Here is a 45757-nt window from a genome sequence, read left to right as displayed (position 1 = left end):
TGAGCTGAAGAGAGGATAGGGATGGGGAGATAGAGGGAGATGAGGAGGGAGGAGGGGGGAGGAGGGAAAAGCGGGAAGGGGGGGGCATAGAGGAGCGAGCTCTTGTGCACGGCTATATGTGTATGGAGGAGAGCGTTCTGCCTCGATGTGTTCCGTGCGCTCGTCGTCATAGTTGTCGTAATCGGCGCGGTCGTCGTAGGCGGCTTCCTTAGAGGTGTACCCGTAGTTATTGTCGCCATCGACGTAGTCACCGATTTCGGCCCCCATTATCGCGGCAGTGCTGCCCGCTGCTTCTTTGTGGCCGTGGGTGTAGCCGTAGCCGTCGGAGTCAGACTTATAACCACCGCTGTAGCCATAGCCTTCGGAGTCAGACTCGTAACCACGGCTGTAGCCGTAGTCGTCAGAGTCAACCTCGTCGCGACGGTGGTGCTTGCCGCGGGCCACAGGTTCGCGCGCGGCGGTTTCACGTTCGGCAGTCTTGCGCTTAGCAGCCTCGCGAACGGCAGGCTCTTCGCGCTCGGCGGCCTCGCGAGCGGCGCGCTCCTCACGCGGGTCGAACTGGTCACGGGCGTCATAGTACTCGTCGAGCGCCTCGTCGAAGGAGCCGTCGCCGGCTGTCTCGTAGTGGTCGGACGCAGGATCCTGCACCAGGTCGTCCGCGAGGTCGCCACGGTCCTGCAGCAGATCCTCGCTCTTGTCTCGGCTGAAGAACTTGCGGGCGCCGCTGAAGCGGCCTTTACGCGGGTCACGGTTACCAGAGTTCACATTAGTCACAGCCGTCACCCTAATGTGCCCACGTCGCCATTCTTTATCCCAACACGCCGAAACCGTGAACTATGCGCTGCATAGGCCCTGCAGATGCAGCACCCCCGGTGCAAAGAGTGCAGTGGGCACCGGCAGCTGAAGATGTTAACCCTAAAAGTTAGTTTCCCCTGGTCGGCAAAAATGGCCCAAAATCACCGACCTGGGGAAACTAAGTTTTGGGGTTAACAACTAGGAAAAGGCAGGCGGGGTTAACATCTAGGGCTAAGTTTTGGGGTTAACAACTAGAGCCCATCCCCTAGGCCTCCCCACCACCCAAAACGCGCTGCTCCCGAATGCGCTGCAGCCGGCGCACTAGCTGGGGGTGTTCGGCGAGGGCGGCGGGGTCGTCGATAAGCGCGTTGAGGCGCTGGTAGTACCGGAACGGCGATATCCCCAGCTCAGCCCTGATGGCGTCTTCGCGGGCGCCGAGGCTGCGGGGAGCGCGGCCGGCGAAGTCGAGTACGGCTAAGTCAAAGGAGTCCACGGATCGATCCTATACTGAGGTAATGATTCGACCGATTGTCATTTACGGCGACCCTGTCCTGCATACCCCGACGGAACCGGTGACGGAACCGATCGAGGAGCTGCAGGAGCTCATTGCGGACATGCACGAGACGATGGATGCCGCGTACGGGGTGGGGCTGGCGGCGAACCAGATCGGCGTGAATAAACGCCTATTCGTCTACCACTGCCCGGACGGGGACACGATGCGCCGTGGCACGGTGATCAATCCGGTGTTGGAGACCAGTGAGATCCCGAAGACGATGCCGAGCGAGGAGGACGACGAGGGCTGCCTGTCCGTTCCGGGCGAGTCGTTCCCCACCGGTCGCGCCGACTGGGCAAAGGTGACCGGCTTGGACGAGAACGGCAAGGAGATCGAGATCGAGGGCACGGGCTTCTTCGCGCGTTGTCTGCAGCACGAGGTCGGCCACCTGGACGGCTACGTTTACCTGGATGTTCTCACCGGCCGCTACAAGCGCGAGGCGAAGCGCGCGGTGAAGCGCAACGGCTGGGACCACGCGGGCAACACGTGGATGCCGGGCGAAGACCCCGACCCGTTCGGCCACTAGTGTTCCGCACCACGCCCGTCGAACCGGGCGACCGCGTGGTCGTGCGTCGCCGCCACGGCAACCACGCCACGGATGTCATCGGGCACGTGGTCACGCTCGACCCGCTGGTCGTGCGCCCGCAAAAAGTCGGCGGCCTCCCATCCGACGCGGAGGCGATCCGCATCGACGAACCAATCGTCGTCCGCCGCCTCGGCCCGCGCCGCATCCGCAACAGCGACATCCGCGCCGTCGAGACCGCCACGGCCCGCGCGTTCCCCGGCCAAGAACATTCGCTTATCGACGCCTGGCTCGCCCGCTCCGGCTCCTCCATCACCGAACGCTCCAACAGCGCCACCCCCATCGGCCACTCGGCCAGTCTGCAGCCGGTCCCGATCGACAAGATCGTCGAGTTCTACCGCGACCGAAAGATGCCGGTGCAGTTGTTGATCCCGGAGCGCATCGGCAAGCCAGCGCTCCACCTCGTCGAGCGCAACCCGGACGCCTGGGAGCTCGGCCCGGAGATCATCACGATGACCCGCTCCCTCGAGGATCTCCCTGACTCTCCTGACAACAGCGCCGCGACCTTCCGTATCGACACCGAGCCCGACGATGCCTGGCTGGACATGTACCACTTCCGCGGCCAGCCCCTGCCGCCGGAAGCACTGGAAGAACTGGCCGAGGAGATCGACGGCGAGCTGGGTTTCGGCCGACTACTCGCCCACGAAAACGAAGACACCATCGCGATCACCCGCGGCACCATCACCTCCTCCGACGACGGCCGCGTCTGGCTCGGCTACTCGGCAGTCGAGGTCGCACCGGACTACCGACGCCAGGGACTGGGCACCGCGCTCGGCGCGCACATGCTCCACTGGGGAGCATCCCGCGGCGCGACCGACGCGTACTTGCACGTCCTCGCCACCAACGATGCCGGGATCGGACTGTACGACAAGCTCGGCTTCGTCGAGCACCACCGTCACCGCTACGCCACCCTGAAACCCGAGCGTGATCTAGGGTAGAGCGCATGCGGATTGCCACGTGGAACATCAACTCGGTGCGCACGCGCGCCGACCGCGCCATCGCGTTTTTGGAGCGCAACGACATCGACGTTCTAGCCATGCAGGAAACCAAGTGCGCGGACGATAGATTCCCGTATTCGGTATTCGAGGCCGCGGGTTACGAGGTCGCCCACGTCGGCTACCACCAGTGGAACGGCGTGGCGCTGATCTCCCGGGTCGGCTTAGAGAATGTTCGCGACCACTTCCCCAACCAGCCCGGCTTCCACAAGGATCCTGAAAAACCTCAAGAACGAGAAGCCCGCGCAGTCGGTGCGACCTGCGGCGGCGTGGACGTCTGGAGCTTGTACATCCCCAACGGCCGCGAGATCGGCGACCGCCACTACGACTACAAACTCGAATTCCTGTGGCGCCTCGCCGAGGCCGTTGAGCCGGGCACCCCGCAGGTCTTCTGCGGCGACTACAACATCGCGCCCACCGATAAAGACGTGTGGGACCGCGCGTTCTTCGAAGGGAAAACGCACGTCACGGAGCCGGAACGTGCGGCCTTTGCCAACCTCCTCGAATCGGGGCTCGCTCCCATCACGCACGAGGAGCCCTACTCGTACTGGGATTACAAGGCCATGCGCTTTCAAAGGAATGAAGGCATGCTCATCGATTTCCAGTTGACGGGAATGGAGGGAAGGGGGTTCGTCGATAAGCATGAGCGCGAGGGCAAGGGCGCTTCTGACCACGCACCCGTCGTCGCGGACTACGACGTCACGCGCATGCTTATCGACGACGTCCGATGATCCCCGACCTTTCCACCTGGCAGCTCATCCTCATGATCGTGGATTACACGATCAAGTTCGCGGTGATCGGCGTCATCCCCGAAAACCGCAAGCCGTCCAGCGCAAATGCGTGGCTCCTGGTCATTCTGCTCATCCCGTTTCTCGGGCTGCCGCTGTATTTCTTCTTCGGCTCGACGTACCTCTCGCGGCGCCGTCACCGCATCCAAAAAGAAGCGAACGACGAGATCAACGACGTCCACGCCGACTTCCCCGACGTGCCAACCAGCGTGCGCTTAAGCGGCGACGTCGCGTCAATGGCGCACCTCAACCGCACGCTCACCGGGTACCCCGCGCTCGAAGGCCACGCGAAAGCGCTGTGGACCGACTACCAAAAGACGATGCTCCGCATCGCCGAGCTTATCGACGCCTCCACCTCCCACGTCCACATCGAAATCTACGCCCAAGCCTGGGACTCCACGACAGCTCCCGTGTTCGAGGCGATGGAACGCGCCGTCGCTCGCGGCGTGAAAGTCCGTGTGCTTTTCGACCACATTGGCTCCCAGAAATACCCCGGCTTCCGCGCATTCAAGCGCAAGCTGACCGCCGCCGGCATCGAGTGGAACCTCATGCTCCCCCTGCTTCCCCTGCAGTGGCGCTTTCGTCGCCCTGACCTGCGCAACCACCGCAAACTCATCGTCATCGACGACCGGGTTGCGATGATGGGCTCGTTCAACCTCATCGACCGCTCCTACCTGGTCCGCAGCCACGTGAAGAAGGGCCGCCAGTGGGTCGACTCGTTCGTCGAACTCACCGGGCCGATCGTCGCTTCCCTCGAATCACTTTTCGCCGTCGACTGGTACACCGAATCCGGCGAACTCATCGACATCACCCCGCCCCGCGACACCGAACCAGATGCTGACACCTCCACGGTCCAGCTCATCCCCTCCGGCCCCGGGTTCACCACCGAACCCAACCTGCGGATGTTCAATACCCTCATCCACCACGCGCGCGAGCGCCTGATCCTCTGTTCGCCGTATTTCGTGCCCGACGACTCCATGCTCGAAGCCATCACCACCGCGTGTTACCGCGGTGTCCGCGTTGATTTATTGGTGGGCGAAAAAGCCGACCAGTTCATGGTTCAGCACGCCCAATCCGCCTGCTACCAGCAGCTTCTCGAGGCCGGCGTCCACATCTGGCAGTTCCCCGCCCCCTACGTCCTGCACTCCAAATTCGCCATCGCCGACCCCGTCACCTGGGCCGACGGCCCCGCTAACCCCGTCGAGGACTCCCCCGCCGCATGTTCTATCCCCGACTCGAATACCGCCGCTGACCTGCACGAAATCGCCATCATGGGCAGCTCGAACATGGATATGCGCTCGTTCTCCCTCAACTACGAGAACAGCCTATTCATCCTGGACGGCCCCCTCATCACCGACCTGTGTGGACTCGCTGCCGCCTACCTCTCCGTCTCCCGCGAGCTCACCCTTACCGAATGGAACCAGCGCCCGTGGTCCAGGCGCTATATCGATAACGTGCTCAAGCTGACCTCGGCATTGCAATAGCGCGGTTTTGCCCCTTGAGAGCGCGCCGATCCGCGGCCGGACCAGGACGCGGCACCGCGAAAAGAGTGAAAAAGAGCGGGAAAGAGAAAACCTGCGGCGGGAAATCCCGTCCGCAGGTAATCCTTGCCCTGAGAGCTAACTTCTAAGCGTCACGTCGCTCTAGGAGTACAAGACCAATGAAGTAAATGACCACTGCCCACACAACGACGATGCCGAACGACCCCCAGAGCCCCAAAGGGTCACCGCCGAAGGGGTTCGGCCTTCCAGTCTGGCTGTTCAGAGCAAACGGAAGCGCGTTGCTGAACGGTGTAATGAACTGGATTTTCTCGCCAATCTTCGGGAGAAATCTGACAGCCAACTCGAAAATCGGCAGCGCAACCATGCTCATCACGGCGCCAGCGGTGGAACGCAATATCCAACCCAAGCCTTGGGCCATCATGACCAGGAGAAACACTGTCAACGGGACGGCCCAGAGCGAACGGCGGGCAAAAATATTGGTCTGCCAATCCACCGGGTAATGGGCAAAATTGTCGCCGGCGATATACGAGAGGAGAAGCGTTACCGCGGTGATGACCACAGCGATAAGTCCGTAGACGACGAGCTTCGACAAAGCGACCTGCCAACGGCGGGGCGTGACCGCGAAGTTAATGGAGTTCACGTTGTAGCGGTAATCGGTGGTCACCACCATGACTGCCTGAATGATGATCGGCATGAGCCCGTAGAACAGGAACTGATACACGACACTGGCGCCGCCGTACACGGGGACGTCCGGGCTGTCCAGGGCCGCGGTGAAGCACACGAAGATGACTGTGAGCACGACGCTGAGCCCGGTCGTCCAGTAAAAGGACTTGGTGGTGCGGAGTTTCGTCCATTCGGAAAGCATTGTTTTAAGCACGGTGATCTCCCGTCATGGAATCGAAGGTAGCCGGGCCAGCAGGCGCGGAACTGGAGCCGGCGGGCAGCCCGGTCTGGTACTCGACGGCGCTCTCGGTGCGGCGGATGTAGGCGTCTTCGAGGGTGGCGCGGCGCTCGGAAAGCTCGGTGAGCATGATGCCGGTGGAGAACGCGAGGGTGCCGATGGATTCGCTGGAACGCTCGGGGATCTCCAAAACGGGGCGGCCGTCGGGGTCGGTGGCCTGGCTGAACTCGATGCCTTCGACCTGCAGGGCAGCGGCGAACTGGTCGAGGTGCGGGGAGCGCACGACGGTGGTGAGGGCGGAGTTCTCCTTGATGAACTCGTGGACGGACGAGGCGGCAACGAGGCGGCCCTTGCCGATGACGACGAGGTGGTCGGCGGTCTGTGCCATCTCGGAGAGCATGTGGGAGGACACGAGGACCGTGCGGCCCTCATCGGCGAAGCGACGGAGAAGATGGCGGACCCAGCGGATGCCTTCGGGGTCGAGGCCGTTGACGGGCTCGTCGAGGATCAGGTATTCGGGGTCGCCGAGCATGGCGGCGGCGATGCCGAGGCGCTGACCCATACCCAGGGAGAACCCGCCAGGTTTCTTGTTGGCGACGGAGCTCAGGCCGACCAGACCAAGCACTTCATCGACGCGGGAGGTCGGGATGCCCGAGGCTTGGGCCTGCCACAGCAGCGCGTTGCGTGCGGAGCGGTTGGGGTGGATCGCCTTGGCGTCCAGGAGTGCCCCGACCTTGCGGAGGGGGTTGGAAAGGGAACGGTAGGGCACGCCGTCGATAAGCGCGCTGCCCGATGTTGGCGTGTCGAGGCCGAGGATCATGCGCATCGTCGTCGATTTTCCGGCACCGTTCGGCCCGAGGAAGCCGGTGACTACGCCGGGTTCGACCCGGAACGTGAGGTCGTCGACCGCGCGGACCTGGCCATATTGTTTGGTCAGGTTCTGTACGTCAATCATGCGCTTTAGCGTGCCACAAAAGCACGCTTAACGACGACTCAAACCCCCGGTGCAATTCATACTCCCTGATTTTGTCCAGCGGAACCCACAGAAGCTCCATAGATTCCGCGTTGGGTTCAAGATCGATGGGCTGGCCGGTCGTGGTGTGCGCCATGACGGTGGTGTAGGTCCAGCCTGGCTCCTCACCGGCGGTGACCAGCTCCTTCTCCACCTCGACGAGGGAGGTGTCAATGCCGCACTCCTCCACCGTCTCGCGCAGCGCCGCCTCCTGCGCCGTCTCATGCGAATCGCGCGCGCCACCGGGCAGCGCCCACGTCCCGCCGTCAGCGACCCAGTGCGCGCGGTGCTGCAACAACACCGTGTCCCCAGCGCGCAGGAAGAGCCCCGCCGCACCGTATTTTCCCCACACGCGCTTACCGCCGGGACCGTCGACCCACCCGTTGCCGTCACCTTCCATGCGAACCAGTCTAACGGTGCGCATGAACCACGGTGCTAGTGCGCTATTCTGGGGCAATGACGCGGGGACAGCGGGCACAGCGACGGGCGGAGGCAGCGGCCCAAAAGGCCGACAAGGCCGCCAAAGCCACCAAAGCCGCCAAGGCCGCACCAGGCGAGCCCGCCGCCAAACCCGCCAAGCAAAAGCCCGACCCCACATCAAAAACAAAACTCCCCCGCTTCACCCCGCGGAAATCGAAGGCCCGCCCGGAGGATCTGGTGGAGCACGAGGACGCGTGGCTGGATCAGCTGGAGGAGACGCCGCGACAGAAGGGGCTGCGCGGGGTCAAGACGCGCCTGGGCGAGTACATGGGTGGCACAGGTCGCTGGGTGGGGAACGCGTGGGGGTTTGTGAGTTCGACCGTCGGCAAGCTGTTGGTTTTGCTGTTGGTGCTGACGATGTTCATGTTCGCGGGTGCGTGGGCGGCGTCGCAGGCGGGCGCGAACCGTGAGTCGGGTTTGCAGACGTTGTTGAATGCGACGGAGCCGATGAGCAATTCGGCGCATACGTTGTTCACGTCGATGAGCCAGGCGGATACGTTGGCGACGACGTCGTTTGTGCAGCCGGGTCTGCAGACGGCGGAGTCGCACCAGAAGTATCTTGACGCGATCGATAGTGCGGTGGTCGCGGCGGATGAGGTGTTGCGCGGCAGTGTGGTGACGCGTGCGGATCACACGGAGAAGGTGCAGGAATCTGTGCGCGAGATTCAGCGTTTGATCCCGCAGTACACGGGGTTGATGGAGCGTGCGCAGGCGAATCAGCGTGTGGGCAATCCGTTGGGCGTGGCGTATATGTCGCAGGCGAGTTCGTTGATGCACGAGACGATGTTGCTGAAGGCGCAGACGATCCTCGATATCACGCGTGAGCAGGTGGAGGACGAGATGAACCGTCTGACGCGCGCGCAGCTGGTTCCGCTGTCGGGCCTATTGGCGGCGCTCATTGCGCTCGGTGCCGCGCAGTACGCGTTGTGGCTGATGTTCCGCCGCCGTTTGAATAAGGGTTTCCTCGCGGCGACGGCGCTCACGCTCGTGGCGATGGTGTGGTTGGGCGCGTCGAATATCGCGGCGTGGGATGCGGGCCGGCATGATTTCGCGAGTACGGCAGGCCCGTACGAGCAGCTCACGAATGCGCGGACGACGGCGCAGGAGATGCGCACCGCCGAGACGTTGACGTTGCTGACGCGCAATACGCAGCGTTCGTCGATGTCGATGAACGATACGTCGGCGGAGGTCGCGAACGCGCTGGATGCGGTGTCCACGGTGACGAATGCGGATGAGATCATCATCGCTCGCAATGCGCTCGCGGATTGGGGTCTCGCGCACACATCCATGATGAACGCGCTGAACAGCGGCGAATATGACCGCGCGGTGAGTCTCGCGACGGACGGCGATGGCAACACGACGGCGACGACATTCGCGCTTCTCGACGAGTCCCTCGGCGAGCTCAATGCCACCGCCCGCTACAAGCAGCGCGAACACATCAACGAGGCATTGGGCACCACGCGCGGCGTCTCCACGGGCATCATGATTCTCATGCTCGCCGCGATCGCGCTCACGTTCGTCGGCGCGCGCCCCCGCATTCAGGAGTACATGTGATGGCACGCATCGCTTATCGACGTCACCCCCACAGCCCCCGCCCCGCCACGACCCTGTGGGCAGCTCTCACTGTCTCGGTACTGCCTTTCGCTGCCGCCTGCGCCCCGGCACCGCCTCCGCCGCAGGAGCAGCTGAGCGCCCACACCACTCACAGTGCGCTGTTCCCACCCGGCGCGCATCTCGACGAACCTGGCGAGGAGCCGGGCGAGGCCGGTCAGCCCGCGGACTGGCCCGGGTCGCTGCGCCCGGACGATAAGACGCCGGAGGAGCGGATCCCGGAGATCTATAAGCGCGGCCGGATCATCGTGGGTGTGGACCAGTCGCAGTATCTGCTCAGCTTCCGCGACAATGCCTCCGGCGAGTTGAAGGGATTCGAGGTCGATCTGGCCCGGGAGATCGCCAAGGATATTTTCGGTGACCCGGATCCTGGCAGAGTGGATTTTCGTTTCATTGATTCCACGATGCGCACCGAGGCGATCGTGTCCGGCCAGGTCGATATCGTGGTGCGCACCATGTCGATCACGAAGAAGCGCCTGGAAGCGATCGATTTCTCTGCCCCGTACCTCGACTCCAGCGTGCGGATGCTCGTTCCGGCGGCGTCGGGCATTGAGTCCACAAGCGACATCACCGATGAGCGCATTTGCGCCGCCGACGGTTCCAATGTGGTAGACATGGCCCGCCGCACTTTCCCCGAACAGGAGATTCTGCGCACCCGCACCTGGACCGATTGCCTGGTTGCCTTGCAGCAATTCCAGACCGGCGCGCTGCTTGGCGACGAGACGATTCTCGCCGGCGCCGCCGCCCAGGATCCCCTCACCACCGTCACGGGCGAAGCAATCGCTGACCAGCAGTATTCGGTGGGCATCCCGAAGGGCAACGACGGCCTGACCCGCCAGGTCAATTCCACCCTCGAGCGCATCCGCCGCGACGGCACGTGGGATTCCATGTTCAACCGTTGGCTCAGCCCGCATATCGACGCCCGCTCCGCCCCCGCCCTCACCTACCGCCCTGAGGAGCCCGACGACCCCGACGAGCCAGACACCCCCGACACCGCGGAAGGAGAATAAGCCGTGACGACGACCGATCAACCGGACCAGCCCAAACGCCCCGCCAGCGACAACACGACCGATCCCGAGTTCGCTGAACCCGAGCTCACCGAGGCCGTCGCCTTCGACCCCTTCGCCGACGATGACGAGGAGGACGACGAGACCAGCGACACCAACGACACCGACGATGACTGGCTCTCCTGGTACGACCACGGCGACATCGACCAGGTGACGGTCCACCCACGCCCCAAAGAGCCCGAAAAGCCCCAAGAACCCGCAGACTCCGCAGAACCCGCCCCAGCCGAAGAACCGCAGGCGACAGAGGCAGTCGCGTTCGACCCGTTCGCAGACGATGACGAGGACGACGAAATCCCCGCCTCAGACGAAGCCGCGCCCACCGAGGGCCCCGAGGCCACGGAGGCGGTGGCCTTCGACCCGTTCGCGGACGATGACGAGGAAGACACCACGGACAGCACGCGCGTGGAGGGGCTGGACGAGTCGGACTTATACGGCAGTGCCGGCGAGTACGCGGGGCTGTTGAAGGACCTTGGTGAGCTGCGCGCTGGCCAGGTGCAACGGGCGCAGGCGGCCAACGCAGAGAAGGAGGCGTACGAGCGGGCGCAGCAGGAGGCGCTGGCGCGGGCGCAGGCGAGCACGAGCGAGCGGGCACGCAGGCAGGCGCTGGACACGTTCCGCGAACTGCGCGGCGTCAAGCGCGCGACACGCACGGTGGCCGACGGCATGGTGGAGCTGCCGTGGGTCGCACCGGTGGAGCCGAATGAGGCGATCAAGGACCCGACGAACGCGATCGTCAACAAGAAGGTCCCCGAGCCGCAGCTGCAGAAGGGCGATATTGTCGCAGGCCAGTACCGGATCCTGGGCGTGATCGCGCACGGCGGCATGGGGTGGATCTACCTGGCGCAGGACGATTACGTGGCGGGCCGCCACGTGGTGCTCAAGGGCATGCAGTCGGAGAAGAGCGAAGACGAGGCAGCGGCCGCGGCGGCGGAGCGGGAATTTTTGGCGGACATCACGCACCCCGGCATCGTGAAGATCTTCAACTTCATCGACGACCCCAGGGTTGACGGGGGATTCATTGTGATGGAGTTCGTGGGTGGGCCGTCGTTACGCGAACGCAAAAATGCGCAAGAAACGCACCTGCTTCCCATCGATCAAGCGATCGCATACATCCTGGAGGTGCTTCCCGCGCTGGGGTACCTGCACAGCCGCGGCGTGGTGTACAACGACCTCAAACCCGACAACATCATTGTCACGGAAGACCAGGTCAAGCTCATCGACCTCGGCGCGGTCAGCGGCATCGGCGCGTACGGCTTCATCTACGGCACGAAGGGCTACCAGGCGCCGGAGGTCGCGCGCGAGGGGCCGAGCATCGCCAGCGATATCTACACCGTCGGGCGCACACTCGCCGCGCTCATCCTCGAGCTGCCGAAGGAGGGCGGCGCGTACTCACACACGCTGCCCACGCCGAGCGACTCGCCGACGCTGCGCCGCTACATCTCGCTGTACCGCTTGCTCGCGCGGTGCTGCCACGAAGATCCGCAGCAGCGTTTCCGCAGCGTGGAAGAGCTCGAGGTACAGCTGCTGGGCGTCCTGCGCGAAATCATTGCGCTGCGCGACGGCATCAACCACCCCGCGCAGCATTCGCTGTTCTCGCCGCAACGTACGACTTTCGGCACCAAGCACCTCGTCTTCCGCACGGATCAGCTTATCGACGGCATCGACCGCACCGTCGAGATTACCCCCTCCGAAGCAATGTCTGCCCTGCCCACTCCCCTGATCGACCGCTCCGATGTCGGCGCCGGCCTTCTCTCCGGTACCTCCTACGCCGAGCCCCAGGAGACCCTGGAGACGCTGCGCCAGGCCTTCAAGGCCACCGAATACGCCGACTCCGCGGAGATCCCGTTCGCCGTCGCCCGCGCGATGCTCGACCTCGGCCTGACCTCGCAGGCGCAGCATTGGCTGAGCAAACTCGACGGCCCGCTGCGCGAGGAGTGGCGCTTCCACTGGTACCAGGGCCTCACCGAGCTCATTCACGGTGATTTCGCCTCCGCGCAAAAAGACTTCTCCGCCGTCCTCGACATCGTGCCGGGCGAGGCCGCGCCCAAGCTCGCACTCGCCGCCGTCGACGAGCTGCTCCTCCAGCAATCAGGGCTACAGCAGCAAAAGCTTATCGACGACACCCTCGCCCGCCACCTCTCCTCCATCCGCACCGATTTGGGCGAATTGCCCAACTCCTATTTCCGGACCCAGGAAAAAGCCGGGGTGATTTCGCCGAAATGGTCCCACGTGACCGACCACCCAGCCACGCTGCGCCTTAATGCAATGCGTCTTTACGCTCTGGTGTGGGCCGCGAACCCCACCACCGTCTCTTCCGCTTTCGGCCTGGCCCGCCAGCTCATGTACGAAGGCGAAGTCGAGATGGCCGTCGCCGCACTGGACAAGGTGCCGCAGCAGTCCCGTCACCACCGCATGGCCAAATTGACCACGATTCTCTACCTGGTCAGCGACGAACTCACCGAAGCCCGCATCCGCCGCGCCGCCCGCCGCCTGGAGGAGATCCCCACCAACGAGCCACGCCTACTCCAGATCAAGGTCGCTGTCCTCCGCGCCGGCCTGACCTTCCTCCGCGATTCCGGCGCCTCCGCCGCCACCGCCAAGACCCACTTATTCGAGTACGACTTCACCATCAAGGACCTTCGCCGCGGTCTGGCCATCACGCTGCGCGAGCAGGCCCGCCGTGCCCCGTTCGCACGCCACCGCTACGCGCTGGTGGACACCGCGAACAAGGTCCGCCCCGCGACCTGGTTCTAGCGGCTGCTATGCCCAGCAGGCCTCGCTGCGCCTGGCAGGCCTCGCTGCTCCCGCCTCAGCGCCGAGGATGTGAACCCCAGTTGTGAACCCTCTTTGTTAACTCCAGAATTTAACCCCTCGAGGATGTTAACCCCAGAATTTAGTTACCCCAGGTCGGAAAAATGGCCCTCAAACCGCGACCTGGGATAACTAAGTTTTGGGGTTAACATCTAGAAAACTGCAGGTGCAAAGGCGAATGTGGCCGGCATCTGGGCAGGTGCAGAGGTCCGGAAACGCGAAACCCGGCCCCAGCAATGCTGGAACCGGGCTCGCTGCGTAAGAGCAGAGCGCTTAGAGCGACTCGGCGATCGCGGCGGACTTCTGCGCGATGGCGAGCTCCTCGTTCGTCGGGACGACGAGCACCTTGATGGCGGAATCCTCGGTGGAGATGATGCGCGGGCCGGAGCCGTTGACGTTCTTCTCCTCGTCAATCTTGATGCCGTAGTTCTCCAGGTTGGCCAGGGAGTTGGTGCGGACGGTGGCGTCGTTCTCACCGACACCGGCGGTGAACGTGATGGTGTCCACGCGCCCCAGGGTGATCATGTAGGCGCCGATGTAGCGGCGGAGGCGGTGAATGTACACGTCGTAGGCCAGCTTGGCCTTCTCGTCGCCCTCGTCCATCTTCTCGTGGAGGACACGGAAGTCGTTGACACCGGACAGACCCTTCACACCGGACTGGCGGTTGAGCAGGTCGTCGATGGCGTCGATGTCCATGCCGGCGGTGCGGTTGAGGTGGAAGATCACGCCCGGGTCGATATCACCGGAGCGGGTGCCCATGACCAGGCCTTCCAACGGGGTGAGACCCATGGTGGTGTCCTGCGCGTGGCCGCCGCGGATAGCGGAGACGGAAGCACCGTTGCCCAGGTGGAGGACGATCTGGTTGAGCTCCTCGACGGACTGTCCCAGGTGGTCGGCGACCTCGCGGGCGATGAACTCGTGGGAGGTGCCGTGAAAACCGTAGCGGCGGATCTGGTGCTTCTGGGCGACATCCAGGTCGATCGCGTAGTTGGCGGCTGCAGCCGGCAGGTCATTGAAGAAGCCGGTGTCGAACACGGCGATGTGCGGGACATCCGGGAGCAGGTCGCGGGCGACCTCGATGCCGTCGACGTTCGCGGTGTTGTGCAGCGGGGCAAGGGGGACGAGCTCGCGGATTTGCTCGACAACCTCATCGTCGACAAGCACGGGCGCGCTGAAGGTGTTGCCGCCGTGAACAACGCGGTGACCGCAGGCGATGATGTCCACCTGGGTCGGGCCGGCGCCGTTGGCGTCCAGCATGGCGATGGCCAGCATCAGGCCGCCGCGGTGGTCGCGGATCGGCATATTGGACTCGACGTGGCGACCCTCAATCTTGATGGAGATGCGGCCGTTCGGCTCGCCAATGCGCTCGACCAGGCCGGTGACGAACGGGCGGTCGGAAGCGGATGCGGTGGGGTCGACGATCTGGAATTTGATCGACGAGGAACCGGAGTTGAGGACGAGTGCGTAGGCCATTAGTTAGCTCCTTGAGCCTGGATTGCGGTGATTGCGACGGTGTTGACAATGTCCGGGACGGTCGCGCCGCGGGACAGGTCGTTGACCGGCTTGTTCAGGCCCTGCAGGACGGGGCCGATGGCGAGCGCGCCGCCGGTGCGCTGCGCGATCTTGTAGCCGGCGTTGCCAGCCTCGAGATCCGGGAAGACGAAGACATTCGCCTGGCCGGCGACCGGAGAATCCGGGGCCTTCTTCTTGCCCACACCCGGGTCAGCGGCAGCGTCGAACTGCAGCGGGCCGTCGATCGCGGTGTCCGGGGCGAGCTCCTTCGCCTTGGCGGTCGCCTCGACAGCGCGCTCGACGTCCGGGCCGGAGCCGGAGGTGCCGGTGGAGTAGGACAAGATGGCCACCTTCGGGTCGATGCCGAACTGCGCCGCGGTCTTCGCGGACACAGCGGCGATCTCGCCGATCTGCTCGGCGGTCGGGTTCGGGTTCACGGCACAGTCGCCGAATGCCCAGAGGCGGTCGCGCATGACCATGAGGAAGACCGAGGACACGACGGATGCGCCCGGCGCGGTCTTGATGATCTGGAACGACGGCTTGATGGTGTGCGCAGTGGTGTTCGCCGCACCGGAGACCATGCCGTCCGCCAGGCCCTTGTGGACCATCATGGTGGCGAAGTAGGAGATGTCCTTCATCGTCTCGCGCGCTTCCTCAACGGTCACGCCCTTCTTCTTACGCAGCTCGGCGAATTCTTCCGCGAACTCGTCGAGCAGGTCGGAATTGAGGTGGTCGATGATATTCGCGCCCTCGAGGTTGAGGCCCATATCGTCGGCACGGCGCTCAATATCGTCGCGGACACCGAGGATGGTCAGGTCCGCCACGTCCTGCTTGAGCAGCTGGTGCGCGGCCTCCAGAATGCGGTCGTCCTCGCCCTCCGGCAGCACGATGTGCGCGCGCTTCTCCTTCGCGCGAGTGATCAGCCAGTTCTCGAACACAGCGGGGGACATGACCTGCCGCGCGTCGGTGCCAAGTGCGGCATCGAGAGCAGAAGCATCGAGCTTATCGACGCCCGAAGCCTGCGCCCCCAGCTCCTCCACTCGTGCCAGAGCGAGCTCTGCTGCCGGGCTTCCTGCTGCGCCGGTGGCTGTGAGCAGCAGCACCGGGACACCGAGCGCCGTGGCGACCTCCGCGTCGAAGGTGTACTCGCCGGTACCCACGATGAGGCTGTCACCGTCCGCGAGCAGATCCGCCGACACAATCGCGGAGTGCTCACGCTCCTGGTCGTTCAGGTTGACGACCTTCAGGTTCTTCTCCCCTGCCAGCGCCTCGATGTCACCCCCCTCGAGTTCGCGGCCTACCGCAGTGATGAGAACGGACCTGTTTGCAGCCATCTAGGAACAACCTTTCCGGGCTTTCACCCTATGGTTTCGCGGGTATTCGCATCTTGCACGCGAATCATGCGCGCATCTCGCGCAGCGGATCGACGCGCTCACCTGCGCGCTCTATCCAGCTCATTTCAAGTGTAGTCACCTGCCCGGACACACGCAGGTGGCGTTGGTTACACCCCGCAGCGCCACACCATCAAACCGCTCGGTCCAATACAAAAAGACCACTTTGTCTAGATTCGTTTGGTCAATGCCCTATACTGGCACTACAAATAACAGCAAGAACTACCCGCAGGATGCCCTGCGTGAGACACCAGCAACAGCGCAAAGGACAGTTTCAACCTTCATGAGTACTCCCACTTCCGACAACACCCTCCGCGTCGCCGTCGTCGGCTCCGGCCCCGCCGGCATTTACGCCTCCGACCTTCTGGTCAAGTCCGATGTGGACGTGCACGTGGACCTCTTCGAGCGCATGCCCGCCCCGTTCGGTCTGATCCGCTACGGCGTCGCGCCTGACCACCCGCGCATCAAGGGCATCGTGAAGTCCCTGCACAACGTGCTGGATAAGCCGGAGATCCGCCTGCTGGCCAACGTCGACGTGGGCAACGACATCACTGTCGAGGAGCTGCAGGAGTACTACGACGCAGTCGTCTTCGCCACCGGCGCGACCGCCGACCGCGACCTGAACGTCCCGGGCGCGGAGCTGGACGGCCACTACGGCGCCGGCCAGTTCGTCGGCTTCTACGACGGCAACCCGAACTTCACCCGCGACTGGGATCTCACCGCTGAGAAAGTCGCCATCGTCGGCGTCGGCAACGTCGCACTCGACATCGCCCGCGTGCTGGCCAAGACCGCCGACGAGCTGAAGGTCACGGAGATCCCGGACAATGTCTACGACAACCTCAACGCCTCCGCTGCGAAGGAGATCCACGTCTTCGGCCGCCGCGGCCCGGCCCAGGCCAAGTTCAGCCCCCTCGAACTGAAGGAGCTCGACCACTCCGGCAGCATCGAGGTCATCGTCGACCCGGAGGATATCGACTACGACGAGGCGTCGGAGGCGGCTCGTCGAGAAGCGAAAAGCGTCGACCTTGTGTGCCAGACCCTGGAAGGCTACGCGATGCGCGACCCGAAGGGCGCCCCGCACAAGCTGTTCATCCACTTCTTCGAGTCCCCCGTGGAGATCATCGGTGAGGACGGCAAGGTCAGCGGCTTTGTCACTGAGCGCACCGAACTCGACGGCAACGGCGGCGTGACCGCCACCGGTGAGACCACCACCTGGGACGTCCAGGCTGTCTACCGCGCCGTCGGCTACCGTTCCGACGCCATCAACGGCGTGCCTTTCGACGACCACCGCGCCGTCATCCCCAACGACGAAGGCCACGTGCTCACCGAATTCGGCGGCGACATCGTCCCCGGCCTGTACACCACCGGCTGGATCAAGCGTGGCCCCGTCGGCCTGATCGGCAACACCAAGTCCGATGCCAAGGACACCACCACCATGCTTCTCGACGACTACCGCAACGGCACCCTCACCCCCACCGAACACCGCGACGACCAGGCCATCCTCGACCACCTCAAGGACAAGGGCGTCAAGGTGACCACCTGGGAAGGCTGGCACAACCTCGACGCCGCCGAACGCGCCCTCGGCGAGGCCGAAGGCCGCGAGCGCAAGAAGATCGTCGAGTGGGACGACATGGTCAACGCCTCCCACCCCGAATATTCGATCTAGCGTTCAGCCAACAACGTTCTAAAGTGGGGCCACGGTATCGTGGTCCCACTTTCACATTTGCGCACCAACCACCACGATCAGGAGAAACAATGACAGCCCTTGATCAGCGCCGAACCATACGCCCCGGCAACCGCGAGAACATCGAGCGAATCAAGGCCGAAATGCACCGAGAGACTCAGCTCTACCGCCTCCGCGTTTCCGCGAAGAAACCCGGATGACCTGCGGCGTGCAACTTGCCGGGCTTCCACTTTTCACCGCTAGATGTACTGATCGGAGACGTTGGTGCAGCGGTTCTATTTGGCTCAAACGCTGAGACGAAAGAAACGCCTCCACGTTGAATTTGAACCAGTCAGAATTCACACCCCCAAGACACCTTCCCCATCAACACGATCGCCCCAAGGGGCCTCGTCACACTCCGAGGAGTGCCGGTGACCTCGGGGCTGACACGCCGGAGACTACTGTCAGGCTCAGCACTGCGCAAGGCGTCCCTGCCGATCCGGCCGATGAGACACTCGCACTCACCACGTGCCCACCTCATGCCGCGTGACTCTGCATTCTTGCGGATCGAGAGAGTCAGTGGAAGCTGAAAGGAAATATTCGCGGATCTTTGGCCAGCGTTCTTTAGAAAGTAGCCCACAACGCTCCCAGCGAAGTAGCCCATCCGAAAACGATTGGATGAGTGATTTCTTTGGAGCGATGAGCACAGATCCGTTGCCTGCGTGGGCAGGGTTTGTCGATACGCAACCATCGCCACCGAGGTTGGCTGCGCGAAGAAGACTGTCGGCAGCACGCACAATGCGCAGCAACACCGGCTCCACACGCGCCATACGCTCCGCGATGCAGAACGACGACGCTACTCTGCGTACCGACGGCCCGCTCAAACTTCCCTCATAACCGCTAGAAGGACGAAATCACCGCCGATCCTCTACCCATTCAGGTAGGGACCGGCGGTGATTTATTTCAACTCACTAGCCGGGGCCGGCGCTCGCTCCCCGAGGGGAGCACCAGTGCCGATCCACGGTCTAGCGGGTGCAGCTCAATTCTTACTGAGCTGTGTTCCCCTCGGCGCTGGAGCCTTCGCCAGAGCCCTCGGCCGGAGCATCAGCACCGTCGGTGGCACCGGAACCCTGGGAGGAACCATCCTTGCCCTCAGCTTCGGAGGAAGAACCCTTGCCACCCTCAGAGTTGGAGGAACCGTTGTTCTCATCCTTGCCCTTGGACGAACCCTCGGAAGAGGAACCCTTGTCACCCTCAGCCTTAGAAGAAGAACCCTTGGAAGAAGAGCCCTTGTCACCCTCAGCCTTAGAGGAAGAACCCTTCCCGAAGATGCTGGACACCTCAACGTTGGTGTCCTTGATCTTGGTGTTGCCCGGACCACACTTGGTAGCAATGGTCGTGATCGCGGCGATGCCGTAAGCCAGAACCGCAAGACCACCCAGAACCTGGTTCAGGTTCGCACCTGCACCCTTCAGCTGAGCCTGGAAGTCAGCGGCAGCCTTGGCCAGACGCGGATCCATGATGCCCAGCTGGTTCTGCAGAGCAGTGTTCGCATCCTGAATCTGACGACCAACCTGACCCTGGATTTCCTGCAGACCCGGGATCGCAGTCTGGGAAGCAATACCCAGCGGGATCAGAGCCAGCAGCGGCAGACCGAAGCCGACCAGGGACTCCGTGCAACCCTCACGATCGGAGGAGCTAATCGGCTTCTCCTTGATCGTCACCGTAACAGTGTCGATGACCTTGCCGTCCTTGTCCTTGACCTCAACGACAATCTTGTCGCCCGGCTTCGCTTCCTTAGACGGAGTGACCTTGATGTTGCCGTCCTCGTTGATCTCAGCCGTACCCGGACCTTCGGTCTCAACCGTGGTGCCATCCTCGACCGGACCACCGGTGTTCGGAATAGTTACCGGCTTATCCGGAGTCGTGGTGGAGTCATCCCACTCCGGCGTCTTCGCCGGCTCGTCGACGGTGACAGTGACGTCAACCTCATCGGTGGTGCCGTCCGGGTAGGTCACCTCAACCGGAACAGTGATCTCGTCACCCGGCTTCGCATCCTCCGGAACCGGAACAGTGACCTCACCGGTGTTCGGATCAACCTCAACGCCCTCCGGAGCGTTGTCACCCGGCTTGAACGTGGTGCCCTCAGGAGCCTTGGTCTCCTTGCCGTCCTTGTCCTTGAACTCAGGAGCCGGAACCGTCACATCCTCGCCCGGCTTACCAGAACCATCCTCGTAACCAGGCTCGAACTTGTCCTTGTCCTTCTCAGTCGGAGCCGGAGTATCCGGCTTCTCGACGGTGACAGTGACGTCAACCTCATCGGTGGTGCCGTCCGGGTAGGTCACCTCAACCGGAACAGTGATCTCGTCACCCGGCTTCGCATCCTCCGGAACCGGAACAGTGACCTCACCGGTGTTCGGATCAACCTCAACGCCCTCCGGAGCGTTGTCACCCGGCTTGAACGTGGTGCCCTCAGGAGCCTTGGTCTCCTTGCCGTCCTTGTCCTTGAACGTCGGAGCCGGAACCGTCACATCCTCGCCCGGCTTACCAGAACCATCCTCGTAACCAGGCTCGAACTTGTCCTTGTCCTTCTCAGTCGGAGCCGGAGTATCCGGCTTCTCGACGGTGACAGTGACGTCAACCTCATCGGTGGTGCCGTCCGGGTAGGTCACCTCAACCGGAACAGTGATCTCGTCACCCGGCTTCGCATCCTCCGGAACCGGAACAGTGATCTCACCGGTGTTCGGATCAACCTCAACGCCCTCCGGAGCGTTGTCACCCGGCTTGAACGTGGTGCCCTCAGGAGCCTTGGTCTCCTTGCCGTCCTTGTCCTTGAACGTCGGAGCCGGAACCGTCACATCCTCGCCCGGCTTACCAGAACCATCCTCGTAACCAGGCTCGAACTCACCGTTCTGGTTCGGCGCCTTCGGGTTGGTGCCGTCTTCCTTTTCCTTGTCGTCCGGGACGCCGTCACCGTCGTCGTCATCGTCCTCGTTGTCAGGCTTGCCGTCACCATCGGTGTCCAGCTTGAACTTCGCCTCAGCGTCGTCCGAGGAACCATCCGGGTAGGTCACCGTCACAGGAACGTCGAATTCCTCAACGGTGTCCTTGTTCAGCTTGGACTTATCCGGGAAGGTCACGGTGATCTCACCGGTGTTCTCGTCGATCTTGACCTCATAGCCCTCAGGAGCCTTGAAGTCCTCCGGGATCGCGAACTTGGAGCCCTCAGGGGTCTCAACCTTCTCCTCGGTCGGGTTGCCTTCCTCGTCCTCACCGGTCTTGGTGAAGGTCGGGGAAGACTTCGTCTCCTTGCCCGGGACGACGAGCTTGTCCTCGTACGCTGGCGTGTGCTCGTCCGAGTCCTTGGTCACCAGGACGGTCCATGCGGAAACGTCGTTGCCACCGGAGACCAAAACGACGTTGAAGTAGTCGCCCTTCTTCGCATCCTTAGGGATATCGAACGTGCAATCCGCGACCTGCTTCTTCACGGACTTGGACTGGTCGAGCTCACAGGTCTTTTCAACGTTGCCCTCCTGGTCGCGCCATTCGACCTTCGACGGCAGGCTCGAAAGATTGCCGTCGAACTCTGGAGTCACCGTGGTGCCGGGTGCAGCAGGCTTGTCAGTTGCGTTGTAGTCAGCCGTGATCGACACCGGGGTATACGGCATGACGGCGTAGTTCACGTTGTAGATCGAGTTGACCTGCTTGCCGTAGCGTGGCTTGCCCTGATCCTTGACACGCGAAGTGACAGCAATGTTCCTGTTTGGGACGGCCGACGCACGGAAGTTGCCGCCTTCCTTGTAGTTCTGGAAGATCGGGGTGTGGAAACCGGTGTATCCGTTCTGGACCACGCCATCCTTGTTCTCCACCCACACGAACACGTGGTCCTTGTTGAGAGAATCTTCGTTGGTCTGGTTCGCATCGGTCAGTTCACCGAAGCGAAGCGAGTAGTAGCCATCAGGATCGGTCTTACCGTAGACAGTCTTGTGGATGTACTCGGGGTGATCCTCGAGCATCTTCTTGGTCGCGTCGGCAAGCTTGTTCGGGTCGTCCTTGAACTGCTCGTGCAGCTTCTGGTTTGCCGCCGCACCGTCCTTGGTCAAGGTCGAAGCGTACACGGTGTAGCCATCAGCAGGCTCGTCGATCGAGTTCATCGAGGGACCGGTAGCAACGATGCCCTTGTCCGGACCACCGGTCTCAAGCCACACACGGCCGGAAAGAACGTTCGAAACATCCAGCTGCCCCGCCGGATTATCGATCGGACCCTCCGGGTCCTCCACAAGCTTGTCGCCCTTGGCAGCCATCCAGCTGGTCTCGTGGTTCGGCGGAACCTCCTGGTAGAAGGCGGCCATCAGCTGGATATTTCCGTCAGCCGCTGCGAATGAGCCGAGCGGCCCCTCGACCAGACCATTGAAGGAGCCCGGCACGAAGCCATTTGCCTGACGGAACATGACCATCTTGTTGCCACGATCGTTGGTGTACGGCTCGACCCAGATGCGGTGCTTCTGGTCGGTGCGTGCAGCCCAGGTGTGCTCGCGACCGAGCTTGTCAGTCCAGGTGATGCCCTTATCTTCCGTACCGAAGGCGAAGGTGCCCTTACCGCCGTTACCACCGACGATCGGACCTTCGAGAGTATGGGTTTTCGCGCTAAAGACCGGTGAGTACGAGCCATCCTTGTCCCGGAACTGCGCATACACGGTAACACCGTCCAGCGGAATATTTCCGTTGTCAATAGTCGATCCCGGGTTACCCTTCGGGCCGGTAAGGTACACGTGGCCCGAGATCAGGCCTTTGCCGACACCGTGAGCATCGGTCAGGTTGGCGGGCTTGGTAACACGGCCGCTGGCGATCATGTCAGCGTCGATGATCGCGTTCTGATCCGACTCCCCAGGGGCAGGAGCCGGCTCCGCCGTATCCTCCGCAAACGCCGCCGGCACAGCAGCCGGGTTCACGACCGGCTGCACCGCCGGCGCGATCAACGCCAGGGAGAGAGCCGCAGCCGCGATAGACGTGCCGCGGCGGCGGGGGATGTTCTTGAAGTTCATGTTTTCCTTCCAGAGACAGTGAACAATCTGAAGTATGGAGTTCTGGCGAGCGTTAGATGAGCTCAAGCTCACTGACACTGGCCTGCTATGAGATGCGCTGGCCTCACTCAGGATGAGTTGCGGGCACCATACGTTTTCTCACAGCTATAGAAACTATCAGCGTCAAGAAAATGTATCCAGCCCGAAAGAATGTACAAGCTGCCAGAGAGTCGGAACATCAGTAACATCAGCACCAAATAGCTGGTGAAACAATGGACGGTTACATCGAAAATTTCTTACCGCGGGCAGCGCTATCTGGGGGCAAGAGAAGAGGGAGGCGTCGACAAGCGCGCAATTGCTTGTCGACGCCTCCCCTGCCCCCACACAAAAACCACCGCCGACCCTCTACCCGCAGTTGGGTAGGGATCGGCGGTGGTCGTGTATCTGGTGCTGACCCAGCCGCCGGGCGACTCCCGGATGGGAGCGGCCAAGCGGCTAGCTAGCGGTCAGCGGTGTTGCCCACCAGCGATTAGTTGGTGGCCGTTTCCTCGCCAGCGTTCGGCTCGACCTCGGAGTTGTTCTCCTCAGCTGGAGCCTAAACCTCAGAGCCATCGGTAGCGCCGGAGCCCTTCGAGGAGCCCTCCTTGCCCTCAGAGTCGGAGGAACCCTGGTTCTCATCCTTACCCTTAGAGGAACCCTCGGAAGAAGAGCCCTTGTCACCATCGGACTTAGAGGAAGAACCCTTGCCGAAGATGCTGGACACCTCGACGTTGGTCTGGGTCTTGGTGTTGCCCGGACCACACTTGGTAGCAATGGTCGTGATCGCAGCGATGCCGTAAGCCAGAACTGCCAGTCCGCCGAGAACCTGGTTCAGGTTTGCACCTGCACCCCGCAGCTGAGCCTGGAAATCAGCCGACGCCTTAGCCAAACGCGGATCCATAATGCCCAGCTGGTTCTGCAGAGCAGTATTCGCATCCTGAATCTGACGACCAACCTGAGCCTGGATGTTCTGCAGACCCGGGATTGCAGTCTGGGAAGCAATACCCAGCGGGATCAGAGCCAGCAGCGGCAGACCGAAGCCAATCAGGGACTCGGTGCAGCCTTCACGATCGGAAGAGCTGATCTTCTTCTCACCGACGGTCACGGTCTTGGCCTTGTTACCGGCTCCGTCGCGGACCTCGATCTTGTCGCCCGGCTTGAGCGGCTTATCCTCCGGAACCTTAACGGTCCAGTTGCCGTCCTTATCGGTCGTCGTCTCGATCTCTGTGCCATCCGGCAGGGTAACGATGATCGTCTCATTCGGACGGTCACCAGTACCAGTGATCTCCTTATCACCCTCCGTCACCGGGTTCACGGTCGGAGCAGTCTCGTCCGCCGGCTCGTCGATGGTGACGGTGACGTCAACGGTGTCCTTCGAACCATCCGGGTAAGTCACCTCAACCGGAACAGTGATCTTGTCACCCGGCTTCGCATCCTCCGGAACCGGAACAGTGATCTCACCGGTGTTCGGATCAACCTTCACACCATCCGGAGCCTTATCACCCGGCTTGAACGTGGTGCCCTCAGGAGCCTCGGTCTTGTTACCGTCCTTGCCCTTGAACTCAGGAGCATCAACCGTAACATCCTCGCCCGGCTTACCGTTACCCGGCTTGTACTCAGGATCGTAGTTCTCGTTGTCCTTAGCCTCCGGCTCGTCGACGGTGACAGTGACATCAACGGTGTCCTTCGAACCATCCGGGTAAGTCACNTCAACCCTGACATCCTCGCCCGGCTTACCATTACCCGGCTTGTACTCAGGATCGTAGTTCTCGTTGTCCTTAGCCTCCGGCTCGTCGACGGTGACAGTGACATCAACGGTGTCCTTCGAACCATCCGGGTAAGTCACCTCAACCGGAACAGTGATCTTGTCACCCGGCTTCGCATCCTCCGGAACCGGAACAGTGATCTCACCGGTGTTCGGATCAACCTTCACACCATCCGGAGCCTTATCACCCGGCTTGAACGTGGTGCCCTCAGGAGCCTCGGTCTCCTTGTCATCCTTATCCTTGAAGACCGGCTTCTCAACCGTGACATCCTCGCCCGGCTTACCGGTGCCGTCCTCGTATTCCGGCTCAAACTGACCGTTCTGGTTCGGCTTGGAAGGCTCGAGCGGCGTCAGCGGGATCGAACCCTTGTCCTTCGGGTTGGAGCCCTTGTCCTTCTCTTCCTGGTCGGGGATGCCGTCGCCGTCGTCGTCCCCGTCCTCGGAGTCAGGCTTGCCGTCACCGTCAGTATCCAGCTCGAACTTCGCAGTTGCGTCGTCCTCGGAACCATCCGGGTACTCGACCTTCACCGGAACCTCGATCTCTTCAGCGGAATCAGCGTCGAGCGTGTCCTTGTCGACTGTGACGGTGACTTTGCCGGTCTCCGGATCAACTTTTGCCGTGTAGCCCTCCGGAGCCTCGAAGTCCTCCGGAATCGAGAACTTGGAACCCTCAGGCGCATCAACCTTCTGGTCGGTGACATTGCCGTCTTCGTCCTGCTTCTTGAAGGTCGGCTCAGACTCAGCCGGGGTACCCGGAACGACGAGCTTGTCCTCGTACTCCGGCTCGACAGTGGTGTCAGTATCCACAGCGACTTCGAACGGAGCGGAACCGACAGTCCTGGTGCCATCCTCCAGGACTGCAACAACCGGAACGTCAAACTTCGTGCCCGGCTTTGCATCCTTCGGGAATGTCAGAGTCACTTCACCAGTGGTCTCGTCCAGCTCAACGGTGTAGCCTTCCGGCGCCTGGAACGTATCCGGGAGCTCGAACTTGGAAACCGGCGACGGCAGGTCCTCGCCCTTCTCACTCTCCACCTCATCGGTAGTGGTGTTATCAAACGTCGGAACACCAGACTTCAGCGGCTTACCGGCTTTGCCCTTCTTCTCCTCGTAAATAGGAGCCCAACCAACGAGAACCGTGAAAGAATCAGCGGCGATGCGGCTTCCACGGGCATTATCCTCGGCGATGTCAATCGGGTAGAGGTCAGCACGGAAAGTCGTGGTCTTATCGATACCGTTCGGGAACAGATCTTCATCGCCAGTGTCCAGCGGGAAGGATGGAAGCTCACCGTTCGAATCAGCCTCCAACGGTTCACTCTTGTCAACAACTTCGCCGGTGTCAGTGTTGACCCACTCAATTTCGTATCTGAGGTTGTTTACAAACTTCCTCGGCACACCCTTGGTGTCTGTCTCTGCGACATCGCCCGGCTTCGCCCAGTTATCAGCGGAGTCGTACGGAGTCACATCGAACGTCACATAATCCGCGTACAACGAAATGAACGCGGTGTTGAGGTGCTCGCCAACCTTCACAACATTCCAAGTTTCACCGGTGTTATAGCGGGCTGTATCCAGGTAGCCGTTGGTATGCCACGGAGTCTGAACACCAAAGCCCGGCACATCCTCGGTGGAAACAAACAACCAATCCCAGTTGACATGCTTAGGCATCTTCTCCGCTTCGTTACCGGTTGCCCCCTTGCGGAAGGTGCCGTAGTTCGGATCCGGTGCCACGGTGCCAAGCAGATCCCATGCGACATGCTCGGAACCATCCGGGAACGAGACCTTAGTACCGTCATTACGCGTCAGCGGGTTACCCCTGGAACCGCCGGTACCACGATCACCCTTTTCATCTTGGCCGAAAGTGCCGTTGAACTGCAGCGTGTAGTTGTTGTCTGCACCTACCGTCGCCATGACAGTTTCGGCGATCCAGCGGTCCTTACCGAACTTCCCGGTCACCGGATCCTTCGCGGTATCCGCAGCCATCTCGCGCTTGATCCAGTTCTGAAGAGCAGCCTCATTGTCACGGGACCAGCCCTTAGTCGGCGTCCTACCGATAGTACCGCTAGGAATCTCGTCAACACCGATTGCTGCCGGTGCTTCGTTCATGATCTTGTTGATCGCGTAATCCGACAGGTAGGAACCGTAGATCTTCAAACCCTCAGCAGCCACATCACCGCTATTAAGAGTGTTCATCAGGTTCCAGGTGAATGCGCCCTGGGTGTGGTCCTGCTCCCAGAAGGCCTTGCCCTGCACCTGGCCACCCTGACCGGAGGACTTCTTCGGGTTCTCAACCGCCTGGTCCAGCTTGTGCATGACCTCATTCTGCGGCTTCTCACCGTAGAAGAAACGCACGTTGTTCACGCGGTTACTGCCAACCAACCACTGCATCGACGTACCCTGCGTATCGATCGAATTGGCCTGCGGACCAAGGAAGCCATTGTTGTAACCGTAGATCTGCTGGAACGTCTCACCATCCGGGTTCTCAGCCCAGACACGGATCTTCTCGCCTTCCGGCAAGTTAGGGTCAGCGTCAAACTCATGAAGACCGCCGAGTGCATCGAAGAACGGACGCATCTTGATCGCGTAACGCCCATCCGGACCGGTGACCGTGGTGTAAGTCGGCGAGGTGTAACCGTCCTTGTCCACCCACTCGGCGTAGACACGCACACCTTCCATCGGAATCGGCTGGAAGTTCGTCGTGTCCGGGTTAACAGTCATGTTGCCGTTACGGAGGTTCAGCACGTAACCCTGGATAGACTCGGTGTCTCCCTGCGTGGTACCGGACTCAATTGTGCCCGCTTTCTTCACCGGCGGCTCGAAAGTGTAGCGCGGCTCGCCAACCGAGGTCTGGTAGATGCCGTCAGCATTCACACCCGGATACTTGACACCGTTCTTTTTTGCATTCGTCTGGCCAGCCTCGTCTTTGGTGGACGCGAACGCCGCCGGAACGGCACTCGGATTCGCCACCGGTTGCACACTCGGCGCCACCAGCGCCAGGGAGAGAGCCGCAGCCGCGATCGTCGTACCGCGACGGCGGGCAATATTTGTTTTCCGCATGAGTTTCCTTTCAAGAAACGTCAGTAGGTCTTAGGAATTACAACTGGGACGCGCGCACGTCTCGATCCATCCGTGCAAAGCGTCCTTCGATGAGATGCCCCAGTGCCACTCAGGGATAACTACGAGCGCCATACGGTTTCTCACAGTGATAAAAACTATCAGCGGAATGTTTCTTAAGCGAGTTACTTTTCCGGAAACTAAGAGAACTAATCACTTTAAATGTAATGACAACTAACATAATTAAAGGTCAGGGAATGAGTAGTCCCACAAACATAAGATAAAAATAACTCACCCCTTAAGGAAAGAAAGCTCGCCAGTGCGCTTATGAACACAATCAGGGGTACCCAGTTAACACCAAGGTTCCTGGGACCCGCCGATATGCATGGAAGTGCGCTGTTAGAGGACGTTTCCACCCTTTACGCCCCCTTGCTACCGACGAGGTACAGCGGGAGCGACGGGGGCAAGGAAGGGGAAAAGACCAGTTAATTCACCCTTCCACGACGCTTTATTGGCCCCATTCCTTTAAGTCGCCTTTATTCGGCACACACTTCACTGAAACGAGCACGGCCACCCCGTCGCCATTTTTGCTTGATTGGGAAATTACCTACACAAGCGGTGGTGAACAGATGAGACGTCGCAAAGCAAAAGCGCGCCTCCTTCCAGAAGCGGAAGGGGGCGCGCTAGACCGTGAGGTACGGCGGACGTGCGCGGTTAGCGCTCCATGACGTCGTGGCGCACGATCGTCTGGTCGCGGCCGGGGCCGACACCGATGTAGGAGATGGGGGCGCCGGAAAGCTCCTCGAGGCGCAGGACGTAATCCTGGGCTCGCTGCGGCAGTTCCTCGAAGGTGGTGCAGCCGGTGATGTCCTCGTTCCAGGCCGGCATGGTCTCGAAGATGGGCTCGGCGTGGTGGAACTGGGACTGGGTGAGCGGCATTTCGTCGAAGCGTTCCCCGTCGACGTCGTATGCGACGCAGATGGGGATTTCGCCGATGCCGGTGAGCACGTCGAGCTTGGTCAGGAAATAGTCGGTGAAGCCGTTGACGCGTGCGGCATAACGGGCGATCACGGAGTCGTACCAGCCGCAGCGGCGCTTGCGGCCGGTGTTCACGCCGACCTCGCCGCCGGTCTCCTGGAGGTAGTCGCCCCATTTATCGAAGAGCTCGGTCGGGAACGGGCCGGCGCCGACGCGGGTGGTGTAGGCCTTGACGATGCCCAAGCACGCGGTGATCTTCGTCGGGCCGATGCCGGAACCGACGCACGCGCCGCCAGACGTCGGGTTGGACGAGGTGACGAACGGGTAGGTGCCATGGTCGACATCGAGCATGGTGGCCTGGCCGCCCTCCATGAGGACGTGCTCGCCGCGGTCGAGTGCGGCGTTGAGCACCTGCTCCGCGTCGATCACCATCGGCTTGACGCGGTCGGCGTAGCCGAGGAAATAATCCATGATTTCTTCGACTTCGATCGCCTTGCGGTTGTACATCTTCACCAGCATCTGGTTTTTGACGTCCAAGGCGGACTCGATCTTCTGGCGGAGGATCGACTCGTCGAAAAGGTCCTGCACGCGGATGCCCACGCGCGCGACCTTGTCCGCGTACGTCGGGCCGATGCCGCGGCCGGTGGTGCCGATTGCGCGCTTGCCCAGGAAGCGTTCCTGCACGCGGTCCAATGTCTGGTGGTACGGCGTGACCAGGTGCGCGTTGGAGGAAATGCGCAGGCGAGACGCGTTGGCGCCGCGGGCTTCCAGACCGTCGATCTCCTCGAAGAGCGCCTCGAGATTCACCACGACGCCGTTGCCCAGCACCGGGGTGGCGTTCTCGCTGAGCACGCCGGCGGGGAGCAGCTTCAACTCGTATTTCTCGCCGCCGACGACCACCGTGTGGCCGGCATTATTGCCGCCGTTCGGCTTCACCACATAGTCGACTTTGCCGCCGAGAATATCTGTGGCTTTGCCCTTGCCTTCGTCGCCCCACTGGGCACCGACAATGATGATGGCCGCCATTAAAACGCTCCCTTATTCACGCTGTGCTTCACAGCTATCGTGTGCGTGCTTCATGCGGGGTGCTCGTCGCGGGCCGTTCATGGCAGGCCCTTCCCCCGCAAAAGTCCAGCGTCATTGTAGCGCCAACGCACCTAGGACTTCGAAGTGAGCGCCGGGAACGGTGTTTTTGAAGCGCGGTTCATCGAAGGGGAGCGAGAACACTGGGGTTGACGGGAAGTTGAGGCGGGATAAGCGATGCGGAGCCCGCGGGGATATGTGTGAGATGGTTTGAGGTCATCTCTGCCCGCATTCACTAGCTGATAGGCGGCTGGCTGCAGAAACGTTGAGGCGCAATGAGGACAGTGGCCGCAGCATGCGCATTAGACAAAATGCATACAGGCAGTGTCCTCAATGTCAGTCAACGTATTGGCAGTTCAACCGAGGTGAGATGACAATCAAGGTCACCCGTGTCCGCGATTCATTTCAGGGATATGCACGCGGATATCTCGCGGGGTTACTGCGAGACAAGCGTGACACCCCAGGTTTCGCGAGGAGAAAAATGACGAGCCACTAGCCCAACGCCGGGAAGACCTTCGTCTCCAGCAGAGGGGCCAGGTCAACGCCGGCCTCAGCTGGGTTGCGGGGGTCGACCCAGCTGAGCTCCTCGATCTCGGCGGCCGGTTGCGGGTCCACGGGATCGTCGCAGATAAAGATCGTGCCTTCCACGTCGCGGCCTGGCTCGTTGGCGGCTGGGGCGCGGAAGGTGGCTAGAGGGGTCAGCGAGGCGGCGTCGATAAGCGTGCCGATTTCTTCGCGCACTTCGCGCACGGCGGTGTCCAGCGGCGCTTCCCCTGGTTCCGGTTTGCCGCCGGGGAGCATGAAGCGGCTTGTGCCTCGTTTACGTACGGCGAGAACGCGGCCCTCGGCGTCACGGAAGACGACGGCGCACACACGGATCAGTTCGGTATCGGCAGACATGGGCCTCAATATACAAAGCACCACGCGCGGCTTGTAGCGTGAGCTTCATGCGGCTCATTCACTGCGCGTGCGGCACAGACACGCTTATTAAAGGCGCCGAGCACCACACCCTCCCGCCGGTCCCCTCGCGGCGCGACCTGAAATTCTTGGACGCGATTGCCCGCGAGGTTCTGCCTGTCGACCCCACACCGTCACTGCAGGAGATCGCTGCTTCGCCCAATGTGTCCCACCTCGGCGAACCCGCGCTCGCGCCGCAACAACCCGACGAGCGTCTGCGCATCATCGTCTCCGGCACCGACGCCGCGCTGTCCGCTGTACTCACGCGCATGATGCGCGCCGACTACCTGTGGGCCGAAATCGCGTACGTGCCCAGCGATCCCTCCTCCCCCGCCGCAGTCGTGTGGGGCACCGCCGTGCCACTCGCGGTGGATGGTCCCGTGCACCCCATCCCGTGCATCCGCAACGACGCGGGACTCGTTGTCGCCGGCGCCGCCACGCTCACCCACGTCGACGGTGCCCCATATATAGGAGAGATCGTCGTCGACAACGACGTCCTTGTCCGCAGCGACGGCCGCGGCCGCGCATTCGGCGCGCGCCTCGTGCCCACCACCCACACGCCAGGACTCGCCGCAGCAGCCATCCGCAAGCCGCGTTTCCGCAGGCAAACGCTTATCGACGCCACCTTCACCCCCTCCGGACGCGCCCTCCAATCCGGCGGCCGATCCATCCTCGTCACCGTCGACGGTGTCCCTGCGAAACGACCCGTCGAGCGCGTCACCTTCTACCGTCACCTGCGCGATATCCAGGCCGTGCGAGAGTTGTGATCGGTGCGTGGGGGCGGTGTTCGGGCGCGGTTGGTTCGCCGTTGCTTCGCCTTTCGAACGGCGTTGAATCGCCCTTAAATCGACGGGCGCGGGGAGTATGTTCCCCGGTTTGCGCAAACGTGATTTATCTCACATTTTCACGATTTCAAGCGCGTCGTGGCCGATTCGTTACCTCACCGAGACTCAATCCCGCACCCATAGCCCCACCCGCACCTCTACGACCTCTATTTCTGCAGGCCAACGAGGGCGACCGCGACACTATAACCAAACTCTGATGGCCTGCCCTCAAACTTTCGATTGATATGTCTGGTTTTCGGCCGGGCCCCTGCAGCGCCCCCGATCCGTCGTTACGTTGGGGTCTGTTCGATTCCGACAAAACATTTAAAGGAGATTCAGACATCATGGCTGATTTCAACCGCATCGAAGACCTTGCAAACGCAACCGCTTACGACGTGAACGGCGACAAGGTCGGTGGCGTCCAGGACGTGTACGTCAACGACACCACCGGCCAGCCGGACTTCGTGTCCGTCTCCCACGGTCTGTTCGGTGGCGGCGACTCCATCGTCCCGCTGCGCGGCCACACCCTCGAGAACGGCGACCTGCACCTGGCTTTCGCTAAGGACCGCATCGAGGACGCTCCGGATCTCGACGAGAACGGCCACCTCACCAACGCTGACCAGGAGGCCTTCTACCGCCACTACGGTCTCGAGGGCGTCGAGGAGCGCACCACCTACGAGACCGGCGCTGCTGGTGCTGGCGCACCTGCTGCAGGCGCTGCCGCTGGTGCAGGCGCTGCTGGCGCTGCCGCTGGTGAGCGCACCGAGGCTACCGACGCTAACCGCGCAGCTGCTACCGAGCAGCGCGACGCTAACGGCGAGATCATCCGCTCCGAGGAGCAGCTGAACGTCGACAAGGAGCGCGTCCAGTCCGGCGAGGTCCGTCTGCGTAAGTACGTCGTCCACGAGACCGAGACCGTCGAGGTCCCGGTTGAGCGCGAAGAGGTCCGCGTCACCCGCGAGCCGATCACCGAGGCAGACCGCGCTAACTACGACGGCAACCTGGGCGAGCAGGAAGCTTCCGTCACCCTGCACGAGGATCGCGTCAACGTCTCCAAGGAGTCCGTCCCGGTGGAGAAGGTTTCCCTGGACAAGGACGTCGTCCGCGAGACCGAGACCGTCACCGAGGATGTCGCCAAGGAGCGCATCGAGACCGACGGCAACGTCGTCGACGAGACCCTGCGCGACAAGAAGTAAGTCGCTTTGCACTCCGCCTTTAGCGGAGCGCGTTAGCTGAACAAAGAACCCCGGCACCGCCCTCGATCCCCTTTAGGGATCACGGAGCCGGGGTTCTTTCATGTCTCCTTCCACGCTGGGTTGCCTCAATCTTTGAATGACCCAACGCGTGAATGCATCACCCTCTCGGCGATGAATAGTGGGCGCCCGCTACCGTTCGTGGTTGTCGCTCTCGTCGTCGAAGAATCGATTCCGTACCTCGGGCGGGTAGGCCGGGGTGGCAGAGGTCGGCTTGAGAACAGCCACGGCGGACTCGCGGGACCAGCCACACACCTGCAGCAAGTCCACGATCAGGGAGCGCGACTGGGCCAGGATCGAGGACGCGGACAGCGCCGGCATGGCGGGCTGGACTGAATCAGCGGACGTGGGGCTGACCCGCCCGGAGGCGGTCTCCGACTCGGCGCCCGATTCGGAATCCGTGCCGGTGTCGGCCGCTGCCATGGCCTCCGCGGCGGCGGCGTTATTGGCGTCCTTGGCGGGACCCTCAAACGGCGAGTACGGGCCGAACGGCGGTTGGGCGTTCAAGTCAAGAACGTCCATGCCGGTTTCCGCGGCGAGCGCGCGCAGACGGTTGGTCAGGGCGGGCATGCCCTGGGCCTGACTGATCTTGGCGTTGACCTCGAAGATGGCGGACATGTCGAGCGCGATGGAAGAAAGCTGGTCCAGAATCCAGAGCTGCTTCGGGGAAACAGTGTCCTGGTCTTCGACGAGGACAAGGGCACGCCGGGCAAGCACGCGGCTCGTGCGGATCGCATTGTCGGTGGGCGGGACCATGCGGGACAGGGACGTGACATAGCGGCGAGAGCCCCACAGGAAGGGGGACAGCTGCGTGGATTCGCGGCCGGATTTGGTCGCGGACCTGATCGCGTCAATATCCGATTGGGTTCCGCGGATCGCTTCCAGTGCCACAGCCATTTCGGCGGGTTGTTGGTTGGAGATGCCGTGGGAGACGTCGTCAAGCACTGAGCTCAAAATCTTGAGTACCTTGGCAATCTCTTGCCGCGCTGTGGAAAGCGGCGCGGACGGCAAAAGCGCGACGACGGCGAGTCCGACCGCGGAGCCGATGAATGCGTCGATGGTGCGGTCGAGGCCAGTGACATCGGCGTCGGGCGGCATGATCGTGGTGATCAGGATTGAGCCGATCGCGACTTGGTTGGCCACGAGTGGCGATTTAGAGAAGAACGACGCGAACAGCAACGATCCGCCGACGGCGAGCGCGATCTGCCACCCGCCGGCGCCGAGCGGCGCGAACAGCAAGTCGCCAATGAGAACACCGAGAATACAGCCGAGCGACATGTCCAGAGCGCGCGTGATGCGCTCCCCTCCGGACAAGCCGACGATGATGATCACGCTGATCGGCGCGAAGAACGGCAGCGGGTGCCCGACCCACTGGTGCGCAATGAAATATGCGATTCCGGCGGCGATCCCGACTTGGAGTGCGGGAAGAATGCGTTGGCGGACGCGGCGCGCTCGCGCTTCGACGGAGTGCTCGACCGCGGCCATCCGCTCGCGCGTGGTCATACGCTCGCGTGTGGTGTTTTTCTCCATGGGCATCTCAATAAAAGTAGAACAAAAAGGCCAGGCCCCGAAAGGGACCTGGCCTTCACTGTAGACGTGTTTACTTCGACACGGACGTGCCCACCGAGTTGAGGTTCTCGCACGCCTAGACGACAGGCTCGTACTGATCGAAGACTCACCCGATTACCAGTTGATCATCAGCTACCAGCGCTGCGTCGTAGGTAGGTTGAAACCAGGCCAGCCCCACAGTTTCTGTCACCGAACTACCCTAGGGGCATCAATATCTGGCCGGCTCCGGGGTATGGAAGCCACACACCGTTGATTGGAAGGTTGTGACCATGATTGACCTGAATCCGTTGTTAGACCAGATCGACGCCGAGGAAGGGCTCGAACCGCCCGCCGACGCGGACACGATCAACGCCCTCGTTCCACAGTTCAAAGACCTATTCGGAATCGAGCCACCCGAGGCTCTGCAGCAGCTGTGGCAACGCAGCAATGGCGTGTGGGTCAACGGCGCGCACATCTACGGAACACGGGATTTCGAGGAAGGTGAGGAGGGCCGGGCGGTCCACACCTCGGGCGTTCTGGAGTCGAACGAGCGTCTGCTCGAGGGGCTGCACTCGATATCGTCGCCGCTGCGGTTTATCGGTGAAGTGGACGATCAGCTGTTGGCGTATGACACGGATGATCAGAAGTGGAAGCTTGTGGACAGCACCGCGTGGGACCCCGACGTCGACGAGGATGTGCACGCATCCTTCGAGGACCTCGTGGGCGATGTACTGCGCCGGGCGCTGGAGCTCTAAGGAGCAAGGCTTCAATAAAAGTAGAACAAAAAGGCCAGGCCCCGAAAATGGGACCTGGCCTTTACTGTGAGCGTGTTTACTTGGACACGGACTTGCCCACCGAGTTGAGGTTCTCGCACGCCTGGACGACACGATCAGCCATGGACTGCTCCGCCTTCTTCAAGTAGGAACGCGGGTCGTAGGTCTTCTTGTTGCCCACTTCGCCGTCGACCTTGAGCACGCCGTCGTAGTTCTGGAACATGTGCTCAGCCACCGGGCGGGTGAACGCGTACTGGGTGTCGGTGTCCACGTTCATCTTCACAACACCGTAGGACAGGGCCTGCGCGATCTTCTCCGGCTCGGAGCCGGAACCGCCGTGGAACACGAAGTCGAACGGCTTATCGCCTGCATTCAGGCCAAGCTTTTCGACGGCAGCTTCCTGCCCCATCTCCAGCACCTCCGGCTTCAGCTTCACGTTGCCGGGCTTGTACACGCCGTGAACGTTGCCGAAGGTGGCAGCCAGCAGGTAGCGGCCCTTCTCACCGGTGCCGATGGCGTCGATGGTCTTCTCGAAGTCCTCGCGCGTGGTGTAGAGGTTTGCGCCGGCCTTGGCCTGCACGCCGTCTTCCTCGCCGCCAACGACACCGATCTCGACCTCGAGAATGATGTTGGCCTTGCGCGCCTTCTCCAGCAGCTCCTGCGCGATCTCGAGGTTCTCGTCGATCGGGATGGCGGAACCGTCCCACATGTGGGACTGGAACAGCGGCAGCTCGCCGCGGTCCACGCGCTCTTGGGAGATGGCGATCAGCGGACGCACGTAATCGTCCAGCACTTCCTTCTGGCAGTGGTCGGTGTGCAGCGCGACGTTGATGTCGTACTTCTCAGCCACCTTGTGTGCGAATGCCGCCAGTGCCTCCGCACCCGCGACCTTGTTCTTCACGGACAGGCCCGAGCCGAACTCGGCGCCGCCGGTGGAGAACTGGATGATGCCGTCCGAGCCCGCCTCAGCGAAGCCGCGCAGCGCTGCGTTAATCGTCTCCGACGACGTGCAGTTGATCGCCGGGAACGCGAAGCCACCCTGCTTCGCGCGGTCGAGCATTTCGTTGTAAACCTCAGGGGTTGCAATAGGCATGGGGGTGTGGATCCCTTTCACTCGATGGTCACTCGGTGGTCACTCGTGTTGCCCGCGTGACTGTGAAAACCGCGCGGACTCTACGCATCCCAGTATGCCCGCGCCCGGGTTTTCCCGCATGAAGTTTCTTGGGGCTACTCCCCTTCGCGCTCCTTCCGCGCCTTGGACACCCGCGCGGCGGCCTCGAGGAGCATCCACCCGGAGAGCTGGACGGACAGGTCGCGCTCAGAGATCCGGGCCGTGCCCAGCGCATCGCTAATCGAGCTCGGTCCCAACGAATAGTTATGCGGCAGCTTCGCGTCGCGAGTCCAGCGCGCGGGAAAGATGGGCAGGCCGTCAACCTCGAGGCGGTGGTTCCACATCGATTCCGCACTCGCCATGACCAGGCGTTCAGCAGCGCGCTTGGCGCTGATACTGGCGGGGCTGTCCTCGGGCAGGCGCACCGCCACCTCGGCGAGGTAGCGCACCAGGATCCCCTTGAACAGACCTCCGTCACCGTCGCCATCGACCGGGTTGTCGATCACGCCGCCCGGGGTTGCCACATGCATTGAGATCGCCTGCACCAAAGACCGGATGTGGGTGATGTAGTAGACCTGCTCCTCCGGCTTGTCCTCGAGCCCGAGCGCGATTTCCAGTGCCGCGCCGAGCACGGTTCCCTGGTTGTAGGTGTAGATGGTGGGGGTGTTGCGGGGGCCGTCGGCAAGCAAACGCATGCCGTCTTCCACGAGGCCGTCATCGGACATGAGGTGGTCGAAGATCCAGTCGATGAGTGCCCGTGCCTTGTCCATGCGGCCCGTGCGCGCGAGCATGATTGCGGCTGGCCCGTTTGCCGGCACGTTGAAGAAATTCTCGTCCGTACGCCACGGCAGCACGCCCAGCACAGAGTCAAGACCAGCGAGAATGTTGAACTCGAGGTCGTCGAGCTGCTTCGGACGCGCCACCTTGTCCGACTGCGTCACGCGGTTCAGCGCCAGCGCGAGCCACGCTTTGTCGTCGTAGTAGCGGTTCTTGATCAGCTTGCCCAGATTGCGCAGGCGGATGCCGCGGATGGTGCGCACGATCGCTGCGCGGCGCGCCTTCGTCGACCGCCGTGATTCCGCGTCCACCAGACAATCGAGGTAGTGCGCCTGCCACCAGTAATGCCAGTGGAAGAACACCTTTTCCTTCGTCGTCGGCGGCCAGCTCACCACCGCGAGGTTGGTGCGGGGCAAGCCCCACAGCTTCGTCGCATGCCGCTCCGTGATCGCCATTTCAGCGAGGTCCGCGCGGTGCGCCCAAGTTTCTGGCACAAGCCCTCCTTTACATCGCTTCTAGCTTATCGACGTTCCCCTCTCCCCGTTACCCCTTCCATGCCCCATTCAGATCCCCGTGCTGGCGGATCCACGCATGCATGGCGATGCCCGCCGCAACACCGGCGTTGATGGAGCGCGTCGACCCGAATTGCGCGATCGAACACGTCATCACCGCCGCGTCCTGCGCCTGGTCCGTCACCCCCGGTCCTTCCTGTCCGAACAGAAGCAGGCACCGCTCCGGCAGCTCCGCCGTCTCCAGCGGGACCGAGCCGGGAGTGTTGTCGATCGCGACAATGGTCAAGTCATGTTCTCTCGCGTAGTCCGCGAGGTCAGCCACCGATTCGTGGTGAACGATGTGCTGGTAGCGGTCCGTCACCATCGCCCCGCGGCGGTTCCACCGCTTCCGGCCTACGATGTGCACCGCTTCTGCCAGAAAGGCATTCGCGGTGCGGACGACCGTGCCGATATTCATGTCATTCTCGAAATTCTCGATCGCCACGTGGAACGGGTGCCGTCGCGTGTCCAAGTCCGCCTTGATCGCCTCGAGTGACCAGTAGCGGTATTCGTCGACGACATTGCGCCGGTCGCCGTTGCGCAGCAGGTCTTCATCGAAGCGCTCGTCGGTCGGCCACTCACCCTCCCACGGGCCGACGCCGTGGCGGCCTTCCTGCCACTCGGTGGGGCCTTTCTCAGACTCGGGCTGGCTGTGCTCGGCCTGGCTATGCGAGTCCAAGATCGTCCAAGCCCAGCAGGAAGCGGTAGTCCAGTCCCGCGTCCTTCAACACGTCCGCAGCACCGGTCGCGCGGTCCACGACGGTCGCCACAGCCACGACCTCCGCACCCGCATCCTGGCACGCCTTCACCGCGGTGAGCGGGGAGTTGCCGGTCGTGGTGGTGTCCTCGACAACCAGCACGCGCTTGCCGGTGATATCCGGCCCCTCGATGCGGCGCTGCATGCCGTGCTTCTTCGCTTCCTTGCGCACAACGAACGCGTCGATCGGCCGGCCATCCGCGTGCATCACTGCAGTAGCCACCGGGTCTGCCCCAAGAGTCAGACCCCCGACGGCGTCGAAATCGAGTTCGCTGGTCAGCTCGCGCAGCAGCGCGCCGATCAGCGGGCTGGCCTCGTGGTGCAGCGTCGCGCGGCGCAGGTCGACGTAGTAGTCAGCTTCCTTGCCCGACGACAGCGTCACCTTGCCATGCACGACCGCCAACTCCCGGACCAGTTCCGCGAGGCGCTGCTTTTTGCCCGTGTCATTCGTGTTCTCGCTCATGGTCACCCAGGGTAGTCCGCATTACCGTCGCCGAAGATTGACGGGGGTTGGGGGCGGCGGGTGATGCGGGTGCCGTCGTTAAGCTGCTCTGGCGCTTCCCCCGTCGCGATCGCGTCGACGTCGTCCCCGCCCACCGCGCGATATTCCATCGTGCCGCGGACGCCGCCCGTGGTGCGCGTGGGCATTTCCAGCGGCTCCTCCGGCCTTGCGACGACCGGCCGCGCCATCTCATTCTCCCCGCCACCTGCGCTGGTTTCCGCCTCGATCGGGTCGCCCATCTCGCGAGTGCGGTGCTCGAAGTGCAGGTGGGGCCAGGTGCGCGGCGGGAGGGTGCGGGCGGCGTCGGCAAGCAGCGCGAGCGGCGCGAACACCGGCTCCCACTCCTGCGCACCCGCGTCGCCGTCGAGCTGGGCCAGCGCCCATTCCGACTCGAACCACACCGCACTGACCTGCTGCGGAAGAAGCTCCAGCGCCGTATTCACGCGGATGTCCAGCATCCGCTCCACCGGTCCCGCCTCCGAGCCGTACACCCGGAACCCCTCGATCTCAGCGACAGCGACCAAGTCCTCGGTAGCCCCCGACGCAGTCGCCTTACGACGCACGTCCACCACCACCCCACTTTCCATCCCCGTCCCCATCGCCACGACCGTCGTCCCGCCGATATCCGCGATCCTCGTCTCGTGCCCGAAACGCGTCCCCGTCAGCACGTCCGTCACCGGCTCACCCGCCGACGCCGCACCGCGCCCCCACTCGTCCTGGAGGAACTCATCCTCCCTCGCGTACTCGAAACCGTTCGCCTCCGCCCACTCCCGGCGTTCCTTGCGGCTGCGCTGCTTCGCCCCGGGGAGTTTGGACGGTAGGTGCTTGGGCAGCTTGGTTGGCAGCTTCGACGGCAGCTTGGTCGAGAAAGCCCCGGTCAGCGCGCTCCAGCGCGAGTGCGTTTTCTGACTTTCTTCGGAGTTTTCCTCTGCTGGTTCCGGGTGCACTTCTGGTTCTGGCTCCGGTTCCGGTTGCGCTTCTGGCTCCGGCTGCGGCTCCTCTTTCTCTTCAGCCTCCAGCTGCGGCTCTGGCTCCTTCTCCGGTACTACTTCCGGCTGTGGCTCTGGTTCCGCCGGTGCTGCTTCCTCGCGCAGCACCGGCTCATCGCGCACATCTTCCGCCGGTTCAGCGTCGCGTGGGGCGGTGTCATTCTCACTGGTCCTGCTCTTATCCTGCGCATCTGCGCGCCACAAAATACTCGCCCCGGCAAGGGCGAGTGCGGACAGTCCCAGAAGTATGTAACCCATCAGTACAAAACTGTATCCTCCGACGTCCCCTGAACTGGGCAGGCGTGGCTAGTTGTCGCGGGGTTCTGCACCGGGGTGGGACTTGTGCGGTCGCTGCAGCGGCCCAGATCGGCCCCTTAGGCGGTGGTTCCTAGATGTGAACCCCAAAAGTTAGTTTCCGCAGGTCGGCAAAATTGGCCGAAAATCCGCGACCTGGGGTAACTAAGTTTTGGGGTTAACATCTGCGGAGGGGTTCACATTTGGGGTTAACATCTGTGGAGCTGCGGATCTGCGGACAGCACCGGGCTCGGCAGCCCTAAAGCCCCCGGAGCTGCCCAGCGCATAGCTGCACAGGTTAAATGTCGCGCTCGACGGGGTTCTTCGGGTTGGCGGACCACTGGGACCAGCCGCCGATGAAGTGGGTCAGCACGGGCAGGCCAGCGTGAGCGAAGGCGGCGAGCAGTTTCGAGGAGTGGTTACCGGAGCCGGAGTAGACGATGGCTTCGGCGGGGTCCGTTGCATGGGTGATGCCGAACTTGGCCATCACCTCGAGGATCTCCTCGACGGGCTTGATCAGGCCGTCCTCGGTGAAGAGATCTTCGACAGGCACAGTGCGGGCACCGGGAATATGGCCGGATTTCAGGTCGAGGCGCTCGCGTTGGCCGACGAAGCGGGGGGTATCGCGGGCGTCGATAAGCATGCCCTTGAATTCACGCACGTCGTCGATTTCTGCGGTAGGAAGCTGGCCCGGCGCGACTTCGAGTTCGGTGCGGACGGAGACGGGGCCGGGGCCGGCGACTGTGTCGAAGCCGGCGCGCTCCCACGCGGGGAAGCCGCCGTCGAGAATATGCACGTCTTGGACGCCTGACCAGCGCAATGTCCACCATGCGCGGGCGGCGAACTCGCCGGAACCGGTGTCGTAGATGACGACCGGGCGGCCGGCCTCAATGCCCCACGAACGGAACGACTGCTGCAAGTGCTCCGTCGACGGAAGCGGGTTGCGGCCCACCTGCGAGCCGGGCGTGCCCACGAGGTGATCGGCCGGGTTGCAGTACTGGGCTGTCGGGATGTGTTCGGACTGGAATTTCGACCACGCGTTGCCCTCGCGGGCATCCCACAGCGAGGCCAAAACGGTGAGCTTCTTGCCGGTACGGATCTGTTCACGCAGGTCTTCGGAGGACACGAATACGCTCATGGCGCCAAGTGTAGCTACGCCAACGAGATGATGCCCTGCGCCTGGAGGCCCTCAAGCCACTCACGGATGCCTTCGCTCGGGGCATCCGCGCTTATCGACGCCCCCAGCATGCCCCCCGGCCCCACCTCCACCCGGCACCCGAACGCGAGCAGCGTCTCCGGGATGTCCGTCGGTTCCGGCGACTGGATCAGGATCCGGACTGTTTCCGCCCCGCCGCTGACTACCTTGCGGTTGACGTGGAACTGGCCGCCGACCTTCACGCATTCGACGATGTCGCCGACGTTGATGCTCGTGTCCAAAAACGGCACGGACGCGACGACGAAGTGCCCGCCGCCCAGGTCGTGGGCAGCTAGTTCCTCGTTCTCCACACCCGGCAGCGGGGTCCGGGTGACGATCTTCGTGGTCAGTGGCTCCATGCCGGAGATTGTAGTGCCGAAGCCCTTTGTTCCTGTCGCAACCCGCGTCTATCGTCACTCAGCCCTGCGACGGCCAGCTCGCCCAGCCGCCTTTCCGGCGTTCGGTAACTATTCAACGGTAATAATGCCCTCTTTCAGACCCCTATGTCGCCTATAAGAAACCTAAACCCCACGGTTCGCTTCATCATTGTTACCGTTCGCAAATTCGGCAGCGCGGGTCGACCCTCGCCCCAGCTAGGCCACGCCTCATCATTAGCCGAGAATGTCTACTGAAATGTACATCGTTGCACTGCACGGCAGCCAAGCCCAGTCCACAGTGAAGTCATGGACAAGAACGAAGCCATCAACAAGCTGGTAAATCTCCGCGCAGCCAAAGCGGGCCACCCTGCATGGCACCAGCTCGAATCAGGTGTGCTCACTCAGTTGGCCCCCACCCAGGCCATCCCCAGCGAGTATTACCGCGAACTCAAACGATACGAGCAGCAATGGCTTCGTGCAGTCGCCGTCGGAAGGAGTAAAACCCGCGCTGTTCTCATCGGCCGGTCGGCAGCACGCATTCACGGAATGTGGGTCGTGCCACGCACACCCGAACTAGTGGAAACCACCCTGGGCAGCAACGGGTACAAATCCGCCCATAACACCCCGAAGGGGCAGACTTTCCGCAAGCTCACCGTTTCGCCCAAGCAGATCATGCTTGTCGACGGCATCCGCGTCCTCACCCCCTTCCGAACCGCCGCCGACATCGCTGCCCAGCACGGATTTATCGAGGGCTTGGTCGCGATGTCGTGGCTGAAGTACCAAAAGATGTCCCACCGATTGATGATGCAAGCCGCTCGTGATCTCGGCCCCATCCGCGGCATCGGCAATGTCCGCGCCGCGATTCAAGCCAGCAGCGCGCGATCGCTCTCTCCATTCGAACCCTATGCACAAGGTCTGTTCCTCGAGGCCGGCATCCCTGTGCAGATGCACGTGCGCATGCCTATCGACGCCCACCGCCACATCGAAGTCGACCTCCTCGCCGGGCCGAACGGTGAAACCGTCGTGGAAATAGACGGCGGAGTCAAATACGACGGGACAACCTACGGCGGGGTGGAGGAAACCCTCCGCAAAGAGCGTCACCGGGAGAACCTACTGAAGAACTTTGGCCACCCCGTTATCCGTCTCACGCCCAGGCAGCTCATGTTCGAGCCTGATTACTGCATATCGACGGTCCAAACAACCATCACCCGTGAGCAACAGCGCCGCGGCTTATAGGCTGTCCCGCCAAGCTCGCGCGCCCCACCAAAACGGCAAACGGTAACAATCAAACGGTAACTTTGCCCCACCAGGAACCTTTATGCCTCTCCTTTAGTACCTATCGGGTGGCGGTTACCGTTTGATTGTTACCGTTCGCCAATTCCGGAGCACGACAGGAGCGCCACCCCCTTATCGTGGCGGCTTAGTCAGCTGCCTTCGTGACTGTCAGACCAGCGGTGTCACCGACAGAAACATCATCATCGGAAGCCTCCTCGCTACCGGAAGGCTGAGCAGCCGGGTCAGCCACGCCGGCATCCACCAGCACCGTGTCACCGTCGCGGATCGCGCCGGCGAGCACTTCCTTGGCCAGCTTGTCGCCGATCTCCTTCTGGATCAGGCGGCGCAGCGGGCGGGCACCGTAGGCCGGGTCGTAACCGCGGTCGGCAAGCCAGCGCTTGGCGGCGTCGGTGACATTGAGGGTCAGGCGACGCTCGGCCAGGCGCTCAGCGAGGCTGCGCAGCTGGATGTCGACGATGCCGACGAGCTGCTCCTGGCTCAGCGGGTCGAAGACGACCACGTCGTCGAGGCGGTTGATGAACTCGGGCTTGAACGCGCGCTTCACCGCTTCCATGATCTCGTCGTGGGTGCCACCGGCGCCCAGGTTGGAGGTCAGGATGATGACGGTGTTGCGGAAGTCGACGGTGCGGCCTTGGCCGTCGGTAAGCCTGCCCTCGTCGAGGACCTGAAGCAGGACGTCGAAGACATCGGGGTGGGCTTTCTCGACCTCGTCGAAAAGCACGAGGCTGTACGGGCGGCGACGGACAGCTTCGGTGAGCTGGCCGCCGGCGTCGAAGCCGACGTATCCCGGAGGCGCACCGACGAGACGCGCGACGGAGTGCTTCTCGCCGTATTCGGACATGTCGATGCGGACCATCGCGGATTCATCGTCGAAGAGGAACTCAGCGAGCGACTTCGCCAGCTCAGTCTTACCCACGCCCGTCGGGCCGAGGAACAGGAAAGAGCCGATCGGGCGGTTCGGATCCGCGATCCCGGCGCGCGAACGACGCACGGCATCGGACACCGCGACGACAGCCTCATTCTGACCGACAACGCGCTCACCCAGCACAGACTCCATATTCAGGAGCTTCTCGGTCTCGCCCTCCATCATCTTGCCAGCGGGAATGCCCGTCCAGCTCGACACGACCTCGGCGATCACGTCCGGGGTGACTTCTTCCGTCAGCATCGTTTTATTGCTTATCGACGCCTCCCGCTCCGCCGCAGCCACCTCTTCCTCCAGTTCCGGAATGCGGCCGTAACGGAGCTCGGAGACCTTCGCGTAGTCGCCGTCGCGCTCCGCGATCTCGGACTCGTTGCGCAGGCGCTCCAGCTCTTTCTTGGCGTGCTGGACCTTGTCGATCTCGCTCTTCTCGTTCTCCCAACGAGCCTTCATCTCGCCGAGCTTCTCGCGCTGGTCAGCAAGTTCGCTGCGCAGTGCCTTGAGACGCTCCTGCGAAGCAGCGTCCGATTCCTTCGACAACGCGATCTCCTCGATCTCGAGGCGGCGCACGACGCGCTCCAGCTCGTCGATCTCCTGCGGGGAGGAGTCGATCTCCATGCGGAGGCGCGAACCGGCCTCGTCGACCAAGTCAATGGCCTTGTCCGGCAGGAAGCGGTTGGTGATGTAGCGGTCAGACAAGGACGCGGCAGACACGAGTGCGGAGTCCTGAATGCGGACACCGTGGTGCACCTCGTAGCGCTCTTTGAGTCCGCGGAGGATGCCGATGGTGTCTTCCACCGTCGGCTCGCCGACGTAGACCTGCTGGAAGCGGCGCTCCAGGGCGGCGTCTTTCTCGATGTACTTGCGGTACTCGTCGAGCGTCGTCGCACCGACCAGGCGCAGCTCGCCGCGGGCGAGCATCGGCTTGATCATGTTGCCTGCGTCCATCGAGCCGTCACCGGTTCCGCCGGCACCGACGATGGTGTGCAGCTCGTCAATGAAGGTGATGATCTCGCCGTCGGACGACTTGATCTCGTCCAGCACGGCCTTGAGGCGCTCCTCGAACTCGCCGCGGTACTTCGCGCCGGCGACCATCGAGCCCAGGTCGAGGCTGATCAGGGTCTTGCCCTTGAGGGACTCCGGAACGTCGCCAGCCACGATGCGGCGGGCGAGTCCCTCCACGATGGCGGTCTTGCCCACGCCCGGCTCACCGATGAGCACCGGGTTGTTCTTCGTGCGGCGGGACAGGACCTGGACCACGCGGCGGATCTCGCTATCGCGGCCGATGACAGGGTCGATCTTGCCCTCGCGGGCACGCGCCGTCAGGTCGGTGGAGTACTTCTCCAGAGCCTGGAACTGGCCCTCCGGGTCCTGCGTGGTCACCTTCTGGTGGCCGCGGACGGACGGGAAAGCTGCCTTGATGGTGTCGTAGGTGGCGCCGCGCTTCTTGAGCAGCTCGGCTGCCTCGTCGTCGCCGCGCGCGATACCGGCGAGCAGCACCTCGGTGGAGACGTATTCGTCGCCGAGCTCACCGGCGAGTTCCTGCGCGGCGTTCAGCGCATTGAGGCCGTCACGGTTGAAATTCGGGTTGGCCATGTTCTGGCCCTCGGCCTTCGGGTAACCGTCGACGATCTCAGCGGCTTCCTTTTGCACCGTCGCCGGGTCGACGCCGGTCGCCTTGAGCACCGGTGCTGCGATGCCGTCTTCCTGCTCGAGGATCGCCTGGAGCAGGTGCGCTGGCCTAATGTCCGGGTTTCCGGCTGCGGATGCACGCTGCAGCGCCTGCTGCAAAGCCTCCTGAGTCTTGGTGGTGGGGTTGAACGAGCTCATGGGCGTCTCGCTCCTTTCCTAATTCTCGATTTGCTGTGCTTCTATTCGTCCGAACTTAGTTCGTCAATAGGCACAACGCCGCAGAAGTTGAGTCTGTTCCACTCAAGGCGAAAATAATGATTTCCATCGGTTTCGGTCAGTTTGAAGCCTCAGATCGTGCCTTCGTTCTGTCCTTCCGGGAGGCTTTCCGTGTTTTTCGG

At 62.5% G+C, this 45757-nt stretch carries 33 protein-coding genes; 13 read left to right on the top strand and 20 right to left on the bottom strand.

Going from position 1 to position 45757, the window contains the following annotated elements; all coding sequences use genetic code 11:
• Both J5Y21_RS07250 and J5Y21_RS07245 read right to left on the bottom strand, forming a co-directional pair.
• Nucleotides 1-774, bottom strand: a 774-nt coding sequence (locus tag J5Y21_RS07250) for a hypothetical protein (RefSeq protein ID WP_210574056.1), incomplete at its 3' end; no start/stop codon positions are given.
• A 286-nt stretch (nt 775-1060) separates the two neighbouring features.
• Entirely contained in the window at nt 1061-1288 is a 228-nt protein-coding gene (locus J5Y21_RS07245; protein ID WP_210574054.1) for a DUF3263 domain-containing protein, read from the bottom strand.
• Between the two features lie 22 nt (nt 1289-1310).
• Between J5Y21_RS07245 and J5Y21_RS07240 the strand changes: the two genes are divergently transcribed.
• From J5Y21_RS07240 to J5Y21_RS07225, 4 genes are read left to right on the top strand one after another with little or no spacing between them, the layout of a single operon-like run.
• Nucleotides 1311-1874: a peptide deformylase gene (locus J5Y21_RS07240; protein ID WP_210574052.1), complete on the top strand. Its 564-nt coding sequence runs from the start codon at nt 1311-1313 to the stop codon at nt 1872-1874.
• A complete protein-coding gene (locus tag J5Y21_RS07235; RefSeq protein ID WP_210574050.1) occupies nt 1874-2869 on the top strand; it encodes a GNAT family N-acetyltransferase in 996 nt (331 codons plus the stop codon). Before J5Y21_RS07240 ends, J5Y21_RS07235 begins: the two co-directional genes overlap by 1 nt.
• A 5-nt stretch (nt 2870-2874) precedes the next feature.
• Nucleotides 2875-3657 (top strand): exodeoxyribonuclease III, encoded by a 783-nt coding sequence (locus J5Y21_RS07230; RefSeq protein WP_210574049.1) that lies wholly within the window; start codon nt 2875-2877, stop codon nt 3655-3657.
• Nucleotides 3654-5198, top strand: coding sequence for a phospholipase D-like domain-containing protein (locus tag J5Y21_RS07225; protein ID WP_210574048.1), 1545 nt, complete (start codon nt 3654-3656; stop codon nt 5196-5198). The genes J5Y21_RS07230 and J5Y21_RS07225 overlap by 4 nt, the downstream gene beginning before the upstream one ends.
• 142 nt (nt 5199-5340) lie before the next feature.
• On the opposite strand, the gene J5Y21_RS07220 is transcribed toward J5Y21_RS07225, so the two are convergent.
• Genes J5Y21_RS07220 through J5Y21_RS07210 form a run of 3 tightly spaced genes read right to left on the bottom strand, consistent with a single transcriptional unit; the run spans nt 5341 to nt 7529 of the window.
• Nucleotides 5341-6093 carry an ABC transporter permease gene (locus tag J5Y21_RS07220; protein WP_210574047.1) on the bottom strand — a complete coding sequence of 251 codons (753 nt, stop codon included), beginning with the start codon at nt 6091-6093 and terminating at the stop codon, nt 5341-5343.
• On the bottom strand, nt 6086-7072 hold the full coding sequence (locus tag J5Y21_RS07215; RefSeq protein WP_210574046.1) for an ABC transporter ATP-binding protein: 987 nt from the start codon (nt 7070-7072) through the stop codon (nt 6086-6088). The genes J5Y21_RS07220 and J5Y21_RS07215 overlap by 8 nt, the downstream gene beginning before the upstream one ends.
• The gene (locus tag J5Y21_RS07210; protein ID WP_210574045.1) at nt 7065-7529 is read right to left on the bottom strand and encodes an NUDIX hydrolase; all 465 of its coding nucleotides are present in this window, start codon (nt 7527-7529) and stop codon (nt 7065-7067) included. Before J5Y21_RS07210 ends, J5Y21_RS07215 begins: the two co-directional genes overlap by 8 nt.
• Nucleotides 7530-7585: 56 nt before the next feature.
• Here J5Y21_RS07210 and J5Y21_RS07205 point away from each other — a divergent pair, with 56 nt between their 5' ends.
• The 3 genes from J5Y21_RS07205 to J5Y21_RS07195 all read left to right on the top strand — a co-directional run bounded on the left by J5Y21_RS07205 (nt 7586) and on the right by J5Y21_RS07195 (nt 13041).
• The gene (locus J5Y21_RS07205) at nt 7586-9163 is read left to right on the top strand and encodes a hypothetical protein (RefSeq protein ID WP_210574044.1); all 1578 of its coding nucleotides are present in this window, start codon (nt 7586-7588) and stop codon (nt 9161-9163) included.
• Nucleotides 9163-10230, top strand: a complete 1068-nt coding sequence (locus J5Y21_RS07200; RefSeq protein ID WP_210574042.1) for a glutamate ABC transporter substrate-binding protein — start codon at nt 9163-9165, stop codon at nt 10228-10230. The genes J5Y21_RS07205 and J5Y21_RS07200 overlap by 1 nt, the downstream gene beginning before the upstream one ends.
• Nucleotides 10231-10578: 348 nt before the next feature.
• Nucleotides 10579-13041, top strand: coding sequence for a tetratricopeptide repeat protein (locus J5Y21_RS07195; RefSeq protein ID WP_349236965.1), 2463 nt, complete (start codon nt 10579-10581; stop codon nt 13039-13041).
• A gap of 330 nt (nt 13042-13371) precedes the next feature.
• On the opposite strand, the gene J5Y21_RS07190 is transcribed toward J5Y21_RS07195, so the two are convergent.
• Together J5Y21_RS07190 and pta are read right to left on the bottom strand one after the other, a co-directional pair.
• Entirely contained in the window at nt 13372-14571 is a 1200-nt protein-coding gene (locus J5Y21_RS07190) for an acetate kinase (RefSeq protein ID WP_210574038.1), read from the bottom strand.
• Entirely contained in the window at nt 14571-15944 is a 1374-nt protein-coding gene (gene pta, locus J5Y21_RS07185; RefSeq protein ID WP_210574037.1) for a phosphate acetyltransferase, read from the bottom strand. The genes J5Y21_RS07190 and pta overlap by 1 nt, the downstream gene beginning before the upstream one ends.
• Nucleotides 15945-16284: 340 nt before the next feature.
• Here pta and J5Y21_RS07180 point away from each other — a divergent pair, with 340 nt between their 5' ends.
• Entirely contained in the window at nt 16285-17667 is a 1383-nt protein-coding gene (locus tag J5Y21_RS07180; RefSeq protein WP_210574035.1) for an FAD-dependent oxidoreductase, read from the top strand.
• Nucleotides 17668-17756: 89 nt separating this feature from the next.
• Complete coding sequence (locus J5Y21_RS11795; RefSeq protein ID WP_282597873.1) at nt 17757-17885, top strand: hypothetical protein; 129 nt, start codon at nt 17757-17759, stop codon at nt 17883-17885.
• Between the two features lie 825 nt (nt 17886-18710).
• On the opposite strand, the gene J5Y21_RS07175 is transcribed toward J5Y21_RS11795, so the two are convergent.
• The 4 genes from J5Y21_RS07175 to J5Y21_RS07160 form a co-directional block, all read right to left on the bottom strand.
• Nucleotides 18711-22709, bottom strand: a complete 3999-nt coding sequence (locus J5Y21_RS07175) for a YPDG domain-containing protein (RefSeq protein ID WP_210574033.1) — start codon at nt 22707-22709, stop codon at nt 18711-18713.
• 574 nt (nt 22710-23283) lie between these two features.
• Nucleotides 23284-27546, bottom strand: a complete 4263-nt coding sequence (locus J5Y21_RS07170; protein WP_210574031.1) for a YPDG domain-containing protein — start codon at nt 27544-27546, stop codon at nt 23284-23286.
• 711 nt (nt 27547-28257) lie between these two features.
• Nucleotides 28258-29547, bottom strand: coding sequence for an adenylosuccinate synthase (locus J5Y21_RS07165; RefSeq protein WP_210574029.1), 1290 nt, complete (start codon nt 29545-29547; stop codon nt 28258-28260).
• Between the two features lie 549 nt (nt 29548-30096).
• Nucleotides 30097-30504, bottom strand: coding sequence for an NUDIX domain-containing protein (locus J5Y21_RS07160; RefSeq protein ID WP_210574027.1), 408 nt, complete (start codon nt 30502-30504; stop codon nt 30097-30099).
• Between the two features lie 47 nt (nt 30505-30551).
• On the opposite strand from J5Y21_RS07160, the gene J5Y21_RS07155 reads away from it, so the two are divergent.
• Together J5Y21_RS07155 and J5Y21_RS07150 are read left to right on the top strand one after the other, a co-directional pair.
• On the top strand, nt 30552-31328 hold the full coding sequence (locus J5Y21_RS07155) for a hypothetical protein (RefSeq protein WP_210574025.1): 777 nt from the start codon (nt 30552-30554) through the stop codon (nt 31326-31328).
• A 401-nt stretch (nt 31329-31729) separates the two neighbouring features.
• Nucleotides 31730-32581: a PRC and DUF2382 domain-containing protein gene (locus J5Y21_RS07150; protein ID WP_210574023.1), complete on the top strand. Its 852-nt coding sequence runs from the start codon at nt 31730-31732 to the stop codon at nt 32579-32581.
• Nucleotides 32582-32770: 189 nt separating this feature from the next.
• On the opposite strand, the gene J5Y21_RS07145 is transcribed toward J5Y21_RS07150, so the two are convergent.
• The gene (locus J5Y21_RS07145) at nt 32771-34174 is read right to left on the bottom strand and encodes an FUSC family protein (protein WP_246875041.1); all 1404 of its coding nucleotides are present in this window, start codon (nt 34172-34174) and stop codon (nt 32771-32773) included.
• 302 nt (nt 34175-34476) lie between these two features.
• Between J5Y21_RS07145 and J5Y21_RS07140 the strand changes: the two genes are divergently transcribed.
• Entirely contained in the window at nt 34477-34941 is a 465-nt protein-coding gene (locus J5Y21_RS07140) for a hypothetical protein (RefSeq protein ID WP_210574021.1), read from the top strand.
• A gap of 76 nt (nt 34942-35017) precedes the next feature.
• On the opposite strand, the gene fbaA is transcribed toward J5Y21_RS07140, so the two are convergent.
• From fbaA to J5Y21_RS07105, 7 genes are all read right to left on the bottom strand, one after another.
• Complete coding sequence (gene fbaA / locus J5Y21_RS07135; protein ID WP_210574019.1) at nt 35018-36052, bottom strand: class II fructose-bisphosphate aldolase; 1035 nt, start codon at nt 36050-36052, stop codon at nt 35018-35020.
• 134 nt (nt 36053-36186) lie between these two features.
• Nucleotides 36187-37341: a glycoside hydrolase family 76 protein gene (locus J5Y21_RS07130; RefSeq protein ID WP_210574017.1), complete on the bottom strand. Its 1155-nt coding sequence runs from the start codon at nt 37339-37341 to the stop codon at nt 36187-36189.
• A 49-nt stretch (nt 37342-37390) separates the two neighbouring features.
• Nucleotides 37391-38077, bottom strand: a complete 687-nt coding sequence (locus J5Y21_RS07125; protein ID WP_210574015.1) for an RNA methyltransferase — start codon at nt 38075-38077, stop codon at nt 37391-37393.
• Nucleotides 38064-38618, bottom strand: coding sequence for an orotate phosphoribosyltransferase (gene pyrE, locus J5Y21_RS07120; RefSeq protein WP_210574013.1), 555 nt, complete (start codon nt 38616-38618; stop codon nt 38064-38066). The genes J5Y21_RS07125 and pyrE overlap by 14 nt, the downstream gene beginning before the upstream one ends.
• Nucleotides 38619-38620: 2 nt before the next feature.
• Complete coding sequence (locus J5Y21_RS07115) at nt 38621-39904, bottom strand: hypothetical protein (protein WP_210574012.1); 1284 nt, start codon at nt 39902-39904, stop codon at nt 38621-38623.
• A 334-nt stretch (nt 39905-40238) separates the two neighbouring features.
• Nucleotides 40239-41078 (bottom strand): sulfurtransferase, encoded by an 840-nt coding sequence (locus J5Y21_RS07110; RefSeq protein WP_210574011.1) that lies wholly within the window; start codon nt 41076-41078, stop codon nt 40239-40241.
• Between the two features lie 14 nt (nt 41079-41092).
• Entirely contained in the window at nt 41093-41494 is a 402-nt protein-coding gene (locus tag J5Y21_RS07105; RefSeq protein WP_210574010.1) for a DUF4265 domain-containing protein, read from the bottom strand.
• 324 nt (nt 41495-41818) lie between these two features.
• Between J5Y21_RS07105 and J5Y21_RS07100 the strand changes: the two genes are divergently transcribed.
• Entirely contained in the window at nt 41819-42748 is a 930-nt protein-coding gene (locus tag J5Y21_RS07100) for a hypothetical protein (RefSeq protein WP_210574009.1), read from the top strand.
• Nucleotides 42749-42932: 184 nt separating this feature from the next.
• Here J5Y21_RS07100 and clpB read toward each other — a convergent pair whose 3' ends face one another.
• Nucleotides 42933-45557: an ATP-dependent chaperone ClpB gene (gene clpB / locus J5Y21_RS07095; RefSeq protein ID WP_246875040.1), complete on the bottom strand. Its 2625-nt coding sequence runs from the start codon at nt 45555-45557 to the stop codon at nt 42933-42935.
• Nucleotides 45558-45757: the final 200 nt, after the last annotated feature.

Origin of the sequence: Corynebacterium sp. Marseille-P3884 (assembly GCF_017942225.1) — a bacterium.
GTDB lineage: Bacteria > Actinomycetota > Actinomycetes > Mycobacteriales > Mycobacteriaceae > Corynebacterium.
Note: the sequence above shows the minus strand (reverse complement) of the source record. Positions and strands in the feature narration are given on the sequence as shown.

Excerpts from the sequence above, each read along its gene's own strand:
- J5Y21_RS07115 (WP_210574012.1), bottom strand. The coding sequence starts at position 39,904 with ATGGGTTACATACTTCTGGGACTGTCCGCACTCGCCCTTGCCGGGGCG.
- J5Y21_RS07145 (WP_246875041.1), bottom strand. The coding sequence starts at position 34,174 with ATGCCCATGGAGAAAAACACCACACGCGAGCGTATGACCACGCGCGAG.
- J5Y21_RS07200 (WP_210574042.1), top strand. The coding sequence starts at position 9,163 with ATGGCACGCATCGCTTATCGACGTCACCCCCACAGCCCCCGCCCCGCC.
- J5Y21_RS07150 (WP_210574023.1), top strand. The coding sequence starts at position 31,730 with ATGGCTGATTTCAACCGCATCGAAGACCTTGCAAACGCAACCGCTTAC.
- J5Y21_RS07205 (WP_210574044.1), top strand. The coding sequence starts at position 7,586 with ATGACGCGGGGACAGCGGGCACAGCGACGGGCGGAGGCAGCGGCCCAA.
- J5Y21_RS11795 (WP_282597873.1), top strand. The coding sequence starts at position 17,757 with ATGACAGCCCTTGATCAGCGCCGAACCATACGCCCCGGCAACCGCGAG.
- J5Y21_RS07105 (WP_210574010.1), bottom strand. The coding sequence starts at position 41,494 with ATGGAGCCACTGACCACGAAGATCGTCACCCGGACCCCGCTGCCGGGT.
- J5Y21_RS07160 (WP_210574027.1), bottom strand. The coding sequence starts at position 30,504 with ATGTCTGCCGATACCGAACTGATCCGTGTGTGCGCCGTCGTCTTCCGT.
- pyrE (WP_210574013.1), bottom strand. The coding sequence starts at position 38,618 with ATGAGCGAGAACACGAATGACACGGGCAAAAAGCAGCGCCTCGCGGAA.
- J5Y21_RS07165 (WP_210574029.1), bottom strand. The coding sequence starts at position 29,547 with ATGGCGGCCATCATCATTGTCGGTGCCCAGTGGGGCGACGAAGGCAAG.
- J5Y21_RS07175 (WP_210574033.1), bottom strand. The coding sequence starts at position 22,709 with ATGAACTTCAAGAACATCCCCCGCCGCCGCGGCACGTCTATCGCGGCT.
- J5Y21_RS07240 (WP_210574052.1), top strand. The coding sequence starts at position 1,311 with ATGATTCGACCGATTGTCATTTACGGCGACCCTGTCCTGCATACCCCG.
- J5Y21_RS07225 (WP_210574048.1), top strand. The coding sequence starts at position 3,654 with ATGATCCCCGACCTTTCCACCTGGCAGCTCATCCTCATGATCGTGGAT.
- J5Y21_RS07110 (WP_210574011.1), bottom strand. The coding sequence starts at position 41,078 with ATGAGCGTATTCGTGTCCTCCGAAGACCTGCGTGAACAGATCCGTACC.
- fbaA (WP_210574019.1), bottom strand. The coding sequence starts at position 36,052 with ATGCCTATTGCAACCCCTGAGGTTTACAACGAAATGCTCGACCGCGCG.
- pta (WP_210574037.1), bottom strand. The coding sequence starts at position 15,944 with ATGGCTGCAAACAGGTCCGTTCTCATCACTGCGGTAGGCCGCGAACTC.
- J5Y21_RS07155 (WP_210574025.1), top strand. The coding sequence starts at position 30,552 with ATGCGGCTCATTCACTGCGCGTGCGGCACAGACACGCTTATTAAAGGC.
- J5Y21_RS07215 (WP_210574046.1), bottom strand. The coding sequence starts at position 7,072 with ATGATTGACGTACAGAACCTGACCAAACAATATGGCCAGGTCCGCGCG.
- J5Y21_RS07210 (WP_210574045.1), bottom strand. The coding sequence starts at position 7,529 with ATGGAAGGTGACGGCAACGGGTGGGTCGACGGTCCCGGCGGTAAGCGC.
- J5Y21_RS07230 (WP_210574049.1), top strand. The coding sequence starts at position 2,875 with ATGCGGATTGCCACGTGGAACATCAACTCGGTGCGCACGCGCGCCGAC.
- clpB (WP_246875040.1), bottom strand. The coding sequence starts at position 45,557 with ATGAGCTCGTTCAACCCCACCACCAAGACTCAGGAGGCTTTGCAGCAG.
- J5Y21_RS07100 (WP_210574009.1), top strand. The coding sequence starts at position 41,819 with ATGGACAAGAACGAAGCCATCAACAAGCTGGTAAATCTCCGCGCAGCC.
- J5Y21_RS07140 (WP_210574021.1), top strand. The coding sequence starts at position 34,477 with ATGATTGACCTGAATCCGTTGTTAGACCAGATCGACGCCGAGGAAGGG.
- J5Y21_RS07190 (WP_210574038.1), bottom strand. The coding sequence starts at position 14,571 with ATGGCCTACGCACTCGTCCTCAACTCCGGTTCCTCGTCGATCAAATTC.
- J5Y21_RS07180 (WP_210574035.1), top strand. The coding sequence starts at position 16,285 with ATGAGTACTCCCACTTCCGACAACACCCTCCGCGTCGCCGTCGTCGGC.